Here is a 56268-nt window from a genome sequence, read left to right as displayed (position 1 = left end):
CGCGACCCAGAGCCATGGGGCAAGGATACTTGCCCGGCCGCCCGGGTGCCCGATCAGATCATCTCCGCCACCCGCAGAACGGCCCTGTGTCAATTATCGCGCAAATCAACCACCCCTCTAGATCGAAATGTCCTCTTGGACCGTTAATCTCATTACCTGACCTCCTCCCGCCGTCGAAGGCGGGGGATTCCGATTTTCATAGATTGGGTTTCCTGCCTCATCGCCAGTCGCAAGGAACCCGGAGGTGTCGTGCCTTACATCGGCTCCACAGGCGTTCCACCTCTCCACCGGACCGGCGGAGAGGATCTTGTCGATCATGCGTACGGTGATCGGTGCGTCATCACCGCTGGTCACGCTGCCGCTACGCACGGCAACGTACCGCGTTTCCCCCCCAGAGCTGAAGCCCAGGGTCTCCACACTGGAGGTATTCGATGATCACTTCTGCAGCCGCGCTGGACACGATCCGGTCCGAGGTGGACCGCTCTCTTCGGCGATTCGTCGAACGGCAGCGCCCGCAGGTCAGCGCTCCGGAGCTGGCCCCGCTCATCTCGGCGGCCGAGGACTTCCTCGCGGGCGGCAAACGGCTACGACCCGCCTTCTGCTACTGGGGCTGGCGTGGCGCGGGCGGAGGTGACGATCCCGCGCTCTTCGCCGCCGCGGCCTCGCTGGAGCTGCTCCAGGCCAGCGCCCTGGTGCACGACGACGTTATGGACGCCAGCGACCTGCGCCGGGGCATGCCCTCGGCGCACCGCAGGTTCGAGGGGCTGCACAGGGATGCGGGCTGGCACGGCTCGGCCGAGCAGTTCGGCGAGGGGGCGGCCATCCTGCTGGGCAACCTGATGCTCATCTGGTCCGGTGAGATGTGGCGGAACAGCGGCCTGCCGGCCGCCTCGCTGGCGGCGGCGCAGAAGGTCCACGACGACATGCGCACCGAGCTGATGTGCGGGCAGTACTTCGATCTGCTGGAGCAGGCGCACGGGGAGGGCACCTTCGACAGCGCGCTGCGGGTCGCCCTCTTCAAGAGCGGCAAGTACTCCGTGGAGCAGCCGCTCCGGCTCGGCCTGGTGCTGGCCGCCCGGGGCAGGGAGCCGTGGATCGACCGGCTCTGCGAGGAGTACGGGCAGTCCGTGGGCATCGCCTTCCAGTTGCGCGACGACATCCTCGGCGTGTTCGGCGACCCTGACGAGACCGGCAAACCGGCCGGCGACGATCTCCGCGAGGGCAAGCGGACCATGCTCATCGCCCGCACGCTGGCCGCGGCCTCGGAGTCGCAGGCCCAGGTGGTGCGCACCACGCTGGGCGACCCCGGCCTGGACGAGGCGGGGGTCGACCGGCTGCGCCGGATCATCGAGGAGACGGGGGCCCTCGTGGCGTGCGAGGACCTGATCAAGGGGTACCTGGAGAACGCCCTCGGCTCGCTGGAGGGCGCCCCGATCCTTCCCGAGGCCCGCGCGGCCCTGGCCGACCTCGCGGTGGCCGCCACCTCCCGGCGGACCTGACCGCGCGCCGGACGCACACCCGGCCGGCGGCGGGTTCGCCAACCGGCCGGTTGGCGAAAAAGCCCGCGGACAGGCCGGCCCGCGAAAAGGTCCGCGGACAGGCCGGTCCGCCCGGCAGGGGACGCGGTCCTCGCCGGGCGGAAGGGCCTCAGGCGGGGGCGGCCAGCCTCCGCTTGAACTCCTCGGCCGCCGCCTTGGGGTCGTCGGCCTCGGTGATCGCCCGCACGACCACGACCCGGCGCACGCCGTACGACATCACCTCTTCGAGGTTGGCGAGGTCGATGCCGCCGATGCCGAACCAGGGCCGGTCGGTCTCCAGGGCCGCGGCGTGCCTGAGCAGGCCGGGGCCCGGGGCGAACCTGCCGGGCTTGGTGGGCGTCGGCCAGATCGGGCCGCAGCAGAAGTAGTCGACACCGGGCTCGACGGCCGCGGCAGACGCCTCCTCGGGGGCGTGAGTGGAACGCCCGATGAGGATGTCGTCGCCGAGCATGTCGCGCGCGACCCGCACCGGCAGATCATCCTGGCCGAGGTGGAGCACGTCGGGACGGATCGCGTAGGCGATGTCGGCCCTGTCGTTCACGGCCAGGAGGGTGCCGTGCCGGTCGCAGGCCTCGCGGAAGACGGCGAGGAGGTCGAGCTCCTCGCGCGCCTCAAGGCCCTTCTCGCGCAGTTGCACGATGTCGACCCCGCCCGCGAGGGCGGCGTCGAGAAAGTCCGCGAGGTCCCCCCGGTCCCGGCGCCCGTCCGTACAGAGATACAGGCGGGCGTCAGAAACCGAGGGCTTGGGCACGTCTCTTCACCTCGGTGTGGCGGCCCGCCAGGATCGCGTCGACCGGCGATCCCGGAAGCGTGTCGTCGGGGGTGAAAAGCCAGCGAAGGGATTCGACGTCGTCGTATCCGGCGTCCAGGAGCACCGTGAGGGTGCCGGGGAGGCCCTTGACGACGTCTCCGTCGGCGAGGAACGCGGCGGGGACCTGTGGCTCGCCACCGCCCCTGCGCACTCCGATGAGCTTGCGGTCCTTGAGAAGTTGCTTGGCGCGACCGGCGCTCAGGTTGAGCCTTCTGGCCACCTCGGTCAGGGTGAGCCACTCGCCCACCAGCTGGTCGGTTTCCCGGTCGATCTGCGCAACAGAAAGCGTCACGAATCCACCACTACCACATCGAGCCCTTCGCCAAACACCTGGCGGCGAGGTTACGCCACCGTACAATCGCGCAACGCTATCGCAGGGTCGGTGAGGCGATCGACGTCGAGGCGCTGCCCGCCCTCGATGAGGCGGCGCCCCTGGACCAGGTCGCGGGGGCGGTTGACGGAGAGCACCGCGGTGAGCCGGTCGTCCTCGGTCACCCAGCAGATCGCCCACCTGGGTTTTCCCTCGGCCGCCGGGTCGCCGCGCAGGATCAGGCGGGCGCCGTCGTGGTGGCCCGCGTACTGGACCATGTGGCCGAACTGCTCGGACCAGAAGTAGGGGACCGGGTCGTAGACCGCGGCGTCGCCGACGAGGGTGGCCGCCGCGACGTCCGGGGCGCCCAGGGCGGTGTCCCAGTGCTCGACGCGGAGGCGGATGCCGTAGCGGCGCGACCACCAGGCCGCGCAGTCGCCCACCGCGACCACGCCGGGCAGCGAGGTGCGCAGGTGCTCGTCGGTGACCACGCCGTTGTCGAGCCTGATGCCGGACCCGGCCAGCCACTCGGTCGCGGGCCGCACGCCCACGCCGGTGACGACCACGTCGGCCTCGATCGCCGAGCCGTCGGCCAGGGTGAGCCCTCCGTGGTCGACGGAGGCGACCATCGTGCCCAGGCGCAGGTCGACGCCCGCCTCGGCGTACCAGGGGGCGGTGTACGCGCCGGCCTGGCCGAGCGCGGTGGCCAGCGGGGTGCCCGCGGCCTCGACGACCGTCACGGCGCAGCCGGCCCTGCGGGCGGCGGTGGCCACCTCGGCGCCGATCCAGCCCGCGCCGATGACGGCGACCGTGGTTCCCTCGCCGAGCAGTGAACGCAGCCGGAGCGCGTCGTCGATGGTGCGCACCACGTGCTGGGGGCCGTCCCCGCGCAGCCTGATCGGGCGGGCCCCGGTGGCGACGACCAGGCCGTCGTAGGCCAGCTCGCCCTCGGTGGTCTCGACCACGCCGGGGTGGAGCCCCTTGGCGGACACGCCCGCGCGGAAGTCGACCTCGAGCGCGTCGAGGTCGGAGTCGACGACCGTGGAGTCGGTCTCGCCGAGCAGCACCCCCTTGGACAGGGGCGGGCGGTCGTAGGGCCGGTGCCGTTCCTCTCCGATCAGGGTGATCCTGCCGCCGAACCCACGGGCCCGTAACGCCTCGACGCTGCGTACACCGGCCAGGCCGGCGCCAACCACCACGACATGATTCACACTTCCCGACCATAAGCGGGAACCCCGTACTCCTACCAACGGTCGTTGATAACGAAAACGGGATTTACCTCACATCTGGCGCGCTAAGCGTGTTGTCCGAACCCTTAGGGTGGGGGTGAAGACGCGCGGGAGCCCGGTACGCACCGGGCTGAGAGGAGGGCTGCGGGCGAAGAAGGCCCTGCGAGCCGGTGATGTGCGAGGAGACGCGCCCTGGGGCGCGGTCGGGCACGGCGCGGGCGAGCGAGGTCCGGACAGCGGCCGCGAGCGAGCCCTCGACCGCCACGAACCTGATCCGGGTCATGCCGGCGAAGGGAGCGGAGCACGTATGGCGGACCATTTCGATCTTCTCGTCGCCGGCGGGGGCGTGATCGGCCTGTCGGTGGCGTGGCGCGCCGCCCGCCGGGGCCTGAGGGTGGCGGTGGCCGACCCCGCACCGGCCTCCGGCGCCTCGCACGCGGCGGCGGGCATGCTCGCCCCGGTCAGCGAGGTCACCTATACCGAGGAGCCGCTGCTGCGGCTGGGCCTGGCCTCCCTGGAGCGCTGGCCCGCCTTCGCCGCCGAGCTGGCGGACGCGAGCGGGCACGATCTCGACTACCGCACCGACGGCACGCTCGACGTCGCCTTCGGCTCCGACGACCTGGCCGCGCTGGACGACCTCGCCGCCTTCACCGCCAGGCTGGGACTGCCCGCCGAGCGGCTCACCGGCCGCGAGTGCCGCCGCCTGGAGCCCATGCTGGCCCCCGCCGTCCGGGGCGGCCTGCTGGCCGGCGGCGACGCCTGGGTGGACCCCAGGAGGGTCACCGCGGCGCTCCTGGCGGCCCTGGAGCGTACGGGCGGCGCCCTGGTGCGCGCCCGCGTGGCCGAGCTGCTCACGTCCTCGGGAACGGTCACCGGAGTACGCCTGGCGGGTGGCGAGACCGTCGGTGCCGGCCTGGTGGTCCTCGCCACGGGAGCCTGGTCGGGCTCCCTGGAGGGGGTGCCCCCGGAGGCGCTGCCCCCGGTGCGGCCCGTCAAGGGCCAGATCATGCGGCTGCGCTCTCCCGCGCCGATCCTGCGGCGGTGCGTGCGCGGGGTCGTCCACGGCTCGCACGTCTACCTGGTGCCGCGCGGCGACGGCGAGACGGTCCTCGGCGCCACCCAGGAGGAGATGGGCTTCGACACCCGTGTCACCGCCGGGGGGCTGTGGGAGCTGCTGCGCGACGCGCGGGAGCTCGTCCCCGGGGTGACCGAGCTGGAGGTGTCCGAGGTGGCCGCGGGACTGCGCCCCGGCACCCCGGACAACCTGCCGCTGATCGGTCCCACGATCGTGCCCGGTCTCCACCTGGCCACCGGCCACCACCGGGGCGGGGTCCTGCTCGCGCCGCTCACCGCCGACCTCTGCGTGAGCGAGACGGGTGAGGGGGGCGGGACAGGTGAGCCGGACCCGGGGCTCGCCTCGGTCTGCTCCCCCCTCCGCTTCCAGGAGCCGGGTTCCCGGGAGCACACCCCCCAAAAGCACGGCTTCCAGGAGCACACCCCACAGGAGCGCGCCCTCCGGGAGCGCGGCTCCCGGGAACACCCGCCGCGGGAACACCGCCTCCGGGAGCACACACCTCAGGAGTACCGATGAACGTGACCATCAACGGCGCCGCGCACGAGTTGCCCTCGGGGGCGACCGTCGCGCAGGCCGTGCGGCGGCTGACCGACGTGCGGAGCGGGGTGGCCGTCGCGGTGAACGACGAGGTCGTCTCGCGCGGCGCCTGGGAGTCCACGGCGCTCGCGGAGGCCGACCGCGTCGAGGTGCTCACCGCGGTCCAGGGAGGGTGACGGGCGATGACGAACATGACTGACACAGCTGACATGACGGGTATGGCGGGCATGGCGGACGAGCTGATCATCGGCGGCGAGAAGTTCTCCTCCCGCCTGATCATGGGCACCGGGGGCGCCCCCTCCCTGGAGATCCTCGACCAGGCGCTCGCCGCCTCGGGGACCGAGCTGACCACGGTCGCGATGCGGCGGCTCGACCCGGCCGCGCGGGGCTCGGTGCTCGACGTGCTCCGCAGACGCGACATCAAGGTGCTGCCGAACACCGCGGGCTGCTTCACCGCCGGTGAGGCCGTGCTGACCGCCAGGCTGGCCAGGGAGGCGCTGGAGACGAACTGGGTCAAGCTGGAGGTCATCGCCGACGAGCGCACCCTGCTGCCCGACCCCATCGAGACCTTCGACGCGGCGGAGCGGCTGGTCGCCGACGGGTTCACGGTGCTGCCCTACATCGGCGACGACCCCGTGCTGGCGCGCAGGCTGGAGCAGGCGGGCTGCGCGGCGGTGATGCCGCTGGGCGCGCCGATCGGCTCGGGGCTGGGCGTCCGCAACCCGCACAACATCGAGCTGATCGTGGAGTTCGCGAGCGTGCCGGTGATCCTGGACGCCGGGATCGGCACGGCCAGCGACGCGGCGCTCGCCATGGAGCTGGGCTGCGACGCGGTCCTGCTGGCCACGGCGGTCACCCGCGCGCAGCGTCCTGACCTGATGGCCCGGGCGATGCGCTCGGCCGTCTCCGCGGGCCGGGCGGCCCGTATGGCCGGGCGGATACCCCGGCGTCGCTACGCGGAAGCCTCCTCTCCCTCGATCGACAGCACGCCGGTGGTTCATCGATAGAAAACCACCACGTCTCGGCATCGGTTTGGGATTCGGGGATCCTGTCGGCGCCAAATCGCCCGTAAACTCGGCCACGTGGACACGACGCTTACGGACCCCCTGGTCGGGAAACTCCTCGACGGGCGTTACCGCGTTGAGTCCCGGATCGCCCGGGGCGGAATGGCGACCGTCTATCTGGCCCTGGACGTCCGGCTCGACCGCACGGTCGCCGTCAAGGTGATGCACCGCTCGCTCGCCGAGGACCCCGCCTTCGTGCGGCGCTTCATCGGCGAGGCCAAGTCGGTGGCCAGCCTGTCGCACCCCAACGTGGTGCACGTGTTCGACCAGGGCACGGACGGCGACAACGTCTACCTCTCGATGGAGTACGTGCCGGGGCGGACCCTGCGCGACGTGCTCCGCGCCCGGGGCAGGCTGCCCGCCCGCGAGGCGCTGGAAGTCATGATCCCCGTCCTCGCCGCGCTGGGCGCCGCCCACCAGTCCGGCCTGATCCACCGGGACGTCAAGCCGGAGAACGTGCTGCTCGCCGACGACGGCCGGGTCAAGGTCGTCGACTTCGGCCTGGCCCGCGCGATCGAGGCGAGCAACCAGACGCGCACGGGTGTCATGATCGGCACTATCGGCTACATGTCGCCCGAGCAGGTGACCTCCGGCGGCGCCGACGCCCGCAGCGACGTCTACGCGGCCGGCATCATGCTGTTCGAGCTCCTGACCGGCCGCCAGCCGTACGAGGGCGAGACCCCGATGTCGGTGGCCTACCGGCACGTGCACGACACGGTGCCCGTGCCCTCGGCGCTGCTGCCCGGCTCCTCCCCGCTGCTCGACACGCTGGTGGCCAGGGCGACGGCCCGCGACCCCGCCCACCGTCCGGCGGACGCCACCGCGCTGCTGGTCGCCGCCGTCGAGGCGCACCGGATGCTGCCCAGGGAGAGCGGCCCGGTGCCGTCGGTCCCCGTCGGCCCGCCGCACGGCCACGAGATGGTGGCACCCGCGCCCCCCGCCCCGGCCAACCACACGCTGATCCAGCCCCGCGCCGACCTGCTCACCGGCCCGGCCGGCGACCGCCCCGAGGCCGTCCCCAGGGCGCGCGGGGGGTCGGGGGCCCGCTGGTTCCTGATCGGGCTGGCCGTGGTCATGGTGATCGCGGTGGGGGTGACCGGCTGGCTGTTCTCGCAGAACACCTCCATCGTGGTGCCCGCCACCCTGGTGGGCAAGAACGTCATGGCCGCCACCGGCGAGGCCAAGCGGAGCGGCTTCGCGGTCGAGACGGGCAAGGCCGAGCACGACGAGAAGGTTCCCAAGGGGATCGTGCTGCGCACCGAGCCCGCGGCGGGCACCGAGGCCGAGCCGAACAGCAAGCTGATCCTCATCGCCTCGGCCGGCCCCAAGCGGGTGGCGGTGCCCAACGTGGTGGGGATGACCGAACCGCAGGCCAGGAGCAAGCTGGCGGAGTCCTCCCTCCTCGTCGACGACGTCAGGAAGCAGGCCAGCGAGACCGTGCCGCGCGGCCAGGTGATGCGGACCATCCCCGCGGTGGGAAACCCGGTCAAGGAGAACAGCAAGCTCGACCTGGTCGTGAGCGCGGGCCTGGTCATGCCTGACCTCAGGGGAATGCCCCGCGACCAGGCCGACGCGGTGCTGCGCGGGGGCGGGTTCGTTCCCGAGTTCGTCGAGCAGACCGACTCCGCCCAGCCGTGCACCGTCATCGCCCAGGACCCGCTGCCCAGGGCCGAGGTCGACAGGGGTGCCGTGGTCCGGCTGACCCTGTCGCAGTGCGGCGGCGACTGGCGCTGGCCCTGGGAGCGCGAGGGCGAGCCACCGCCCGGCGACGACCAGAAGATCGTGGTGATCCCGAACATCGTGTTCAAGGACTACCGGGCGGCGAGGGACGAGCTGCGCGCCGCGGGAGTCACGGTGAAGCTGAGGCGCACCCTGGGCAAGGGCAGGGTGCTGGCCCAGGTTCCGCCGGGCGGCCAGGCGGTCCCGCCCGGCACCGAGGTCACCATCTGGTACTGACTCTCCGGCACCGGGGCGGGATCAGCCCCCGGTCTCGGCGAGGAAGCCGTGCAGGCGGATCCGGGCCAGGCCGCCGTCGGGATGGATGTCGACCCTGGCGTACGTGGCCGCGGGCGCGTCCCGGATGCGGAAGCGGTGCCGGGTGTCGGGCAGCAGGCGGGTCCTGGGCAGCAGCGGGAACCAGGTGGTGCCGTCCGCGCTGCCCGTGACGGAGACCTCGGCGGGGGCGTTGAACACCAGGTTGGTGGTGTCGATCTCGGCGAGGCTGACGACGCCGGGGCCCGCCAGGCGGATCACCAGCCAGTCGTTGCCGTCGTCGCGGCGGCGGGCGGTCTCCCAGCCCTCGGCCTGGTGGCGGGCGAGGCCGGGTGAGATGGCGTTGTTGGGCGAGGAGTAGAACTCGTCGGAGCACGCGGTGACGAGCGCGCCGTTCTCCAGGGCGGCCAGGTCCAGGCCGAGTCCCTCGTACAGGGACAGGTCGGGTCTGACCTCGCCGTGCACCCGCAGGCGGGCGATGCCCCCGTCGGGGAACATGTTCAGCCGTACGTGCGTGTGGCGGCGCTCGCCGGGCACCGCGAAGAGGTGCTCGGCGTCCCCCTTCAGCTCGCTCCTGGGAACGATCTCCGTCCAGCCGGCCGTCTCCAGCTCGGCGACCGTGGGGTAGCCCTCGACCTCGGCGGCCTCGACGGAGGCGTACGGCGGGTAGTTGCCCTTGAACCAGGCGGTGTCGATCACGACGCCCCTGATCACCCCGGGCATGCCGAGCCTGACCAGGGCCCAGTCGTGGCCGGGCTCGCGGCGCCTGCGGGTCTCCCAGCCGTCGTAGACCTGGCCCTTGGCCCCGAAGGTGTGCGGCATGAAGCCGGGGCGGCCCGGCCTGATGAGGCTCTCCTTCTCGGCGAAGGACTCGTCGTTGGCCGCGATGACCGAGCCGCCGAGGGTGCGCAGGGCGAGGTCGGGCAGCGCGGTGAATCCGGTCGTGAACTCGGTCAAGGAGAGAACCTTTCTCGCGGGGAGCCGGCCCGGCCACCGGGGTCGTTCCACGGCCCTTCAGGTCCGGCGGCCCTACAGGAGGGCGCCCCGGGGTTCCCTACCCACGGCCCGGCCGCGCAGCCACGTCGTGCGCACCTCCCCCACCAGCGTCCTGCCGTGGTAGGGCGTGACCGGGTTCCTGTGGTGCAGGGCGGAGACGTCCACGGTGTGGACGGCGTCGGGGTCGAAGGCGACGAGGTCGGCGTCCGCGCCCACCGCGATCGCGCCCTTGCCGCGCAGCCCGGCCAGCCCGGCCAGCTCGGCCGGGTTTCCCGCCATCCAGCGCACGACGTCGCCCAGGCCGTGCCCGCGCCGCGCCGCCTCGGTCCAGACGGCGGTCAGGCCGAGCTGGAGGGAGGAGATCCCGCCCCAGGCGGCGGCGAAGTCGGGCACCTTCAGGTCGGGGGTGGACGGCGAGTGGTCGGAGACGACGCAGCCGAGCACCCCGTCGGCGAGCCCGCGCCAGAGCTCGTCGCGGTTGGCCGAGGAGCGGATCGGCGGGCAGCACTTGAACTGGGTGGCGCCCTCGGGCACCTCCTCGGCCATCAGCGTGAGGTAGTGCGGGCAGGTCTCCGCGGTGAGCCGCACCCCCTCCCGCCGGGCCTTCGCCAGCGGTTCCAGGCACAATGCGGACGACACGTGCAGGATGTGCGCCCGCACCCCGGTCTCCCCCGCCAGCGCGGCGACCCGTTCGACGGCGCGGCGCTCGGCCTCTCCCGGCCGGGAGTCGAGGAACTCCGGATATCCCGGCCCCCCGGGGTCGGCGAGCAGCGCGGGGTCCTCGGCGTGGACGACCAGCAGGCCGTCGAAGGAGGCGATCTCCACCATGGCGGCCCGCAGGCCGTCCGCGTCCAGCGGCGGGAACTCGTCCACGCCCGACGGGGACAGGAAGCACTTGAACCCGCGTACGCCCGCCTCGTGCAGCGCCCGCAGGTCCCCGACGTTGCCGGGGACGGCCCCGCCCCAGAAGGCGACGTCCACCGCGCACTGCCCGTCCGCGGCCCTCCGCTTCACGGCCAGGGCGTCCGCGTTCACGGTCGGCGGCAGCGAGTTGAGCGGCATGTCCACGATCGTGGTCACCCCGCCCGCCGCGGCCGCCCGGGTGGCGGAGGCGAACCCCTCCCAGTGGGTGCGGCCGGGCTCGTTGACGTGCACGTGGGTGTCGACCAGGCCGGGCAGCAGCGCGACGTCGCCGAGGTCGACCCGCTCGACGGCGTCCGGCCCGGCGTCGTGGGCATGCACCCCGACGATCCTCCCGTCCCGTACGGCGACCGCCGCCGGTTCCTCTCCCCCGGGCAGTACGACCCTGCGGGACCGGATGACCAGATCCGGTACGTCCTCAGCCCCTGCGCTCATCCGCTCTCCGTCCTCGCCGTCTGTCAAAGGTGCCTTTCCGCGACCCTGCGGGCGAGCCGCTCCAGCAACGGGCCCGCCTGGGACATGCACACGGCCGGGTCGGGCTCGATGTCGGTGAGCGCGTAGGCGGCCGTGATGCCCGCCGCGTTCAGCTCCTCGTCGCCGAGGCTGCGGCGCCCGCAGACCGCGACGACCGGGACCCCCGCCTTGGCCGCGGCGCTCGCCACCCCGGCGGGTGCCTTGCCGCGCAGCGTCTGCTCGTCGAGCGAGCCCTCGCCGGTGACGACGAGGCGCGCGCCCTCGAGCCGGTCGCGGAAGCCGAGCAGTTCCAGGAGATAGTCGATGCCCGGGCGGAAGTCGGCGGCCAGGAAGGCCAGCGCGGCGAAGCCCACTCCTCCCGCGGCGCCCGCGCCCGGCTGCCCGGCCACGCCCATCGAGCGGACGACGCCGTCGTGCTCGATGGCCCCGACCAGGCCGTGGGTGTGCGCGGCGACGGCGGCGAGCCGGGCGAGGGCCCGGTCGAGCAGCTTCACGTCGTCGGGGCTCGCGCCCTTCTGCGGTCCGTACACGGCGGCGGCGCCGTGCGGGCCGAGCAGCGGGTTGTCCACGTCGCCCGCGACCACGAACTCGACCCCGTCAACGGCGATGAGTCCGGAGGTGTCGATTCTCGCCAGGTCGCGGAGGGCCGCTCCCCCGAAGGGGAGTTCCCGCCCCTCGGCGTCCAGGAAGCGGACGCCGAGCGCCCGCATCATGCCCGTGCCGCCGTCGGTGCAGGCACTGCCGCCGAGGCCGAGCACGACCCGCCGGGCCCCGCGCCGTACGGCGTGGGCGATCAGCTCGCCGGTGCCGTGGCTGGTCGCGGTGAGCGGGGCCAGCTCGACGCCCTCGTGCGCGGGCGATCCCGCCGGGGCGGCGGGCCCGGAGGCGACCGGCAGCCGCCGCAGGCCGGACGCCTCGGCCAGCTCGACGACCGCCGTCGGCACGTCCGTCCCCGGAGCACCGCCCTCCGGCGGGGAGGCGTCGCGCCAGGCGTAGGAGGCGAGGACCGGTACGCCGACAGGACCGGTGACCTCGGTCTCGACGCGGGTGAACCCGCAGGCCACGACGGCGTCCACGGTGCCGTCACCGCCGTCGGCCACCGGCAGCGCGACCGTGGCGACGCCGGGCCCGAGACCCGCCGCGATCCGCGCGGCGACCTCGGCACCGGTCAGCGAACCCTTGAACTTGTCCGGGGCGATCACGACGTGTCCCGACGACTCAGACAACCCTGCTCCCTGATGACGGATGGGGGGCACGCGTCCCCGGCCGGTACGAGCGGACGGGAGGCGGATGCCGGACCCCGGTGAGACGGAGCACCATCTTGACATCCGCCCCCGGACGCCCGGCCCCTCCCCCCGGACCCCCCGGACCCCCCGGACCCCCCGGACCCCCTGGACAACCAGGACGCCCCGGACGCTCCGGACGCCCGGTGCTGCCCGGCGACGCCTCCGGGCCACCGGCGGGGAAGGTCACGAGATCCCGAAGCCCTGCTCCGCCGCCAGGCGCATGAGGCGGCGGTGCGCCTCGCCTCCCGCGCGGCCGAGCTCGTCCTGGGCGACGGTACGCAGCTCGTCGTCCTCGACGACGGTCCGGCCGCCGACCAGCAGCCGGGCCAGCGGGGGCTGCCGGGTGCCGAAAACCAGGGCGCAGACCGGGTCGGCGACCGCGGAGGCGAAGGCCCCGGTGCGCCAGAGGGCGATGTCGGCGAGCTTCCCGGCCTCCAGGGAGCCGAGCTCCTCCTGCCGGCCCAGGTTCCTCGCCCCGCCGAGGGTGGCGATCTCCAGGGCCTGGCGGGCGGTGAGCGCGGTGGGCCCGTACCTGGCCCGCTGGAACAGCAGGGCCTGCCGCATCTCGCCGGACAGGGAGGTCAGCTCGGCGGAGGCACTGCCGTCCACCCCCAGGCCGACGTTCGCGCCCCGGTGGAGCATCTCGGAGACGCGGGCGATCCCGGCGCCGAGACGGCCGTTGGAGCTGGGACAGTGTGCCGAACCGGTACCGGTCTGGGCGAAGACGTCGATGTCGCCGTCACTCAGGTGGACGGCGTGGGCGAACCACACGTCCGGGCCGAGCCAGCCGAGCTTCTCCATGTAGTCGACCGGGCGCTGCCCGACCTGCCGCAGGCAGTGCTCCTCCTCGTCGAGGGTCTCGGCGAGGTGGGTGTGCAGGCGCACGCCCTTGGACCTGGCCAGCGCGGCGGCCTCGGTCATCAGGTCGGCGCTGACGGAGAACGGCGAGCAGGGGGCGACCGCGACGCGGAGCATGGAGGAGAAGGACGGGTCGTGGTAGGTGTCGACGGCCTCGGCCGTGGCGTCGAGGATCGCGTCGAGCCGCTCGACCACGACGTCCGGTGGCAGGCCGCCCTGCGACTTCCCCCGGTCCATCGAGCCCCGGGCGGGGTGGAAGCGCAGGCCGACCTCCCTCGCCGCCTCGATCTCCGCGGCGAACAGGTCCCCGCGCCCGGAGGGGAAGATGTAGTGGTGGTCGCTGGAGGTGGTGCAGCCGGACAGGGCCAGATGGCCCAGCCCCGCGCCCGCCGCGCCCCTGACGACCTCGGCGTCCATCGCGGCCCACACCTGGTAGAGCGCCGTCAGCCACTCGAACAGGGTGGCGTCCTGGGCGAGCCCCTGGGAGGCCCACTGGTAGAGGTGGTGGTGGGTGTTGACCAGGCCGGGGGTGGCCAGGCAGCCGGTGCCGTCGATCCTGGCCGCTCCCGGGACGTCCGGCGCCGGGCCGGCGCCCACGGCCGCGATCCTGTCGCCCTCGACGTGGATGTGCCCCGAGGGGATCTCCGGGCCCGCGACCGGGGCGATGTGGACGTTCTCGATCAGGATGGAGCTCACCGGGCCGCCGCCTTCCCACGGACGTTCTCGATCGGGGTCACGCTCACGAGGCCGCCGCCCTCCGCGGGGACGCTCTCGATCGGGATGGAGCTCACGAGGCCTCCGCCTTCCGCGCCGCGGCGAGGCGCACGGCGTCGAGGATCTTCTCGTAGCCGGTGCACCGGCACAGGTTGCCCGCCAGGGCCTCGCGGATCTCCGCGTCGGACGGCTGCCCGACCCGTTCGATCAGGTCGTGGGCCTGGACGAGGAGGCCGGGGGTGCAGAAGCCGCACTGGACGGCGCCGCACTCGACGAAGGCCTCCTGGATCGGGTCGAGCCGGTCGCCGTCGGCGAGCCCCTCGACGGTGCGGACCTGGCGCCCTTCGGCCTGCCCGGCCGCGACCAGGCACGCGCAGACGGGGATCCCGTCGAGGTAGACCGTGCAGGAGCCGCACTCGCCCTGCTCGCACGCGTTCTTGGAACCCGGCAGGCCGACCCGCTCGCGCAGGACGTACAGGAGGCTCTCGCCCTCCCAGACGTCGTCGGCGGTCTCCGTGCGGCCGTTGACGGTGAAGGTGACGCGCATCACCCGGCCCTCCTCTCGAAGTGTCCGGAGCGGAACTCGTTCCACGCCCAGGTGAGGGTGCGCCGCGCCATCACCGCGATGGCGTGGCGCCGGTAATCGGCGGTGCCGCGCACGTCGTCGATCGGCGAGGCGGCCTCGGCGGCCAGCTCCCCGAAACGGCCGAGCACCGCCGGGTCGAGCCGCGCCTCCCAGTCGAGTTCCGCGGCGAGGAACTCCTCGGCGGCGACGGCGCGGCGGGGGGTCGGGGCGGCCGAGCCGATGCCGGTGCCGACCCGGCGCTCGCCGGGGCGCAGCGCGATCGCGAACGAGCAGACCGCGATCACCATGGCGTTGCGGGTGCCGACCTTGGAGAAGTACTGGGGGCCGCTCGCGGGGCTCATCCAGAACGCCCGGATCAGCTCGTCGGCCTCCAGCGCGCTGCGCTTGACCCCGAGGTAGAAGCCGTCGGCCGGGATCATCCGCACGCCCCTGGCCGCGGACTCGACCTCGACGACCGCGTCCCCGGCCAGCAGCGGCGGGTGGCCGTCCCCGGCGGGCGAGGCCGCGCCGAGGTTGCCTCCCACGGTGCCCCGGTTGCGGATCTGCGGCGAGCCGACCGTGCGGGAGGCCTGGGCCAGGCCGGGCAGCCGGTCTCCCAGCTCGGCGATCAGCCGGGCGTACGTCACGCCCGCGCCGACCCTGAGCCTGCCGTCCGGCTCCTCGCTCCACTCCGCGAGCTCGGCGACCCGGTTCAGGTCGAGCAGCGCGCCGGGCCGCCGCACGTCGAAGTTGAGCTCGACCATCATGTCGGTGCCGCCCTGGATGGGCACCGCGTCCGGCCGGTCGGCCCTGGCGGCGAGTGCCTCCGCCCACGTGGCGGGTCGCAGGAAGTCCATGTTCGTCACTCCCAGTCATTCCCAGGCGAAGCGGGCGTCGGGGGCGTCGTCGCGGAGCACGCTGCCCTCGATCAGCCCGTAGGGACGGTCGGCCGCGTGGAACACCTCGTTGGGGTTGTCCAGCCCGAACGGGGTGAGGTCGACCAGGAAGTGGTGCTTGTTCGGCATCGCCAGGCGCACCTCGCAGACCTCCTCGCGGGCGTTCAGGACCCGCTCGCCCATCGCGTAGAGCGTCTGCTGCAGCGACAGGCTGTAGGTCTCGGCGAACGCCCCGAGCAGGTGGCGGCGCACCTCGTCGTACGACTCCCCGTACGCCGTCCCCGGCGGTTCCGCGCCGGGCAGGTGCCGCCAGCGGGCCGAGACCGCGGTGGCCAGGACGCGGTCCTTGGTGGGCGGGAGGGTGGTGTACTCGTCCTCGACGAAGCCGGAGAACTCCGAGTCGGTCGAGTTGAGCACCACCAGGTCCCTCAGCCCGGAGACCACGGTGGTGGTGCCGTCCCGGTCGTGATGGACGGCGCAGGTACGCGTCTCCCGGCCCGAGCGGACGAAGGAGTGCCGCCCGCGCTCCCCTGCGACGTCGTCGGACACCGGGATGCGGTCCCAGAAGTGTTCCTCGATCTCCACGCGGGCGTGGTGGACGGTGGGCTGCGACTCCACGTAGTGGCGGGCCAGCAGGACCGCGAAGTCCTCGATCTCCGCCACGCCGTACTTCCTGGCGAAGGCGTACACGGTGTTCTTCTGCGTGTCGGTCGGCAGGACCGCGGCGTTGTCGCCGGTGAGGTGGACCGCCTCCATGTCCCCGGACAGCGCCGAGCCGACGGTGACGTCCTTGACGTGGTGGACGCCGCCGTCCCTGACGACGCGGACCAGGCGGGTCTCCGCCTTGCCGTAGCGGTTGGGACCGAGAACGACGGGCATGCTAGCTCCCTCGATACGTCGAGTAGGCGAACGGGCTGAGCAGCAGGGGCACGTGGTGGTGCTCCCGCGGGTCCGCCACCGTGAAGTCGATCGAGACCCGGGGGTAGAAGGCCTTCACCGCGCGGGCGGCGAAGTAGCCGCCGGTGTCGAAGACCAGGCGGTGGTCGCCTTCCCCGCAGGTCCATCCCGTGATCCGCCCGTCGGTGTCGGTGACGCCCTCGGCGAGCACCTCGCCGTCCCTTTCCAGGCGTACGGCGACCCCCGCCGCGGGCCTGCCCAGGGCGGCGTCCAGCACGTGGGTGGACAGGCTCATGTGTGACCCTTCCCCGGCGCGCGGTCTTCGAGGGGTACGGAGGCCGTGACGGCTCCCGGGTTCGTGACGGCTCCCGGTGGCACGAAACTCGTGACGGCTCCCGGAGGCGCGGGGCTCATGTGGCGGCCCCCAGAAGTTTCGCCAGCCGCAGCCGGGTGATCTTCGCGAGTTCGGCCCTGACGACCTCCCGCTCGGTGTCCTCGTCGTTGCCGAGCCGCTCCGTGAGACGGGCCAGCATCTCCCCCGCCGACAGGCCGGTGGCGCAGATCAGGTAGACGTGGCCGAACCGCCGCTCGTAGGCGCGGTTTCCCTCCGCCAGCCGGTCGAGGACCTCCCGCCCGGCCGTGTCGACCCCCGCCTGCTCCCCCCGCGACCAGGCCGCTTCGGTTTCCGAGCGCCTTTCCACGCGTTCTCCCGATTGGCCGGGCGGCTCGGAACCGGCCGCCGGACCACCCTCCCGGGGCGGCTCGCCGATCCGGGGGTGGGCGGCCAGCGCCTCGCGGACGCCGGACCAGTCCAGCCCCCGCACGGCGGCCTCCGCCGCCTCGGCCAGCCGGTCGAGGTCGCGGTAGGGGCGCAGCGCGGCCACCTCCCGGGCGAAGGCCCGGCAGGCGCAGCAGGCCAGCAGCCCTGCCTCGGCCTCCTCGGCGCCCAGCGCGTTGAACGCGGCCAGCCCCGGGACCGGCGGCGCGGAGTTCGGCGCGGAGTCCACGTTACGCATGTGAGCAGTACACACACCGCCGGTGTGCGCGGTCCAGCGCCAAGAACCGCAAAGTGAGCCATGATTTGCCCCAGATTTTCGTAACATGCTCCAAACTCGCTGAACGACGGGTGCCGGCGGGTGACGCCGGGCGATAAGGAACACCGATCGCCGGGGACAGGCCGGCCGCCCGGGTGGCGCCTAAAATGGGTTCACTATGACTTCACTCTCCCTCATCGGCGGGCACGTCTCCGTCACCGGTGGTCTCGCCAAGGGCGGGCTGCGGTACGCCGCGGACATCGGCGCCGAGATGATCCAGGTGTTCGTCAGCAACCCCCGCGGCTGGGCGCTCGCCGCGGGCGACCCCGCCCAGGACGCCAAGCTGCGCGAGTCGGGCGTGCTGTCCTTCGTGCACGCCTCCTACCTCGTCAACGTGGGGTCTCCCAGCCCCGAGACGCTGGAGAAGTCGGTGGCCACCGTGCGGCACAACCTGCTGCGCGGCCACGCGATCGGCGCGAAGGGAGTGGTCATCCACACGGGGTCGGCGGTGAGCCAGTCCCGTGACGCCGCCCTGCGCCAGCTGCACGAGCACCTCCTGCCGCTCCTGGAGGAGATCCCCGACGACGGTCCCGACCTGCTGCTGGAGTCGATGGCGGGGCAGGGCGGGGTGCTCTGCGCGACCGTCCAGGACCTGGAGCCCTACTTGGAGGCCCTCGACTGGCACCCGAAGGCGGGCATCTGCTTCGACACCTGCCACGTCTTCTCCGCCGGGCACGACCTGTCGACCTCCGAGGGCGTCAAGGAGACCCTGGACGCCCTGCACGCGATCGCCCCGGGGCGGCTCAAGCTGGTCCACGCCAACGACTCCAAGGACCCGTGCGCCTCCAGGAGGGACCGGCACGAGAACATCGGCGCCGGCCACATCGGCGCCGCCCCCTTCGCCGAGATGATGCGCCACCCCGCGGTGGCGGGGGTGCCGTTCTGCATCGAGACGCCGGGCGGTGCCGAGAAGCACCGCGAGGACATCGACGTGCTCAAGAAGCTGCGCGACTCCTGATCCGGCGACCGGCCGCCTGCCGGTGATCGCCGGCCGGGAGGGCACGTGCCCCCGGGGGTCCGCGAGGTCAGACGGGACGCCCGTCCTCGTGATCCGGCCGCCCCCGTGTGGCCGGATCACGGTCCGGCCCGCTGGCTGGCGCGGGCGTCCCGTCATATCGGAGATCGGCGGCCCCTCCCCTTCCGGCCAAGGACCCGGCGGCCGAGTGACCGGATGTCGCCGGCTCTCGACGGTCACCCGATGTCCGCACGTCAGGTCTTGTGCGAGCCTTCCGGCTCTGTCCCCCCCTGACGCGGCGGGTCTCGCTCTCCGATGAGGGAACACTAGAGGCGCGTCCAGACGAGTGAGCGGCGCTTTCCCCCCAGCGCGATTAACGGTTCGTAGTTGTCGATGTACGGAGAGTGCCGGTACGACGAGCGGCCGCCGGCGGACGACGAACGGTCGATCGGGGGTTTCTGGGGCCCGTGGGACCACCGGTACGGGGGAACGCGGGCAGGGCGCGCGAAACGCGTGCCGGCGAGCGGGGCCGGGGACCGGGAGCCCGGCGACGGCAGGCAGGCGTCCCGGGCGAGGATGGCCGCGGCGAGCGCGGGGCGCCGTCCGGGCCACGGCCGGGGTGGCGATCGGAGACACGGCCGGCGGCCCGGGTGTGGGCGTGCCGGGGTCCACCCGGGCGTGAATCGCCACACGGGGGCGTGGGAGCGCAAGGCAGGGCCCCGGTAGGCGTTGGTCGTACAGGGCCCCGGGACACGGGGGCGTGGGAGCGCGAGGCAGGGCCCCGGGTAGGCGTTGGTCGTACGGGGGCCCGGGAAGGGCGAAAGGCCCTCTCAGATCAGTACGGGGCTAGCGCAGGGCGGCGGAGGGCAGGGACCTGCCCCGGGCCACCCCGGGGACGGCCGGGCGGTCGCGGAACTGGCGGATGAGCCGCTCGCGGACCTGGCGGGTGTGGCGGCGGCTGACCGGGAGCGTCTCGGTGCCCACCCTGAGCATCACCCGGCCGCCGTCGAAGCGCAGCTCGCTCACGTGCCGCACCGAGACGAGCGTGCTGCGGTGCACCCTGATGAACCCCGACCCGGCCCAGCGCCGCTCCAGGGCGGCCAGCGGCATGCGGACCAGATAGCTGCCCTCGTCGGTGTGCAGCCGGACGTAGTCGCCCTGCGCCTCGGCGAACCAGACGGCCTGCTGCGGCACGAACCTCGTCCGCCCGGCGAGCTCGACCGGGATGACGTCCTCGGCCACGGGGTCGGCCGCCGCGGGGGTCGCGGGGATCAGCGCTTCCAGGCGCCGCACCGCCTCGGCCAGCCGGTCGGCCCTGATCGGCTTGAGCAGGTAGTCGACCGCCTCCAGCTCGAAGGCCTGCACCGCGCACTCCTCGTGGGCGGTGACGAAGACCAGCCGGGGCGGGTTGGGGAAGCCCGCGATGAGCCTGGCCAGGTCGAGGCCGTCGAGGCCGGGCATCCGGATGTCGAGGAAGACCCCGTCCAGCCGCTCGCCCGTACCGATCATCTGGACCATGTCCTGGAGCGCGGTGACGCCGCCCACGGCGGTGGAGACGTGCTCGATCCGGGGGTCCTGGCGGAGGAGATAGGCGATCTCCTCAAGAGCGGGGACCTCGTCGTCAACGGCCAGGACTCGCAACATGACCCTACGCTGCCCCCTGAACCACATCCGCCGCAAGCCGCATGGCGACTTCAGGTAATAGTTTGACTACATGTAGCTATTGGCGGGGGAGCTTGGGAACGCGGAGCCTCACCGTGGTACCCGCGTTCGGGGCACTCTCCACGACCAGGCCGTAGTCCTCGCCGTAGATCTGGCGGAACCGCACGTCCACGCCGGCCAGCCCGATCCCGCCCTCCTCCTCCTCGTGCGGGCCCTCGTGCGGGGGGCCGCCGCCGAGGAGCGGCCGGGTCCGCTCGGAAGGCGTGCCCGGGCCGTCGTCCTCCACGCTGATGTGCGCCTCGGGGCCGGCGTCGCTGACCACCACCCGGACCTCGCCCCGACGTCCCGCCGCGGCCACCCCGCGCTTGACGGCGTTCTCCACCAGGGGTTGCAGGCAGAGGAACGGGACGGGGAGCGACAGCACCTCCGGCGCGACCCGGAGGGTGACGCGGAGCCGGTCGCCGAATCTGGCACGTTCCAGAAGCAGGTAGCGGTCCACGCAGTGCACCTCCTCGGCGAGGGTGGCGAAGTCGCGGGCCCGGCGCAGTGCGTACCGGTTGAAGTCGGCGAACTCCACCAGCAGCTCCCGCGCCCGGTCGGGGTCGGTACGGACGAAGGAGGCGATGGTGGTCAGCGCGTTGTAGACGAAGTGCGGGGACATCTGGGCGCGCAGCACCCGCATCTCGGCCGCCATCGTCCGCCGCCGCGAGGAGGCGGCCTCGGCCAGCTCCAGCTGTCCCGAGACCCACCTGCCGACCTCGGTGACGGTCCGTACCAGCGCCGCGCTCACCACGGTGTCGTACGCGGCGAGCGCCCCGACCACCCGCCCGTCGACGGTGAGCGGCACGACGACCCCGCCCCCGATGGCGCAGCCCGGCGTGTCGCAGGCCAGCTCGTCTCCGGCCACCGTACGCGGGCGGGCGGAGGCGAGGACCGTACGGGCGTGCTCGGGCGCGTGGTCGCGGTGGCAGCCCGCCGCGCCGTCCCAGGCGAGCAGGCCACCGGAGTCGGTGACCGCGATGGCGCTGGTGCCCAGCAGGGCACGCAGGTGGCGGACCGCCTTGCGGGCGGAGTCGCGGGTGAGCCCGGCCCGCAAAGAGGGCGCCGCCATCGCCGCGATGTGCAGGGTGAGGAAGGTGGCCTCGTCCGTCGGGCCGCCCGGACGGTCCGGGTGCCGCCGGCGCGGGCGGGGAAGGAGGAATCCGAGGAGGGTGCTGAAGGCGCACAGCAGCACCCAGCCGGTGGTCGACATGCGGAAAACCGTAGTCAACCCGCCCCTCTGATCAGGGGCGAACGCGGATCACGGCGGACCTTCGCCCGCTTCCTCCTGATAGGAGTAGCGCTGCTCGCGCCAGGGGTCGGCGATGTTGTGGTAACCGCGTTCCTCCCAGAAACCGCGCTTGTCCTCCACCAGGTACTCCACGGCGCGAACCCACTTGACGCTCTTCCACGCGTACAGGTGCGGGACGACCATCCGCACCGGAAACCCGCGTTCCGGGGAGATGGGCTTCTCGTCGAGCTCCAGCGCGAACATCGTCTGGGAGCGGGTGAAGTCGCCGATCCGGACGTTGGCGCTGTAGCCGTACTCGCCCCAGATCATCACGTGCTTCACGTCGGGCGCGGGCGGGGCGATCTTCATCAGCGTCTCCGTGGACACCCCGCTCCACTCGTTGCCCATGATCGAGAACTTGGTGACGCAGTGGAAGTCGGCCACGATCGTGGTGCGCGGCAGCTCGGAGAACTGGGGCCAGGTGAAGCGGTGCTGCTCGCCCGAGGCGGTCGCCCCCATGACGTGCAACTGCCAGGTCGCCGGGCGGAAGGTGGGCACCCGGCCGTAGTGGATCACCGGCCTGCCCCGGGGGACGTACTGGCCGGGGGGCAGGCGAGGCTCCTCCGGTGATTCGGGCTGCTCCACCGTCACTCCCCTCGCCGTTTCCCCGCTGGCACGGGGCAATCCTGCCATCGTCGGTTTCCCGCCTCCTCGGTGGCCACCGCATTGCACCCTTCCCCCTCCGGACCCCGGGTCACGGGAGAGCGTGTTCTCGTCGTGCGCTATCATTTGCGGCTATGCGCACCGCGTTCTGGTTTTGGTATGGCGACGGACCCTCAGGTCGGACCGTTCGCCTCCAGATGCTGCGCTGACAGCCTGGCGAACAGAAGGCCCCGGGTCCGGTTTTCGGACTCGGGGCCTTCTGCTTTTCCCGGCCTTCGCCGAGAACGTCACAACCACGAGAACCATCGGGGCCCGCCGGGATCGGCCGGCACCGGCGGAGCGATCGAGAGGGAGAGAAATGGTCATCGTCATGGGCCCGGACGCCACGCGAGAGGACGTCGAGGCGATCGTGAAGATCATCAGCGCGGCGGGCGGCGAGGCGTTCGTCAGCCGGGGCGTGAGCCGCACGATCATCGGCCTGGTCGGCGACATCGCCCAGTTCGCCACCCTGGACCTGCGCGGGATGCCGGGGGTGGCCGACGTGATGCGGGTGAGCGCGCCGTACAAGCTGGTGAGCCGCGACAACCACCCCGAGCGGTCCACCGTGCGCGTCGGCGGCGTGCCGATCGGCCCGGACACGGTCACCCTGATCGCCGGGCCGTGCGCGGTGGAGACCCCTCAGCAGACCCTGGAGGCCGCCCTGATGGCGAAGGCGGCCGGGGCCTCCCTGCTGCGCGGCGGCGCCTACAAGCCCCGCACCTCCCCGTACGCCTTCCAGGGGCTCGGCGAGGCGGGCTTGCGCATCCTCGCCGACGTGCGCGAGCAGACCGGGCTTCCCGTCGTCACCGAGGTCGTCGACGCCGACGACGTGGAGCTGGTGGCCTCCTACGCCGACATGCTCCAGGTCGGCACCCGCAACGCGCAGAACTTCGCGCTGCTGCAGGCCGTCGGCGCCGCCGGCAAGCCGGTGATGCTCAAGCGCGGGATGAGCGCCACCATCGAGGAGTGGCTGATGGCCGCCGAGTACGTCGCCCAGCGCGGCAACCTCGACATCGTGCTGTGCGAGCGCGGCATCCGCACCTTCGAGACCGCCACCCGCAACACCCTGGACGTCTCGGCGGTGCCGCTCGCCCAGCGGCTGTCGCACCTGCCGGTGATCGTCGACCCGTCCCACTCCGGCGGCCACCGCGACCTGGTCCTGCCGCTCACCCGCGCGGCCATCGCGGCCGGCGCCGACGGCGTGATCATCGATGTCCACCCGCACCCCGAGCAGGCCCTCTGCGACGGCCCGCAGGCACTGGTCGACGGCGACCTGGACGAGCTCGCCCGGGTGATGGAGCACTTCCCGCCGCTGCTGGGCAAGGTCGCCGCCGGTGACCTCCTGGCCCCCGCCTGACGCCTCTCGGCCCCCTCGGCCCGTGACGTCCTCGGGAGCCTGCCCGGCGGGTGACCTCCCGGCCCCGGCCTGACGCCTCTCGCCCCTCCCCCCGGGCGTGCCCGGGGGGTTCAGGCGTCGAGCCTGTACTCCTGCAGGGACCCGGCCAGCTGGACGGCGAGCTCCTCGGCGTCGAGGCGGCGCTCGATCTTCTTCAGGTCGACGAGCTTCGCGGCGGTCTCGGCCCTGCGGGGGGCCAGGAGCGTGCAGCAGTCCTCGTCCGGCAGCTCGGAGATCGCCAGGGTGCCGATGCGGCGGGCCTCGGCCATGATCTCGGTCTTGTCGAGGCCGATGAGGGGACGCAGGATCGGCATGTCGACGGCGTCGTCCTGGGCGGTGATGTTCTGCAGGGTCTGCGAGGAGACCTGCCCCAGGGAGTCGCCGGTGACCAGGGCCCCGGCGCGCAGGCGGCGGGCGACCTCCTCGCCGGTCTTCAGCATCAGGCGCCGCTGGGTGATGATCGCCAGACGGTCCTGCCCGGAGGCCTTGATCGACTGCTGGGCCTTGCCGAAGGGGACGACCCACAGCCGGGACCCGCCCTGGAACTTGTCGAGCGCCCTGACCAGCGCGTACGCCTTGTAGATGGACTCCGAGGTGGTGAAGGGGATGCCGGAGAAGTGCAGGAAGTCGACCCGCAGGCCGCGGCGCATCATCCGGTAGGCGGCCACCGGGGAGTCGATGCCGCCGGACATCAGCACCAGGCCCCTGCCGCTGGTGCCGACCGGCAGCCCGCCCTGGCCCGGCTGCCCGCCGGTGAAGACGAACGCCTCGTCGCGGTCGACCTCGATGGAGACCACCAGCTCGGGGCGCTTCAGGTCGACCGGCAGGCCGTAGATGTCGTTGAGCTCGCCGCCGACCGAGCGGTCCAGCTGCATCGAGGTGAGCGGGAAGCGCTTGTCGCGGCGGCGGGAGCGGACCGCGAAGGAGACGCCGCGCCTGACGTCGTCGCGGTCGGCCAGCAACTCGATGGCGGCCTTGGTGATCGCCGAGGGGTCCTTCTCCACCCGCCAGGCGCGGTGCACCCAGACCAGGCCGGGGACGTACGAGACACGCTCGGCGACCGCGTCGGCGATCTCCGCGTCGCTGCCGTCCGGCAGGAAGAGCGCGATGACACCGTGGCGCTGCCGTACGTCGACCTTGACGCCGACGTCCTTCAGGGCGGCCTTGATGTTGGCCTGCAACCTGCGCTCGAAGAGCTCGCGGTTGTTGCCCTTGAGGACGACCTCGCCCAGTTTGAGCAGAACGCAGGGCTCGCCCAAGGCGGACATGGTCATGGTGCGACCTCCGGTGGAACGTCGAGGGGAACGGGGAGTCGGGGGACGTCAGGGAGACCCGGAGAACCCGGGGGTCCGGGTACCACGGTCAAGTCTCTCGCGTACTCACGCAAAGACAACGTCTCGACCTTGTCACTTTAGTCGCGCTTACGACTCGTCGAGGCCCTGCTCGATCGCGTAGCGGACCAGCTCCACCCGATTGTGGAGCTGGAGCTTGTTCAACGTGTTCTGGACGTGGTTCTGCACCGTCCGGTGGGAGAGCACGAGACGCTCAGCGATCTGCTTGTACGACAGGCCCTTGGCGACCAGGCGGAGCACCTCGGTCTCCCGCTCGGTCAGGCGCGGGGTCGTCTCGGGCGCGGGCCTGGCGGCCAGCCTGCGGTACTCCCCCAGGACGAGTCCCGCCAGGCCGGGGGTGAACACCGCGTCGCCCTCGGCGGTGCGCCTGACCGCGTCGAGGAACTCCTCCTTGCTCGCTGATTTCAGGAGATATCCGGACGCGCCTGCCTTGACGGCCTCCAGCACGTCCTCCTGCTCGCCGCTGGCCGACAGCATCAGCACCCGGGGCGGCGGCTCCGACGCGGCCAGCCTCCTGGCCACCTCGACCCCCGGCAGGTCGGGCAGCTGCAGGTCGAGCACGACCAGCTCGGGCCGGACCGCCGCGGCCACCCGGACCGCCTGCCGCCCCTCCCCGACCGTCGCCACGACCTCGTACCCGGCCTCGGCCAGATCCCTGGCCACCCCGTCCCTCCACATCGGGTGGTCGTCCACCACCATCACGCGCATTGGCCCACCTTAGGGCTGTTATGTCCCGCCCGGCCGGTCTTCCTCACCCTGCCGGTCTTTCTCACCCGGCCGGCACCGACATCTCGATCTCGGTGCCCCGGCCCGGGTCCGAGATCACGGTGACCGTGCCGCCGAGGTCGGCGATGCGGCCCCGGATGGACTGCGCGACACCCAGCCGCCCGTCGGCGGCGGCCTCCTCCAGGCGTCCGGGCGCGATGCCCGGCCCCTCGTCCCTGACGGTCACGGTGACCAGCCCGCCGTCGCCCTCGGCGAAGACCCAGGCGGGCGCCCGCGCCCCGCAGTGGCGAGCGACGTTGTCCAGGGCGGCCCCGACCGCGGCGGCCATCTCGGCCGCGGTGGCCGCGGGCAGGGTCAGCGGGGTCGCCGGGGCCGAGACGATCACCGTGGCCGAGCCGTACCTGTGCAGCAGGGCGCACAGGTCGGCGGTGCCGAGGGCGGACGTCTCGGGCCTGAGCCTGACCAGCTCGCGCAGCGCGGCCTCCTGCTCGCCCGCGAGCCTGCCCAGCTCGGCCGCCTCGCCGCCGATCTCCTGCCCGCGCCGCTGGACCAGCGCCAGCACCTGGAGCACCGAGTCGTGGATTCCCCTGGCGAGCCGCTCCCGCTCCCGCCCGGCCGCCTCCAGCTCGATCGCCTGCTGCATGCGCTCCTCGGCCTTCTTGGCCAGCCGGGCCACGTGCCCGACGACCACCCCGGCGAGGAAGAGCAGGACGGTTCCGTTGATCGGCAGCATCTCGAAGCCGCCCCCGGGGACGCCGTGCAGCCACAGATCGGCCAGCGAGACGATCAGCGCGGCCACCGCCCCCAGCCGCCGCCCACCGTACACTCCCCAGGCGAGCACCGCCCCGCCCATCCAGGTGCCGGTGATCGGCAGGCTACCCTGCTGGTAGGGGCCCTGCACGGCCGGAGTGGCGAGCAGGCAGCCCACCGTCACGAGCATGTCGGCGGCGAGCAGGGGCCGGCCGCGCAGCTCCCTGACGGAGTAGGCGAAGATCGTCGCCACGGTCCACAGTGCCATGACGCCGATCACCAGCCAGCCGGTCACCGGGTGGGCGTACCCTCCGGCGCGGACGAGCAGGACCGCCGCGTACCCGAGGGATGCGACGCGGAAAACCGCGACCGCTCGCCAGAACGGGTCCTCGATTCCCGTCATCGACCGCCCGCCCCTTTCTCCGGAAAGGCCGCGAGCTGCAATAATCCCCTGGTTTCCCTCTCACCAGAAACTGGAACATGTCCCACGTAGATCACTTCTCCTATGGCCTGCTCACCCCCGCGCTGGCCTACGTCATGTCGAGTGTCGGATGCATGCTCGGCCTCCTGCTCACCGCCAGGGCCCGCGCGGCGACGGGCGCGGCCCGCGTCCGCTGGCTGGCGGGCGGGGCGCTGTCCATCGGCGGCACCGGCATCTGGGTCATGCACTTCGTCGCCATGATGGGCTTCGCCGTCGGCGGTGGCCAGATCCGTTACGACGTGCCGTTGACGATCGGCTCGGCGGCCCTGGCGGTCGTCATCGTGGGCGCGGGCCTGTTCCTGGTCTCCTACCAGGGCGAGAGGCCGCTCTCCCTGCTGTCCGGCGGCGTGCTCACAGGCCTCGGCGTGGCGGGCATGCACTACATCGGGATGTTCGCGATGAACATGTCGGCGCAGGTCTCCTACGACCCGCCGCTGGTCGGGCTCTCGGTACTGATCGCGATCGCCGCGTCCACGGTGGCACTCTGGTTCACCCTGCGGGTCAGCGGCGCGCTCGCCACCGGCGGCGCCGCGCTGATCATGGCTCTGGCCGTCTGCGGCATGCACTACACCGGCATGTTCGCGCTCGAGGTGCGGCCCCTGATCTCGCTGACGCCGGTCGAGGGGGCCAGGGGCGTCGACTTCATGCTGCCCACGCTGGCCCTGGTGAGCCTGCTCACCCTCGGCCTGCTGCTGGCCGTCATCCTGGCGCCGTCGCAGCGGGAGATGGAGAGCGACGCCGCCCTGCTGGTCAGACTGGAGAGCCTCCGCGACGAGGACCACCTCCGGGAGCCGGTCGCCCCGCCGCCGGCTCCCGCGCGGAAGGGCCCGTCGCTGTTCGACTCGCAAGGGCGATGATGTACGGCTTGCGCCCCCGCTGGTGCCTGGTCAAGGCGCAAGCCGTACATGGAGGGGAATCGCGGGCGGCCGCCCTGTCGGGAGGCTAGGGGAGGCCGCTTGCAGAACACTTACCGGCGCACCCGGAGAGACGCCTCGGGGGCGGGCTCCGGGGGCGATCCGGCTCAGCCGAAGAAGACCTCGGCCTCCTCGTAGCGGCCGGCCGGCACGGTCTTCAGCTCCTTGGTGGCCTCGTCGAGGCCGACCCTGACGATGTCGGTGCCCTGCAGGGCGACCATCTTGCCGAAGTCACCCTCCTGCACCGCGTCGATGGCCTGCAGGCCGAACCGGGTGGCCAGCACCCGGTCGAAGGCCGTGGGGGTGCCGCCGCGCTGGATGTGGCCGAGCACGGTGGTGCGGGCCTCCTTGCCGGTGCGCTTCTCGATCTCCTTGGCGAGGTTCTCGCCGATGCCGCCGAGCCGCACGTGGCCGAAGGCGTCGAGCTCGCCCGCCTGCAGCGCCATCTGGCCCTCGACCGGGTGCGCCCCCTCGGCCACGACGATGATCGGCGCGTACCGCGTCTCGAAGCGGGACTCGACGTAGGCGCAGACCTTGTCGATGTCGAAGGGCTTCTCCGGGATGAGGATGACGTTGGCGCCACCCGCCATTCCGGCGTGCAGGGCGATCCAGCCCGCGTGACGGCCCATGACCTCGCAGATCAGCGCGCGGTGGTGGGACTCGGCGGTGGTGTGCAGGCGGTCGATCGCCTCGACGGCGATGTTGACGGCCGTGTCGAAGCCGAAGGTGTAGTCGGTCGCGTTGAGGTCGTTGTCGATCGTCTTGGGCACGCCGACGACCTTCACGCCCTTGTCGAAGAGCTGCTTGGCCACACCGAGGGTGTCCTCGCCGCCGATCGCGATCAGCGCGTCGACCCCGCCCTTCGCGAGGTTTTCCTTGATCTTCTCAACGCCGCCCTCGATCTTGATCGGGTTGGTCCTGGAAGAGCCAAGGATCGTTCCGCCACGCGGCAGGATTCCGCGTACGGCCTCGATGTCAAGCGGCATGGTGTCGCCCTCGAGGGGGCCGCGCCAGCCGTCGCGGAACCCGACGAACTCATGCCCGTGAACGCCCACTCCCTTGCGCACGACGGCGCGGATAACGGCGTTCAGGCCAGGGCAGTCGCCGCCCCCGGTGAGCACTCCGATACGCATGGCATCCTCCGGTAGTGAGTTCGATACAAGATGGCCAGACTAAGTGGCACGGTCGGACCGGCGACGGGTTTTCGCCACCGACGCAACGCATTCTGCCCGCAGATGCGCCCAGTGGTCTAGACCAAGGCGGGTAGTCCTCACATGTCCTTTCCCATGATCGACAGGTGAGCCGCCCGGCGGACCCGGCTCCCCGCGTCCGGCCGGGCGCGCGCGTCGAAGGCCCGGCACGGGCCCGGTGGAGGCATGCCGGAAGCGGGCCGGAGGCCCCGGGAGGCCCCCAGGGAAATGCTAGGGCAGGGGCAGCACGCAGGAGGGGGTGCCGACGGCGAAGACCTCCTCCACGGGCTGCGGCACGCCCCCCTTGAGCGGGAGCACGGCGACGCCGTCCGAGCGCCGGTTGGCCACGTACACGCGGTCGTCGGCGATGGCGAAATGCCGCGGCCAGACGCCGCCGCAGGGGACCTCCGCCACCGGCTCCAGCCCGGGACCCGCGAAGACCGAGATCGTGTCGGGTCCCCGGTTGGCGACGTAGACGAGGCCGCCGGAGACCTCCAGGTGCGAGGGCTGGTTGTGCCCGTCGATCCCGCTGGCCGGGACGGCGGCGACCTCGCGCCACTCCCCGCCGGAGACACCCGAGACGCCGGAGGCCTCGGAGCCGTCGAGGCCGTCGAGAGCATCGAGGCCGTCGGAGACCTCGTAGACGCGCACGGTGCCGTCCAGCTCCCCCGCCACGTACCAGTGGCCGTCCGACCAGGCCATGTGCCGGGGACCCATGCCGGACGCGAGCCGCACCGGACCCGCGGGGTGCGGGACCACCTCGTCCCCGACCAGGTAGCGGCGGACCTCGTCGGAGCCCAGGTCGCTCACGTACAGCACCCCGTCGGGGCCGAAGACCGCCTGGTGGGCGTGGGCGCCCTCGCGGTAGGGGAAGATCCACACGTCGGTCAGGAGGCCGGAGCCGTCGATGCCGTGCACGCTGACCGTGCCGTCGCCGTAGTTGGCCACCGCGAGGCGCGTGCCGGTGGGGTCCACCGCCAGGTGGCAGGGGGCCGATCCCTCACTGGGCCGCTGCGCGAGCGGGCTCAGCGTGCCGTCCCCGGCTCGGGCGAAGACGCAGACCGTGCCGCGCTCGCTCTCCCCCACCGCGTAGAGGACCGGGAGGGTGGGGTGGACGGCGAGGAAGGAGGGGCCGGAGGCCGCCGTCTCCCCGAGCCGCGCGAGGCTCCCCAGCTCGACCAGGGTGATCCCCGGCCCGGACCCGTTGGTGTCCGGGGTGTATCCGCCGATGTACGCGACCTCAGCCATCATGCTCCCGCCGTGGGCGCGGCACGCGCCGCCCCCGCTCATCATCCGTTCTCAGCCAAAGTGCGAAGTTAGCGCAGCGGGCCGCCGATCTCACAGGAGGTCACGTCGACAATTTCTTTGACTGCGTCAATGAATTGGTTGATGCTGTCAAGCATGGAGAGACACGTGGCGGACGTACGCGCCTTCAACCGCTTCTACACGAGGCTGATCGGCCTGCTCCATCAGGGCCTCCTGGACAGCCCCTACTCGCTGACCGAGATGAGGGTGCTGTTCGAGCTGGACCGGGCGGGCCGGATGGAGGTGAGCGACCTGCGGCGGCTGCTCGGGCTCGACGCCGGATACCTGAGCCGGATGCTCGGCAGGTTCGAAGGCGACGGCCTGGTGGTGCGCGAGCGGTCCGCCGCCGACGCGCGGCGGCAGGTGGTCGAGCTGACCGCCGAGGGCCGGACCAGGTTCGCGGCCTTCGACGAGCGCGCGGCGCAGGAGGTACGCGACCTGATGGCCGGGGTGACCGACGAGGACGGCGACCGGCTGGTCGCGAGCATGGCGACGATCAAAGAGATCTTCGGCCGGACGCCGAAGGCTGACCTGCCGTACGTCATCCGCCCGCCGCGTTCCGGCGACCTCGGCTGGGTGGTCTACCGGCACGGCACGCTCTACAGCCAGGAGCGGGGCTGGGGGATGGACTTCGAGGCGTTGGTGGCCAGGGTCGTGGCCGACTACGTGGACGGCCACGACCCCCGGCGCGAGGCGGCCTGGATCGCCGAGGTGGACGGCGAGCGCGCCGGATGCGTCTTCTGCGTGCGCAAGGACGACGAGACCGCGCAGCTGCGGATGCTGCTGGTCGAGCCGTCCGCGCGCGGCATGGGGATCGGCACCCGGCTCGTGGACGAGTGCGTGCGCTTCGCCAGGGCCGCCGGCTACCGGCGGATGGTGCTGTGGACCAGGGACGTCCTGCTGGACGCCAGGCGCATCTACAAAGCGGCGGGCTTCGAGCTGGTCGAGAAGGAGCGAGGCGGGGGCGGCCCGGGCGGCGGAGACTTCGTCGAGGAGATCTGGGCCCGCGACCTCTGAGACCGCCTCCTCCCCGACCCCTGTCGGAGCGGGCTGCCCCGATTCGCTCTTCGCCGGGCTGTGCGAGGAACTGACGGAGGTCGTCGGGGAGGCCGCGTCGCCCGGCAGACGAAGGGGCCGGTGATCTCGCGGGCGCCGCCGTGAGTGACGCGGCCATGAGTGACACCGCAGGTGATGCCGCGGGTGACACCGCCGTGAGTGACACCGCAGGTGGCGCCACCCCGGCTCCCCGCCGCAAACTTTACGGAAACCGGCGAGCAAACATCCGTCAAAACAGGTCGACCTATCGCCAAGATCGCCATCTGTCCCGTCCGACGCGTCCACAGTGGGATGACCGCCGTCAGATCGGGAGGACCGTTGAGCGAGGGACTCGCGTTCGCGAATCCAGTTTTCGAGACCACGCCCCACGTGGGCACCCGCCGAGCCCTCGTCTTCCTCGACTCCCCCGCGTCCGCGATCTCGCCACCGTCACCTGTCCCTTCCTCTCCCTCGCTCCCGCCCTCACCGGACGCGGGCACCTCCGCCACCGGGCCGTACGCCGCCCCGCCGGACGCGCGGCTGGCGAGCGCGCTGCGCGCCGAGGGGTTCACCGTCGAGGCCGAGACCAGCGAGGGGGCCGGCGCGGACGGCGAGCGCGTGTGGAACCTGCTGCGCTCGGCGCGGGAGGGCGACCTGCTGGTGATCCGGCTGCCCGCCGACGGCGGCTGGACCTCGGGACAGCTGGGATCGATGATCGGCGCGTTCGGGCGGCAGGTCGGCGAGTCGCTGGCGGCCGCCGTACTGATGATCGTCGACTTCGGCTGGAGCGCCCTGGACGGCTCCGCCGAACCGGTCAGGCAGCTCGCCGTGGCCGGGGAGCCGAGGGTGGCCGCGGCGGCCCTCACCCTCACGCTGAGGCTCGACGAGACGGTACCCGGCCCGGTGCGCACGCTGACCGACGTCATCGCGGAAGGCCTCACGACGCGGGCGGCCGACCTCGACGGGGACGGGACGATCAGCGTCGGGGACCTGCACGCCTACGCGCTCGCCCGCTATACGGCGGCCTCGGCCGCCCGCACGCCCATCCTGATCTCGTACGGGGCCGTCGCGGGGGTCGCCCTCACCCCGGCGAGGGACACCGCCGCCGTGCCGCACGCCGCCTTCGCCCGCGTCCTGGCACGGCTCGGCGACCACGCCCCGCCCGCCTGCGGGATCGAGATCGTCCGGCGGGTCTACGAGCTCCACCTGAGCGAGCCCGCCAGGGAGATCCTGCGCAGGGCGGCCCTCCTCGACGAGGACGAGCCGATCGACGAGATCCTCGGCGACGCCGCCGAGCTGAGGCACTGGGGTCTGCTGGGCGAGACGACCACGTTCGTCCACCCGGACGTGCGGACCTTCGGCCACTCGCGGCTGTCGGCGGCCGAGCGGGCGCAGACCTCGGCGCTGCTGCGCCGCCGCCGGGCCGGGCTGCGGACGGTACGGCCCAGGGCCAGGCTCACCGCCGACCGGTGGACCACCGAGGACCAGCTCGGGCACCGGGTCTACGCCGAGGCCATCGCCGCGTTCGTCCGCCACCCCGAGACCCGGCCCCCGCTCACGATCGGCGTCAAGGGCCCCTGGGGCGCGGGCAAGACCTCGCTGATGCGGATGATCCAGGACCTGCTGGACCCCGGGGCCGCCGGGGACGACCCCGCCCCGATCCACCTGCCCGGCTCCCGCGCGGAGAGGACGCTGACCAACGCCGAGGTGCTCGCCAGGACGGGACGGCGCCCCCGGGAGAGCTCCGGGCAGGCCGAGCCGGGCCCGCTCCCGCTGCGGCGGGCGGACTGGCGGCCCACGGTCTGGTTCAACCCGTGGATGTACCAGAGCGGCGAGCAGGTCTGGGCCGGGCTGGCCCACGAGATCATCACCCAGGTCACCCGGCGGCTGCCCCGCGCCGAGCGGGAACGGTTCTGGCTGGAGCTGAACCTGTCCAGGATCGACCGGGAGGCGGTCCGCAGGCGCGCCTACCACCTGGCGATGACCCGCCTGGCGCCGGTGGCCCTCGGCCTGGTCGCCACCGTCGTCCTCACCGGGGCGCTCCTGGCCGCCGCCGCGCTGCTGCCCGCGCTCGGCGCCTTCCTGGGGAACGCCGCCGCGGCCGTCGGCTCCGCCGGATCGGCGCTGGTGGTGGGGGCGGGCGCCGTACGGCTGGCGCGGTTCTTCGGTGAGTCGGCGGACAACGCGTTCCGCGGCCTGGTCACCCAACCCGACCTGCTCGGCCCCGGCGCGGCCGACGGGTTCGTCAACGAGGTCGCGACCGCCCCCGGGTACCGGTCCAGGACCGGCTTCCTGCACCTGGTGCAGACCGACATGCGGCAGGTCCTCGACCTCGTCGCCACCGGGGAGCGCCCGCTGGTGGTGTTCGTGGACGACCTGGACCGCTGCTCGCCGGGAACGGTGGCGCAGGTCATCGAGGCGATCAACCTCTTCCTCGCCGGGGAGTTCCCCAACTGCGTGTTCGTGCTGGCCATGGAACCGGAGGTGGTCGTGGCGCACGTCGAGGCGGCCTACCCGGAGCTGGCCGGGACGCTGCCGGGCGGCGGGCGGTCCGGCCTGGGCTGGCGGTTCCTGGAGAAGATCGTGCAGCTCCCGCTGAGCGTGCCGCTGCTGGACGACGCCGACCGGCTGCCCGCCTTCGTACGGGCCCTGCTGGGCGTGTCCGACCTGGCGCGGCCCGCGACCGTCCCCCCGGACGATCCCGGCGCGCACGCCGGTCCTGCCACCGCTCCCGCCGCTCCCGCGGGCACGGGTACCGCGTGGCCGCGGGACCCGGACACCACACGGACACCGAATCCGGCCGGACCGCGTCCGGCGGGTCCCCCAGCCGCCCTGGAACGGCTCGACCCGCCACCGGATCCGGCCGGGCCGCGTTCGCGCGGTCCCCTGCCTCCCGCACGGCCCTCCCCCCTCGGCGCGGTCACACCGGGCTCGCCCGGCACCGCCACGCCACCGGGAGCGGCCGTGCCGGGACTGCGGGCATCGGTGCCCAGGTTGCGAACCCCGCTGGAAATACCGGGGCTCGGGCTGCGGGCGACGATGGAACTGCAGGGATTCGGGCCGCGAACGCCGGCGGAGACCCCCGACCTCGGATCGCGGGCGGCGGAACCGCCGGACCCGGTCCAGGTGAGCCGGTTGCAGGACGCCATCTGGGCGCTGTGCCCGACCACGACGACCCTCGACGAGGCGGCGCGGCTGGCGCAGGACGCCCTGGGCATCGAGTGCTCCGACGCCGTCGGCGGGCTCTGCGCGGCGACCAGGGAGGCCGCCGACCGGGTCTTCGACGACCTCTACAGCGACGAGAACGCCTACCGGGCGATCGAGTTCGTGCTCCCGGCCCTGACGTTCTTCAACCCGCGCGAGATCAAGCGGTACGTGAACGTGTTCCGCTTCTACTCGTTCCTGACCTACCGCCGCGCCCTCGCCGGTGCGGCCCCCGCCTCGGACGGCGAGGTCGCCAAGCTCGCGGCTCTCGCCGTCCAGTGGCCGCACCTGCTGACGCTGCTGGCCGGGGAGACGGACGGGGCGAGCGTGCTGCGGCGGCTGGAGGAGGCCGCGAACGACGACGGGAGCTGGGAGCGGGCCGTCCACGACACCGGCCTCGTCGCCCACCACACCTCGGGCGGCACCCACCTGGACACCCTGCGCGACCTGCTCTCCGGACCGCACCCCATCGCCGGCCTGGCCCGCTATCTCCTCTGAGCTCAGGAGGACAGGGAGTCGCGGTAGATCCTGGGCTCCCGCGCCTTCCCCGGAAACACCATGATCAGGAGCTGGACGGTGCCGTCGGGGGCGTCGTGGTCCTCCTGCACGGCCCTACGCCCCCGGACATGGACCCGGACCCGGTAATCTCCCGGGCCACCGGCCGTGAGATCGGGGAGCCGGCTGCCCTCCCCGTCCACGATGGACAGGACCCCCGTCCTCGTCTCGTAACCGACCTCGACGACCTGTTCCCACCCCCTGGTCTCCACCGGCGGGCGGCGCCGGTACGCCTCGCCCGTCACGCAGGCGTGCCCGATCTCGTCCGCCGCCCAGATGTCCAGCGCGCCCGGCCCGCTTCCGACCAGGCCGGCGACCATGTCACCGGCCGGTCCGCCCTCGTTCCCCTCGTCCCAGGCGTTGATGTTCCAGAAGTCCGCCCACATGGTCGCGCGGGCCTGCCGCACCGGCCTGATCCTCGGCCGGTGGCGGGGATGGGCGGCGCAGCTCCTCTCCGCCGCCGCGACGAAGGCGTCGTTCTCCTCCTTCGCCCGCCGTTCCCTCTCCCGCTCCACCTCGGCTACCTGGGGACACAGCCTTCCCAGTGCCGTCACCAACGAGCCGCCACCCACTCCACCGATCGCCTCGGACACGGCGGGCGCGCGAACGTCCCCTCCGTTCCGTACGGCCAGGTCGCACAGGTGATCACCGTAGGCGAGAAGCTCACGGTCCGGCATGTCCGCCAGCTGGGGCACGCCCACCCCGAACGAGCCCTCCCGGATCTCACACAGGAACCCCTTCCTTCGTTCGTCCTCTGGTTCGCCGGGTCCCGAGGCGGTGCCGTCCCCGGATCCGGAGCAGTCGAGCGCTCGCGTGTCGCTCGCCCTCCCGGTGAAGGTGTCGGCCGCCGCGCCGAGGAGCATCACGACCACCAGCAGCCCAGCGATCACCGTATGGGCGAGAGGGCCTCTCGGGGGAAGCCCGTGGGCCCGAGCCGCGAGGAACACGAGAGCCACGGGAACCAGGTGGTAAAGGTTCGTGGTGACGTACCAGTCCATCGTTCCCGGCGGTCCCCACTGGCCCGCGCACCGGGAATCGCCGGCCACGTCGAACATGAACAGCAACGGGGACGGAAGATGGCGGACGATCACCACCACGGCGGCGGAGCGCGCCAGAATCCGGCCGAACCGGGGACACCCGGCCCGTTCGCTCAGAAACGCCGCTCCCCAGGCGAGAGCGATCAACGGCGTGGCCCCGAACCAGAGGAGAGGAAGATCCCAGACCGGCGCGAGCAGCCGGTTCACCTCGAAATCGAGCACCTGTCCCGCACAGACGTTGAACGCCTCCCGGACGACCACACCGCGGATCTCCGCGCCGGACAGCATCACCGTCGTCCCGGAATGGACCTCGGGAACCATCGCGGCCAGAATCGCCGTTCCCCAGAGAATGGATGATCGTTTCGGCACGAGATAGAACCCTATAGGCGAAATGCCGGGCAAATTTTGAAATGAGAGTCCCCGCCGGAACAGCGTGCGGTGCGATATCGACGCCCTCGGTCGGATCCACACACGGCCGTCGGAATCCGCGCCCCGGCCGGGCGCAAATCCGGGCGTCACCCGAATGGCGCATCTCCGGAGAACCACGGATTTCGGGAAAGATTGGTGTCCGACGGTCAGCGTGAGCCCGTTTCTCGAAACCGCGACGGAACGGGCTCCTTCGCCATCACATTCAGGCGCTAAGGGCCCGCGCGACCGTGAGGCTGTCCTCGTAGATGTGGAAGCGGGTGACGAGCCCGTCCTCGACGGTGAGGTGCAGCGCGAACGGTGAGGTGTACGCGGCCCCGCCGTCCCGCACCGTCTGCGCGATCTCCCCGAGCACGACGGCGTCCGCCCCGTCGACCAGGATCCGCGTCACCGACGTGCCGTTCAGTTCGGGCACGTGATGGGCCTCCAGCGACCGGAAGTGGTCCGCCACCTCGGCCCTGCCGGACCGGGGGCGAATCCACGGCACCGCCGGATGCCCCTCGGCGGGCCAGGCGAGCCGCCAGTCGACCGGCTCGGCGAACAACTCCGCCGTACGGTCGTGATCGCCCTCGGCCATCCGACGCAGCAGTTCTTCCACGATGTCACGGGTTTCATTACTCATGCCGCAAGCCTCCCAACTCCGGGCGCAGCCCGTCGATTACCACCGAGGTATGACGGGCCCGGAGAGACCGGGACAAGGCGGATCGCCTCGTTGTGAGCCGGTACGGTCAGCGGGCGGAAAAGTCGAATTCGCCGTCCTTGACGCCGCCGACGAACGCCTCCCACTCGGCCCGGGTGTAGACGATCACCTCGGCCTCGGGACGACGGCTGTGCCGCACGGCGACGCGCCCACTGCCATCAGCCAGCGGACCGGCCTCGACACACTGTCCGCCGCCGTCGGGGCTCCTGGTGCTGATGTGCCAGGCCACGCCCGCCAGTTCCTCAGGGTTGATCATCACGTACTCCTCCCTCTCGCTCGCTTGACACGGCCGACCGCTTTTTGAATGACGGTCGCGGACTCATCCGGTGTGCGAGCGGCGCTTCGCGGGGGATCGTACGCTCGCGCGAAGCTCGCGACACCGACCCCTCGGATCACACTTTTGTGAGCATCGGCGTCAGTGATGGAGGCCGAAAGACTATTCCAGGGCGTAGTCGGCCGAGAGCTCGCGACCGGGGCCGAGAAAGTCCACGGCGTACTCGGTCACCTCGTCGTGCTGATCCCAGTAGAGGTTCGTCATGGTGAGTGCCGGCAGACCGCTTTCCATGCCGAGCACCGAGGCGATGTCCTCGGGAACCGGCCTGATGGCGACGATGTCGCGCCGCCGGACGGCCCGTCGGCCCGCCCTGTCCTCGACCAGCCCGAACGTCATTCGCGGGAGCGGTTCCGCGATCAGCAGCTCGGGTATCACCTGGCCCAGCTCACCCGGAAGCCACGATGTGGACAGCGCCACGAGCCCTCTGTCGTCATAGTAGGCGCGACGGCGCTGGACAACGGCGATTCCCTCTTCGATCTCCAGCGCGTCCGCGACCACCTCGGGTGCCGGGACGAGACCGGCGCTCAAGATCTCGGCTCGTTCCCCCCGGCGGTAGCCGCTCCCGCTCGCCCGCAGCATTTGAAGACGATCGGAACCTGCTGTGATCTTCTTCGGCAGGTTGGCCAGGGTTCCGATCCCCGGAACCGACTCCGCGTAGCCTTCCGCCCGCAGCACGGCCGCGACCCGGGTGGCGGTCGCGGTGGACACCCCTTCGTCCCGCATTATCTCCCGCACCGACGGAATGCGGTCACCCGGCCGGATCTCCCCGCTGTCGATCCTGGCCTTGATCTGCGTGGCGATCCGCCGGTACGGAGCCATCGCCTGCGGGCTGTCAGCCATCATGGGACCCCTGTTCTAGTGCACTCTGAATCAGTCATTGACTTCACTGGTGCTCTAGAACACTATAGAGCTGCCGTGGACCAAAGAACAGACAGGCTGATTCGTGCTTGCACGAAGAGGTCCTGCGTGGCCTCCCCTCAAGGCCGAAGGATTGAGAACTCAACCGATGATGCGCCATACGCAGGACTGTCTCTCCGGGTAGTCCGCCGAAACGAATGCAAATCGAGCAGCCTTCACAGGCGCCAGGCAGGAAGAGAGCACTCGCCGTGGGACATTCCCTTGAGTTCGGCCAACCATCCGCCTGCCATGATTCGGGCGTCGGCGGACACCTCGCACGCGACACGGAGCCCGAACACGCCCGTGAAGAGACACGCATCCTGACGGATGAGCCACCACGCCTGTTCGCCCTGATCCAGAAGTACGGAGGGAACGACGAAGGAGTCATCACGGAGGTGGTGGCCTACGGGCTGACGTTGCCGGGCGGGACGGCGGCGACGTTCGGGGCGAACGGCCACGGATTCGGCCGGTGGACGAGCGCGCACAGCGCCGCGCGGCGGCTTCACTCCGACCTTGTCTGGCTCGGGGACGGCAACACGCGGAATCCCCCGCCGTAGCGCCCATGCGGCGCGATCACCATCTCCCCGCGTCCGGACCCCGGGAGGCCCTGAAAGCCGGGAACGTGTCGGGTTCCGGACGACGGCCGCGCGACGCAGACGCGACACGGACCCGTCCTCGCAGAGCGCCGGGGGTGCCCACCGTGATGATGAGCACATGGACGTCAACGAGGTGCTCCTGCCCGGTGTCGGGCTGCGGTACGAGTTCACCAACCACGAAGGGGACCTGATCGGCGTCGTCGCACGCCGTACGGGTGACTTCGAGGTGGTCGTCTACGGTGACGACGACCAGGACGAGGCCAGGCCGGTATTCCGGCTGAACGAGGAGGAGGCCGAGACCCTGGCCCAGATCCTGGGAGCGCCGCGCATCGCCGAGCGGTTCGCCGACCTGAGCAGGGAGGTGCCCGGGTTGAACTCGAGCAGGGTCGAGCTCCCGGCCTGTTCCGCCTACGCCGACCGGCCGCTGGGGCACACCAGGGCTCGAACCCGCACCGGCGTGTCGGTGGTGGCGATCGTCCGCGGGGAGGAGGTGATCGCCTCGCCGAGCCCGCAGGAGGTGCTGCGGGCCGGTGACGTCCTGGTGGTGATCGGGACCGACAGGGGTATCGCCGACGTGACCCGCATCCTGCGGGCCTGAGCGGGTGCACGTCTCCGTCGTCCTGCTGCTGGAGCTGGGCCTCATCCTGGTCGCGCTCAGTGTCCTCGGCGCGATGGCGCGCCGCCTGACCCTGTCACCGGTCCCGCTCTACCTGCTGACGGGGCTGGCGCTGGGCGAGGGAAGCATCCTGCCCGTACCCGCGGCGGGAGGGTTCCTGCGAGCGGGGGCGTCCATCGGGATCGTGCTGCTGCTCCTGGTGCTCGGCCTGGAGTTCTCCATCGGAGAGTTCACCGTCAGCCTGCGCCGCCACGTGCCCTCCGCCGCGGTCGACCTGGTGCTGAACGCCGCACCCGGCGCGGTGGCCGGCTGGCTGCTCGGCCTGGACGGCGTGAGCATCCTGGCGCTGGCCGGTGCGACGTACATCTCCTCTTCGGGGATCATCGCCCGGCTCCTGGGCGACCTGCGCCGGCTGGGCAACCGGGAGACCCCGGCCGTGCTGTCGGTGCTGGTCCTGGAGGACTTCGCGATGGCCGCCTACCTGCCGGTGCTGGCGGTGCTGGTCTCCGGCGGCACCTGGTGGCAGGCCGTACTCGGCGTGCTGGTCGCACTCGGCGCGGTGCTGGCCGCCTTCGCCACCTCCTACCGGTGGGGCCACCACGTCAGCCGGCTGGTGACGCATCCGGACGCCGAGCAGCTCATGCTCAGGCTGCTCGGCATCACCCTGGTGGTGGCGGCGCTGGCGGAGTACATCCACGCCTCCGCCGCGGTGGGCGCCTTCCTGGTCGGGCTCACCGTCACCGGTGAGACGGCCGAACGCGCCGGTGCCGTCCTCGCCCCGCTGCGCGACCTGTTCGCCGCGGTGTTCTTCGTGGCCATCGGCCTGTCCGTGGACATCGGCGAGCTGCCGCCGGTGCTGCCCGCCGCCCTGGCGCTGGCCGTGGTCACCGGCATGACCAAAGTCGTCACCGGCCGCTACGCCGCCTCCCGGGACGAGGTCGGAAGGCGCGGCCGGGCCCGCGCGGGGGCCGCGCTGATCGCCCGGGGCGAGTTCTCCATCGTCATCATCGGCCTGGCCGCGACCCAGCACCCCGTCCTGGCACCCCTGGTGACGGCCTACGTCTTCATCCTGGCGGTCGCGGGACCTCTCATCACCCGCTTCACCGGTACCCGCCCCGCGCGGGTGCGGTGACACGGCGGCCGGTGTCGATCGCACCGGCCCCATGGGCGGGGACGTGACTCGTGGGAAGGGCGGTGGACGTGGTGCGTGGCGGCGGTTGCCGCATCCGGAGCGCGGTACCGGGTAGGGGATGGAGCGGCGACGAGAGGGGGGCCGATGAAGGCGACGGTCGCGGCCGTACTGATGATCGGTGTGCTCTCCGGTTGCGTGGTCACCACCCAGGTGCCCGGCACGCCCCCGTCCGCGGAGGAATCCGGTGGGGGCCACGACCGGAAGGAGGGCGCGAAGGACGGCTACAGCTTCCTGCACATGCGGGACGACGGCGAGCCCGTGCGGTGGAGCACCTGCGAGCCCATCAGCTACGTCGTGCGGACGAAAGGGCGGCCGGAAGGGGGCGACCGGTTGCTGCGGGAGAGCCTCGGGCGCATCTCCGAAGCGACAGGACTCAAGTTCTCCTACCGGGGGAGCACCGACGAGGCGCCCGGTGACGGCAGGAAGGCCTACCAGCCGGACCGGTACGGCGACCGGTGGGCACCGGTGCTGATCGCTTACTCCGGCCCGGAGGAGTCCGCGCGCCTGCGCGGGCAGGCGGTCGGGTACGGCGGTCCCGTCTACGTCCGCGCTGGGAGAGGCGTCCCCCGGTATGTAAGCGGGACGGTGGTCTTCGACGCCGGCCAGATGACGTCAATGGGCGGGGACGACGCCATACGGGCCGTGATGCTGCACGAGCTGGCGCATCTGGTCGGTCTGGGGCATGTGGACGACCCCCGTCAGCTGATGAATCCGGTCCAGTACGGCCGGCGGGTGACTACGCTTCAGGAAGGAGACCTCGCCGGGCTCAAGGCCGTCGGAGACGGGCAGTGCTACAAGCGGGTAAAACCACGCGATATCGGGCGTTAAGCTGCCGGGCGGAAACCGCGCCCGTCGCCGAAGCTCCCGGTATCGAGGCCGGCGTCCTCCATCACGAGCCGGGTGACGGCCAGGGCGAGTACGTGGCCCGCCACTGTGAGGGCGGCAGGACGGGCACCTGCACCCGTACGGTCCCGGCGTCCTGGAACCGGAACGACACCGGAAGGTAGGTGCCGCTACGCAGGTCCCCGGTCGACCCGGTCAGTAACGCCTGCGGGTTCACGTCCCCGCCGACCGGCTGACGCACCGGAAGGTCCAGGCCGCCTCCGCGGACGCGAAAACCTTCGAATGTGGGCGACGCGCTGACGGAGACGAGCCGGTCCGGCTCGGTTCGCTGGTTCACCAGCGTCACGTAGAGGGGGACACCCGACCCGGGTGGCAGCGGCTCGCCCGCGGGACCACCGATGACGAAGGCGTTCCTCACGTACACGTCGTTGACGATCTCGTTGGCCCCCGTGTTCGGCGCGAACTCCTCCGTGGAGAATCCGGCGTCGCCCTCCTTGCCACAGGCGCATGCGGCCAGCAGCAGTACGGCCGCGCACAATGTACTGGTCGTGCTCCGCATGTTCTTCACCAACGATCTTCTACTCACGCCGCGTGCGGGCGAACAGCCGTGCCCGGAAGGTGCTGAGGGGCTTTCGCGTCCTCCGGAGGGGTGCCGGGCCGTCCCCTCGGCCGGATCGGCAGATCGCGATCCCCCGCCCGCGCGGGCCCGGACGCGGTCGATCGGCGCCTGGACGGCCTCGGCGGTCAGGTCGATGTCGGCGGGGCCGGGTGTCGATCGTTTCGCGCACCGGCATGGCGCGCTCCTTCCGGTGGCGGACGTCGTGTGAAGGGCCGGTACCCGTCGTCCGGTCGGATCACCGCATGCGAAGCGGATCGGTTTCGTCAAGCGGGGACATACCGGCACGTCATGGACGGGTGGTCTGGTCGGCCGGAGGCTCGTCGCCCGGACGTTCGCCGTCCTGCGGACCGGAGGGGTGGCGGCTGAGGAAGTAGGCGCCCATCGCGGCGGCGACGGAGGCGAAGACGACCACGGAGTAGACGGCCAGGAACACCTCGACGACGGCGGCCAGGGCCGTGGTCCTGACGGTGAGCGGTTCACCGGTGACGGTGCCCATGACGGCGTCGTGCAGCGCCAGGGCGTAGTCGTCGTATTCGGCGAACTCGTGCAGCACCTGGCTGGAGGCCAGTGCCACGATGGCGCTGAGCGCGGCCAGCCAGGTCATTCGGCCCGACAGCAGGCGCCCGGCCGAATGGCCGCCGCGCACGGCCGAGCCGAGCACGCCGCCGGCCCGGGCGAGCCGGAACAACCGCAGCAGCCGCAGGAACCGCAGGAACGGCACGAGCAGGAAGATCAACTGCCACCAGGTGCGGCGCAGGAACCGCAGCCGCGCCGGGGCCACGTACAATCTCAGCGCGTATTCGGCGGCGAACGTGGCCCACAGCAGCCAGCCCGCCGCGAAGAGGACATCGGCCAGCACGGGGTGGCGGGCGAGATTCTGCCCGAGCACGACCAGCAGGAACAGCAGGCCCAGGACGCTCATGAGACCGTCGAGGCGGTCGATCAGCCGCTCGGCCCAGGTCTGGCGGTCGTCGGCCGTTTCCTCGTCGCGGAGGTTCATACCGGCGCCGGGCCCGCTCCGGCGTGAAGTGGTGGCGCGGCCGGGGCAGAGGTCATCGGGACGGCCGGTGCCCGGAACCGGCGGAATCCCCCGGGCCGGCGAATCCGGTCAGACCGGCCAGGGCACTGCCCGCGCCGAGCTTCTGGCGGGAAATGACGCTGAAGCTGCCGTCGGTCTCCAGGACGACGGCGGCGACGTCCTCCAGCGCGCCGGAGCCGCCGGCACGGACCGCCTGGCGCACCTCGGAGGCGGTGACGCGCTGGCGGCGCATCGGTTGCTCCAGCAGCCGCCCGTCGCGCAGCACCACGGTCGGCTCGGACTTGATCAGCCGCCGCACCCGGGCCGAGCGGATCGCCAGCCAGGCGACGGCGAACTGCAGTGCCACCAGCAGGGCCAGTGCGAGCCCGCCCTCGGCGAGCGCGACATCGGACGAGAGCACCACGGTGGCCAGCGTGGAACCCAGCGCGACGGTGACCACCAGGTCGAAGGCGTTCATCTTCGCCAGGGTGCGCTTGCCCGACAGCCGCAGCACCGTCACCAGCACGGCGTACGCCACCACGGCGGCGACGACGGTCCGGATGATCCCGCTCCAGGAGTCGAATACCACGCCCGCCTCCTCCCCCGCCGGCCGTGTGGTCCTCCCCGGATTTACCCAGCGCGGACGGCTTCTACCTCGGTGACGGCCCGGCCCGTGCCCCTCCTGTTCGACCTCGGCGGCGCGGCTCGGTCACGGGGCGGGGACGCCGGTGCGTGTCCGATGGTCGTCCGAGGCCTGACGGCCCGAACGGCCGGGCCCTCAGCCGTCCTCCTCCACCCGAACCGTGCCCGCGGCCCCGTCGATCGTGATGAGCTGCCCTGTCCTGATCTCGTGCGTGGCGTTGCGGACGCAGATGACGGCCGGGATGCCGTACTCTCTGGCGACGGTGGGGCCGTGCGCCATCGGCGATCCGGTCTCGGTCACCAGCCCCGCCGTCGTCAGGAACAACGGGGTCCAGCCGGGATCCGTCGTGGGGGCCACGAGGATCTCGCCCGGCTCGATGTGCGCGCCGGCCGGATCGCGGATCACCCGCGCCCTGCCGGTCGCCCGGCCCGCGGCCCCCGCCATCCCGACCAGCACTCCGGCTTCCGCGGGCCCGGGCGGGACGAGTGTCTCCACGTCGGTCCCGTCGGACAGCAGGGCTCCCGGGACGGTGTGCCGCCGCAGTTCCCGCTCGTACTCGGCGCGGCGTGCCGCGACCAGGTCCCGGTGGTCGGCCCGGTCGTGTACGGCGGAGCGGGCCTCGGACAGATCGAGGAACATGATGTCGTCGGCGCGCTCCAGCAGGCCGCGACAGGCCAGGTCGCCTCCGATCAGCAGGAGCTGACGGCGGGCCGTCTGGATCACCGGCAGCCAGGCGAATTTCGCGATCTCCCGGAGCCCGGTGAGCTTGCGCGACCGGCGCATGAGGAAGATCGCGGGCCGGCCGCGTACCGATCTGCTGTGCCGCGCCCGCCGCGACAGTGTCTCGATCATCTTTTCCGCCCGCCGCGCGGCCTGTGCGAACCGCCGGTCGGGCGCCTGCTCGGGGTCGCCCACCCGGAGGTAGTTGGCGATCGTGGCGAACAGGGGGGCCGGGTCCTCCTCCCAACGGGGCATGCCGACGTCGATCTCGGCGGCGGCGCGCATGCCGTACCTGCCGAGGAAACCGGCCATCCCAATGTCGGGGAGTTCCCCCGCGCGGTACCTCGCGGCGAGTTCCTCCGGCGGGGTGGCGAGGAACAGGTCGCGGTGTCCGCGCGCGTTCACCGCGACCTGCCAGAGCGCGAGGTCCATCTCCGTGGTCACGTTGTGCGGCATCCCGCCCAGGACGATGTCCAGCTCGTCGGCGGTGGCGACACCTTCGAGCAGCGCGGACGGCGCGACACCGGCGATGATCCCGGCCGTCATCGGCCACACGAGCCCCATCATGTCGGGGCTCATGACCGCCCGGTGGGAGTCCTCGACCACCCAGCGGAGCCGCTCGGCCGACGTGGCCGGTTCGCTCGGCGGCACGGTCAGGCGCTTGATCTCCTCCACGGCGCGGTAGGCCCTGACCCGGGCGGCGTCCGGCCTGGCCAGGCTACGGGCGAGGCCGAAGACCGCACCGGGTGCCAGCCGCAGCGTGATCTTCACGGCGCTGCCGAGACGGAACGGCAGGCCGCCGCGCGGGGCGAACCGCGGATCGTCCAGCATGCGCTCGACGGCACCCTGCACCCGCGGCCCGTACACCTGCAGAGACGTCCCCAGCTGCTTCCGCATGGACCTGTTGCGGATGAAATCGGTCAGGTCGAAGTAGAGCCGCCCGCCGATGGGGACCAGCCGGGGCAGCGGATCACGCGGATCGACCGTGGCGCCCACGGCCTTGAACCACATGGCCGAGCCCGTCTTGAGCAGCGACACCCCCATCGGGGTGGTCGGCCGGAGCATTCCCTGGATGTGGCCGAACTCGAGGTAGAGCCGCATGTCGCCAGTGTCCGGCGGGGCGGGGAACAGGGTGGTGATCGGCCGGGACTGCAGCAGCCACAGCGTGCCGCCGGAATCGATCGCCCACTCGATGTCCTGCGGCGAGCCGAAGAGCTCCCGCAGCCGCCGCCCGGCCTCCCGCAGTTCTTCGAGCTGCCGCCCGCCGAGGCACCCGCCGCTGTCAGGTACGGCCGGCGGCGGGTGGCCGAGGACGTAGTGGTCGGGGACGACAGTGCCGTCGACGATGGCGGTCCCCAGCCCGGGGGCGGCGTCGACGACCGTCTCGGTGCGGCAGCCGGTGATCGGGTTGGCGGTGAACAGGACACCGGCGACCACTGGATCGATCATGCGCTGGACCACCACGGCCATGGCGGCGTCGTCGATGCCCGCCGCGGCGCGGTAGGCCACGGCACGTTCGGTGTACAGGGAGGCCCAGCACCTGCGGACCGCGTCGATGAGCGGGCCGGCGCCCTCGACGTTGAGGTAGGTGTCCTGCTGACCGGCGAAGCTGGCGTACGGCAGGTCCTCGGCGGTGGCGCTGGAGCGGACGGCCACGCGCCCGCCGCCGAGCCGTTCGTAGGCGTCGATCAGCTCGTCCTCCGGGAGATCACGGGACGTGTAGGCCTCGGTGGTCAGGCAGAAACCGTCCGGAACGCGCTCACCCGCCTTGATCATCCCACCTAGCCCGGCGGCCTTTCCGCCCACCAGGCCGGTCATGGAGGGATCGATCTCAGATAGGTGGATCAGTCTCATCCCGTATCCCCCTCGCGATCCCCCTCGCGGCCTTCGCGTAGGTCTCCATGGAATGGAGTATGAGCGCCCACCCTTCCTCTGTGAACCGGTTCCAGAGCGCCATCCGCGCGCCGACGCGGACATTGCGGACCCTCCGCAGGACCGCGGCGCCACCTTCGCCGACGCGGATCCCGCGGACGCGGCGGCCGGTCGTCCATCCCCTTCTCGGCCGGTGCGGCGATGCCGGTCGGCGGCATGACCGGACCCGGACCAGGCCGGGTTTCTCCTTCCCCGCGCCGACACACCCCCGCAGGCGCGGAGAAGCCGCCGGGAACGCGAAAGGCGCCCCGGCCCTCACGGGCCGGGGCGCCTCGGAAGACGATCTAGCGCTGGGCCTCGATCATCCAGTGGTGCTTCTCGAGGTCCTGCGTGATCTCGATGAGGAGGTCCTGGGTGACCAGGTCGGGCTGCTCGGCGGCCTCGATGCGCTCACGCATCCGGCGGATGATGGAGCCGAGGATGTCCGTCATGGCGGCCACGACCTTGCCGTCGTTGATGTAGCCCGACTCCAGCTGCGGCACCTCGCTGGTGTTCGCGAGCGTGGAGGCCCGGCCGTCGGGGTTGCACCCGAGGGCCACCGCGCGCTCGGCGACGGTGTCCGCGTGCTTCCTGGCCGACGAGACGATCTTGTCGAGCTGCAGGTGCAGCGACCGGAAGTTGTGGCCGATCACGTTCCAGTGGGCCTGCTTGGTCAAGAGCGAAAGGTCGAGCAGGTCGACGAGAGCCCCCTGGAGCACGACGGCAATGGTCTTCTTGTCTTCTGGCTTGAGTGGGCTGGTGATCGCGGACATGAAGTGTCCTCCCCCTGTTTCGAGCTTAGTTTCCCCTTTGCTACGAAATGTCCGTACCCATCTATCCACCTCCCTATTCCGGCCATCATGTTGACACTGTCATGATTACAGTGTCACTATCGAGGTATGGAATGGACCATCGGTGAACTGGCCGAGCGGGCGTCCGCGGCGCTGGCCCCCACCGCCCAGCTCAACGGGCGGGTCAGGGACATGCCCAACGAGCGCCTCATCCGCTGGTATTCGACGATCGGCCTCCTCGACCCCCCGCTGGCCCGCCGGGGCCGCGTGGCCATGTACGGCAGGCGCCACCTGCTCCAGATCGTCGCCGTCAAGCGGCGCCAGTCCGACGGCCGGACCATCGCCGAGATCCAGGCCGAGCTGGCCGGGGCCACCGACCAGACCCTGGAGTCGATCGCCCGACTCCCCGGGCCCGCATCGGAAAACGCACCGGAGCACCGGCCGGAGCACGCAGCCGGGCACCCGCCCGCGCCTCCGGCAGGGACCGGTTCTCCCCGGGCGGCACGCCCGCGTTTCTGGGCCGGGCAGTCCGCCGCCCCGGCAGCCGCCGCCTCGGCGGTCACCGGCCCCGCTCCGCCGAAGCCGCCTCCGGCCCCGGCACCGTCCGCCCCGGAAGCCGTGATCGTCCACGGCGTACGGCTCGCGAACGGCGTGACGCTGCTGCTCGACACGGGCGGGCACGCCCCCTCACCCGATGACCTCGCCGAGATCGCCGTCGCCTCGGAGGGGCTCCTGTCGCTCCTCCGCGAACGCGGCCTCACACCTCCGGAAGGAATTCACACATGATTACCTCGATCACCACACTGCTGCCGGAGGAGTGCCTGCCCGTCCCCGACGCCGGGATGGGGGCGCTCGCCACCGAACGAGGCAACCTGCCGCTGGAGAGCGTGGACGTGACCGCCGCCGTGTCCGGCCTGAGCGCCGGGGTCGAGGTGGTCCAGGGCTTCCGCAACCCGCACGACGTGGCACTCGAGGCGACGTACGTCTTCCCGCTGCCCGACCGTGCCGCCGTGACCGCCTTCAGGATGGAGGCCGACGGCCGGGTCATCGAGGGCGTGCTCAAGGAGCGCGGCCAGGCGAGGGCCGACTACGACCAGGCGATCTCCCAGGGGAAGCGTGCCGCGATCGCCGAGGAGGACCGGCCGGACGTCTTCACCATGAGGGTCGGCAACATCGTGCCGGGCGAGCGGGTCACCGTGCGCCTCACGCTGAACCAGCCGCTCCCGTACGAGGACGGCGCGGCCACCTTCCGCTTCCCGCTGGTCGTCGCCCCCCGCTACGTCCCGGGCACCCCGCTGGACGGCGAGCGCGCGGGCGACGGCTGGGCCCCGGACACCGACGCGGTCCCCGACGCCTCCCGGATCACCCCGCCGGTGCTGCTGCCCGGCTTCCCCAACCCGGTCCGGCTGTCGCTGGCCGTCTCCGTCGACCCCGCCGGTCTGGAGCTGCGCGAGGTCCGTTCCAGCCTGCACGTGGTCCAGGAAGAGGGCACCGTGATCCGCCTCCAGCCGGGTGAGCGGCTGGACCGCGACTTCATCCTGCGCCTGGCCTTCGACGCCTCCACCTCCCTCGCGCTGGCCCCCGACAGGGACGGCGAGAACGACGAGGGCACGTTCACGCTGACCGTCGTCCCCGAACCGGCGCCCGCCGGGACCGGGGCCAAGGACGTGGTGCTGGTGCTCGACCGCTCGGGCAGCATGACCGGCTGGAAGATGGTGGCCGCCCGCCGCGCCGCCGCGCGCATCGTCGACACGCTCACCTCGGGCGACCGGTTCGCGGTGCTCTCCTTCGACACCGTCGTGGAGTACCCGGACGGGCTCGGCGAGGGACTGTCCGAGGCGTCCGACCGCAACCGCTACCGGGCCGTGGAGCACCTGGCCAGGCTGGAGGCGCGCGGCGGCACCGAGATGCTGTCACCGCTGGAGCGGGCCGCCGCGCTGCTCGCCGACTCCGCCGGGGACCGGGTGCTGGTGCTCGTCACCGACGGGCAGGTCGGCAACGAGGACCAGATCCTGGAGCGGCTCGGCGCCGGGCTCGCCGGGGTGCGGGTGCACACGGTCGGCATCGACAGGGCGGTCAACGCCGGTTTCCTGGGCAGGCTGGCCGGGCTGGGCGGCGGCAGGTGCGAGCTGGTCGAGTCCGAGGACCGGCTGGACGAGGCGATGGAGCACATCCACCGCCGGATCGGCGCCCCCCTGGTCACCGACCTGTCCCTCAAGGCCGACGGGCTCGACCTGGTCACCGAGACGGTCAGCCACGTCGGCTCGATCTACTCGGGCGTCCCGCTCACCGTGCTCGGCCGCTACCGCGGCACGGCCGCCGGAGCGCTGACCGTACGGGGCCTGGGCCCCGACGGCTCGCCGTGGGAGCGGAGGGTCACCGCGTCGACGGTGGACAATCCGGCCGTACGGGCGATCTGGGCGCGGGCGCGGCTGCGGGCCCTGGAGGACCGCTACGCGGCCGGTGACCGGTCGCTGGAGGCCGAGATCGTCGAGACCTCGCTCAAATACGGGGTGCTCTGCCGGTTCACCGCCTTCGTCGCGGTCGACACGCGGGTGGTCGCCGAGGGCGGCCCTGCGCATCGGGTGATCCAGCCGGTGGAGCCGCCCAGCGGCTGGGAGAGCCCGGTCGCCGCCGCGCCGATGATGATGACCTCGATGGCCTTCGAGAGCGCGGCCCCGAGCCCGCCGCCGTCCCCCGGGGCGCCTCCGGGGATGGCCCGTCCCGGCTCCATGCCGAGGTTCGCGGCGAGCCCGGCCGTCGGCGGCCTGCCGCAGGACGCGGCGGCCGGAGGCTTCGACGACCGCGCCCGGATGCTGCGTCCCGCGCCGGCCGGGGCTCCCCCGAAGCAGGGCACGTCGCAGGAGCCGCCGAGGGAGCAGCTCGCCGAGGAGCTGAGGCGGCTGCGCGCCGCGGCGTCCCTGCCCGCCGCCGAGCGGCTGCGCCTGCTGGAGGACCTGGGCAGCCGCCTCGCGGCCCTGGCCGTCTACCTCGGCGGCCACGCGGAGCTGGCGGCCCTGGCCGAGGAGCTGCGGGCCGGTGGGGACGTGGACACCCTGTGGCGGCGGGCCGAGGAGGTCCTGGAGTCCCTGGCGGGCCCCGCCAAACGGCGCCCGTTCTGGAAGCGGTGACCTCCTCGCCACCACCCCGGGAAGCCTTGGCGGCCCGAGGACCGGGGGTGGTCTCGTGACCGTTCGAACGGTCACGAGACCACCCCTGAGCCGAACCCCCGCGATGCCCCCAGGACCCGCCGACGAACGGGCTCAACCTCTTCACGGACCGACGGTGACGGTCCTCGTCGCAGTCGGCCGCGGCGGTGCCGTCGTGACCGCTCGATCGTAGATCCCGATCTCCCAGCGCCCCGGCCGCCGTTCGAGTTCGGCGGTCACCCGTTCGGCGACCCCGGGCCAGAGCAACTCCGACATCCTGTACTTGCCGTCACACAGGCCCAGCTCCTTCCTGACCACCTTGCAGTCGTCGTACGACTTCGGGCCGGCACCGAGAGAATGGATCGGCATGTCACCGGGCAGCACCCAGATCTTGAGAGGCTGGGGCCGCTCCAACCAGTCGGAGGCCACCGACCTCTCGTCGTAGAAGTTGTCCGCACCCCTCCCTCCGCATCTGCCGACCGAACCGCCCCCACCGGCCTCCCGGATCACCACTACCGCCTTCGGATCGGCGCATACGACCCTGTACGAGGTGTAGAAGCTCAACGGCTGGAACGTGACCGTCGCGTCGGCGGGCACGGTCGTGGAACCGTACGACTTGATCAGCGGGGCGTCCAGAGCGTTCTTGGAGGGCAGAGCGGGCAGCGGTGAGATCCTCGCCGCCGTCGACGACTCCTTCTCCACCGGTTCCGCATCCCTCCAGAGCCCCTGGACCGGAAAGGCCACGGCGGCCACGGCGGCCACCGCCAGCGCCCCGCCCGCCACGGCCCTGCGCCGCCTGATGCGACGGCCACGCCGTACGATCTCCCGCACGTCGGGGAGACCCTCGGAGACGTCCTCGGCCAGCACCGCGCGCAGCTCGTCCTCGGTGTGGATCATCGCTTCGCTCCCGTCATCTCGATCTCCGAATGGACGCGAAGGCGTTTCAGCGCCCGGCCGAGCTGGGTCTTCACCGTGCTGAGGGAGCAGCCGAGCACGTCGGCGCACTGCACGAGGGTGAGCTCCTCGAAGTAGTGCAGGACGATGACCGCGCGCTGCCGCCCCGACAGGCCGCCGATCGCCTCCCGGAGCATCTGGCGGCTGCCGACCTCGGCGGTGAAGTCCCGCGGGTCGGCGCGCTCGGGAAGGTGCTCGGCGGGCACCTCGTCGCGCCACTTCCTGCGCCACCAGGAGGCGTGGGTGTTGACGATGATCCGGTGCACGTACGGGTCGGGGTCGCCCTCGATCCGCCGCCACGCCACCCAGGCCTTGGCCAGCGCCGTCTGCACGAGATCCTCGGCGGTCGCCCTGTTGCCCGTCAGCAGGTACGCCGTATGTCGGAGCCGCTCGTAACGCGTCGCCACGTAAGCGTCGAACCCGTCGTCCATTCACGATCTCCGTCCTGAAGCCTCACAGACATCTACTCGGCGGCGAGCCGGTTCGGACGACAGCGGGAGATGACGCGTAGCCGTTTCCCCGTTTCACGGAAACGAGGCGCGGTCATCGGCACGGCGGCCTCCCTGGATCCGGCCCTCGCGCGGGCGTGGATCACCGGCGGATCACCGTACGCGACGAAAATGCCGCGAGACCGATATGGGACAGAACGGGACCAAGGGCGGGAAGAGCGGGGTTCCAACTCGGGCCGCGCCACATAAAGTAGCGGGATGGTGATTCTGGACGGCGGCCTGGCCACCCATTTGGAGGAGCTGGGCGCGGACCTGCGAGACGATCTCTGGTCGGCGAAACTCCTGTTGGAGAACCCCTCCGTGATCCGGCAGGCGCATCTCGACTACTTCGCCGCGGGCGCCGAGGTGGCGATAACGGCGAGTTACCAGGCGAGCATCCCCGCGTTCGTACGGCGCGGCCTGAGCGCCGCCGAGGCCGAGGACCTCATCCTGCTCTCCGTGCACCTGGCCGCCCAGGCCAGGGACACCCACGGCTCGGGCACCGTGGCCGCCAGCGTCGGCCCGTACGGCGCCTACCTGTCCAACGGCGCCGAGTACACCGGCGACTACGACCTCGACGAGGACGGCCTGACCGACTGGCACCGCGACCGCTGGCACATCCTGGCCGACAGCGAGGCCGACCTGATGGCCTGCGAGACCATCCCGTCCTACACCGAGGCCAGGGCGCTGAGGCGGCTGCTCGCCGAGACGCCGGGGATGCGGGCGTGGGTGAGTTTCTCCTGCCGCGACGGCGAGCACATCAACGACGGCACCCCGCTCAAGATGGCCGCCGGGTTGTTCACCGGGAACCCCCAGGTGATCGCGATCGGCGTCAACTGCACGGCACCGCGCCACGTGCTCAGCCTGATCTCGCAGATCAAGGGCAAGCCCACCATGGTCTACCCCAACTCCGGCGAGGTCTGGGACTCCGCGAACCGGCGCTGGCTCGGGCTGGCCGACCCGGTGGAGTTCGGAGAGGCCGCGGCCGGGTGGACCGCCGCGGGCTCCGCCTTCGTCGGCGGCTGCTGCCGTACCACTCCGGAGCACATCCGCCAGATCCGCACCCACCTCATGGGGTCGGACACCCCGTGAGGCCCTGAACGGCCGCCGCGCCTTCCGAGCGTCCCGAACGTCCCGCATCCGCATCCGCATCCACGCCCACGCCCACGCCCAGGATCCCCGGTCGCACGCCTCCAGGGATCCGGCGCGCCCTCCGCTCACCCTTCGGCGGGAACAGGCCGGCCGAGCGTCTCCGCCGGCGGGATCCCGGCATCGGGGCGCGGCTCGTAGCGCTCCAGGTGCTGGGTGCGCCGGACCAGGGCGCGCAGGTCGGCGAGGGTGCCGGAGACGACCCCGTCGGCTCTGGCCTGGACCAGGACGTTGCCGATCGAGGTGGCCTCGACGGGTCCCGCGACCACGGGGAGGCCGCAGGCGTCGGCGGTGAGCCGGCACAGCAGCGCGTTGCGCGAGCCTCCCCCGACGATGTGGATCGTGTCCACCGCCTGCCCGGTGAGCCGCCGGGCGTCCTCGATCGCCGCCCGGTGGGCCAGCGCCAGGGAGTCGATCACGCAGCGGACGGTCTGGGCGCGGGTCTCCGGCACGGGCCGGCCGGTACGGCGGCAGAAGTCGGCGATGCGTCCGGGCATGTCGCCGGGCGCGTGGAAGATCGGGTCGTCGGCGTCCACGACCGACCGGAACGGCACCTCCCCTGCGGCCTGCCTGAGCAGTTCCTCCAGGTCGACCCGCCCTCCCGGCGCCCCGGCGGGCCGCTCTTCGAGCGACCCGGTGAACGACCCGGTGGACGGTCTGGCGGACGACTCCGTGGACGACCCGGTGAACGACTCCGTGGACGGTCTGGCGGACGAACCGGTGGACGGCGCCGCGCCTGGCGGGGTCTCCGCCGGGGCGGCCTCCGCCTCCCAGGTGCGGATGCACTCCTGCAGCAGCCACAACCCGGTGACGTTACGGAGGTAGCGCACGGTGTCGTCGATGCCCGCCTCGTTGGTGAAGTTGGCCCGCCGCCCCTCCTCACTGATCATGGGCTGGTCCAGCTCGACGCCGACCAGCGACCACGTTCCGCAGGAGATGTAGGCGAACCGCTCGCTCTCCGCGGGGACCGCCGCCACCGCGGAGGCGGTGTCGTGGGAACCGACCGCGATGACCCGGGTGTCCGGGGAGAGCCCGAGCTCGCCCGCGACCTCCGGCGCCAGCGGGCCGATCACCTCGCCGGGACGCCGGATCGGCGGCAGGACCCTGGCCGCGGGACCGAGGCCGCCCGTCAGCACGGTGTCCCACCGGCGGGTCCTGGCGTCGAGCAGCTGGGTGGTGGAGGCGTTGGTCAGCTCCGCGCCGACCTGCCCGGTCAGCCAGTACGCGATCAGGTCGGGAATGAGCAGCAACGTCGAGGCCGAGGCCAGCCGGGTCTCGGCGGCGAGCTGGTGGATGGTGTTGAACGGCTGGCGGGCGACGCCGGTGCGGGCGTAGAGCTCCTCGAAGGGGACCCGGCTGGCCGTCTTCTCGGTACGGGCGTCACGGTAGTGGACGGGGTTGCCGAGCAGCGCGCCGTCCTGGTCCAGGAGCCCGTAGTCGACGGCCCAGGAGTCGATCCCGATGCCGTCGACGGGGCCCGCCGCACGCAGGCCGTCCAGCACCCCCCGGTGGATCCGCAGGATGTCCCAGTAGAGCGTGCCGCCGGCCCGGACGGGCACGTTCGCGAAACGGTGCACCTCGCGCAGTTCCAGGGTGTCCGGCCCGATCTCGGCGACGACCACCCGGCCGCTCGACGCGCCGAGGTCGACCGCGGCGTACCGCCCGGTCCGCCGGGCCGGCACGGCCCGCCCGGACTGCGCGGGCCGCCCGGACGGCGCCGACTGTTCGGATAGCGCGAGATGTCCGGCCTGCGCGAACCCTCCGGTCCCCGGTGCCGACTGCATGCGAGCCCCTCTCAGAAAGCGGGAAACAGGGATGAGAAATCAGGAGGCGGGAAGCGGGAACGTCCCCGGCCCCCGCCTCGCGGGGCGGGAGCCGGGCGAGGAGAACCGAGGACCGGTGACCGGCGGTCAGCGCAGGAAGGCCGCCGCGACGCCCGCGTCGACCGGGATGTGCAGCCCGGTGGTCTGCGTGAGCTGGGTCAGCTGGAAGACCGCCCCCGCGACGTGCTCGGGCAGCACCTCGCGCTTGAGCAGGGTGCGCTGCGCGTAGTACTCGCCCAGCTTCTCCTCCTCCACCCCGTACACCGCGGCCCGGTTGGCCCCCCACCCCGAGGCGAAGATGCCAGACCCGCGTACCACCCCATCGGGGTTGACCCCGTTGACCCGGATCCCGTGCCCGCCGAGCTCGGCCGCCAGCAGCCGCACCTGGTGCGCCTGGTCCGCCTTGGCCGCCCCGTAGGCCACGTTGTTCGGTCCGGCGAACACCGCGTTCTTGGAGGAGATGTACACGATCTCCCCGCCCATCCCCTGGGCGATCATCACCCGGGCGCTCTCCCGCGAGACCAGGAACGACCCGCGGGCCATCACGCCGTGCTGCAGGTCCCAGTCGGCCGTCGTGGTCTCCAGCAGCGAGCGCGACAGCGACAGGCCCGCGTTGTTGACGATCAGGTCCACCCCGCCGAACGCCAGCACCGCCGCCCGAAGCGCGGCGACTACCTGTGCCTCGTCGGTGACGTCCACCTCCACCGTGACCGCGACGTCCTCGGGCCGGTACGCCTTCGCGCCCAGCTCGGCGGCCACCTTCCGCGCGGCGCCGAGGTCGCGGTCGGCCACCACCACGCACGCCCCCTCGGCGGCGAGCCGGCGCGCTGTCGCCGCCCCGATGCCCGAGCCGCCGCCGGTCACCACGGCCACCCGCGTCGCCAGCGGGCGGGCGGGCGGCATCCGGCGCAGCTTGGCCTCCTCCAGCTCCCAGTACTCGATCCGGAACTTCTCGCTCTCCTCGATCGGCGCGTACGAGGAGAGCGCCTCGGCGCCGCGCATCACGTTGACGGCGTTGACGTAGAACTCCCCGGCCACCCGCGCGGTCTGCTTGTCCTTGCCGAAGGAGAACATGCCCACCCCCGGCACCAGCACGATCGCCGGGTCGGCACCGCGCATCGCGGGCGAGCCCTCCACGGCGTGCCGCCGGTAGTAGGCCGCGTACTCCTCGCGGTAGCCGGCGTGCAGCTCCCGCAGCCGGGCGATCACGTCCTCGATCGGCGCGCCGGCGGGCAGGTCCACCACCAGCGGGGCCACCTTGGTCCGCAGGAAGTGGTCGGGGCACGAGGTGCCCAGCGCGGCCAGCTCGGGGTGGCGCTCGCGCGACAGGAAGTCCAGCACCTCGCCGGTGGCGGTGTAGTGGCCGACCTGCGGGGCGTCGGTGGAGGCCAGCCCGCGCACCACGGGGAACAGCGCCGCCGCCCGCGCCGCCCGCGCCTCCTCGTCCAGCGGCTCGTACCCGGCGAGCACCGGCCCGAACGGCTCCGCCCTGCCGTGCTCGGCGATGTACGCCTCCGCGGTATGGATGATCTCCAGCGAGTTGGCCTCGCAGGCGGCCGAGGTGTCGCCCCAGGCGGTGATGCCGTGCCCGCCCAGGACGCACCCGAT

At 72.3% G+C, this 56268-nt stretch carries 51 protein-coding genes (2 of these 51 running past the window's edge); 17 read left to right on the top strand and 34 right to left on the bottom strand.

Annotation, left to right across the window (positions count from 1 at the left end; all coding sequences use genetic code 11):
* Window positions 1–16: the beginning of a methylenetetrahydrofolate reductase [NAD(P)H] gene (gene metF / locus ACTOQ2_RS01275; RefSeq protein ID WP_440065165.1), read on the bottom strand. Its footprint begins 917 nt before the window's first position; only the first 16 of its 933 coding nucleotides appear in the window; the start codon lies at window positions 14–16; the stop codon falls past the left edge of the window.
* 415 nt (window positions 17–431) lie between these two features.
* Between metF and ACTOQ2_RS01270 the strand changes: the two genes are divergently transcribed.
* Window positions 432–1499, top strand: coding sequence for a polyprenyl synthetase family protein (locus ACTOQ2_RS01270; RefSeq protein WP_440065167.1), 1068 nt, complete (start codon window positions 432–434; stop codon window positions 1497–1499).
* 148 nt (window positions 1500–1647) lie between these two features.
* On the opposite strand, the gene thiE is transcribed toward ACTOQ2_RS01270, so the two are convergent.
* From thiE to ACTOQ2_RS01255, 3 genes are read right to left on the bottom strand one after another with little or no spacing between them, the layout of a single operon-like run.
* Complete coding sequence (thiE, locus tag ACTOQ2_RS01265) at window positions 1648–2289, bottom strand: thiamine phosphate synthase (RefSeq protein WP_440097781.1); 642 nt, start codon at window positions 2287–2289, stop codon at window positions 1648–1650.
* Window positions 2267–2641: an Rv2175c family DNA-binding protein gene (locus ACTOQ2_RS01260; RefSeq protein ID WP_362676524.1), complete on the bottom strand. Its 375-nt coding sequence runs from the start codon at window positions 2639–2641 to the stop codon at window positions 2267–2269. The genes thiE and ACTOQ2_RS01260 overlap by 23 nt, the downstream gene beginning before the upstream one ends.
* A gap of 50 nt (window positions 2642–2691) precedes the next feature.
* Complete coding sequence (locus ACTOQ2_RS01255) at window positions 2692–3870, bottom strand: NAD(P)/FAD-dependent oxidoreductase (protein WP_440097780.1); 1179 nt, start codon at window positions 3868–3870, stop codon at window positions 2692–2694.
* A 325-nt stretch (window positions 3871–4195) separates the two neighbouring features.
* On the opposite strand from ACTOQ2_RS01255, the gene thiO reads away from it, so the two are divergent.
* The 4 genes from thiO (at window position 4196) to pknB (ending at window position 8520) form a co-directional block, all read left to right on the top strand.
* Entirely contained in the window at window positions 4196–5479 is a 1284-nt protein-coding gene (thiO, locus tag ACTOQ2_RS01250; RefSeq protein ID WP_440097779.1) for a glycine oxidase ThiO, read from the top strand.
* Complete coding sequence (gene thiS, locus ACTOQ2_RS01245) at window positions 5476–5676, top strand: sulfur carrier protein ThiS (protein ID WP_440065172.1); 201 nt, start codon at window positions 5476–5478, stop codon at window positions 5674–5676. The genes thiO and thiS overlap by 4 nt, the downstream gene beginning before the upstream one ends.
* A 15-nt stretch (window positions 5677–5691) precedes the next feature.
* The gene (locus ACTOQ2_RS01240) at window positions 5692–6507 is read left to right on the top strand and encodes a thiazole synthase (protein WP_440097778.1); all 816 of its coding nucleotides are present in this window, start codon (window positions 5692–5694) and stop codon (window positions 6505–6507) included.
* A 75-nt stretch (window positions 6508–6582) separates the two neighbouring features.
* Window positions 6583–8520 carry a Stk1 family PASTA domain-containing Ser/Thr kinase gene (gene pknB, locus ACTOQ2_RS01235; protein WP_440097777.1) on the top strand — a complete coding sequence of 646 codons (1938 nt, stop codon included), beginning with the start codon at window positions 6583–6585 and terminating at the stop codon, window positions 8518–8520.
* A 21-nt stretch (window positions 8521–8541) separates the two neighbouring features.
* Here pknB and alc read toward each other — a convergent pair whose 3' ends face one another.
* The 9 genes from alc to uraD form a co-directional block, all read right to left on the bottom strand.
* Entirely contained in the window at window positions 8542–9513 is a 972-nt protein-coding gene (gene alc, locus ACTOQ2_RS01230) for an allantoicase (RefSeq protein WP_440097776.1), read from the bottom strand.
* 72 nt (window positions 9514–9585) lie between these two features.
* Window positions 9586–10908 (bottom strand): allantoinase AllB, encoded by a 1323-nt coding sequence (gene allB / locus ACTOQ2_RS01225; protein ID WP_440097775.1) that lies wholly within the window; start codon window positions 10906–10908, stop codon window positions 9586–9588.
* Window positions 10909–10931: 23 nt separating this feature from the next.
* Window positions 10932–12173 carry a glycerate kinase gene (locus tag ACTOQ2_RS01220; protein WP_440097773.1) on the bottom strand — a complete coding sequence of 414 codons (1242 nt, stop codon included), beginning with the start codon at window positions 12171–12173 and terminating at the stop codon, window positions 10932–10934.
* Window positions 12174–12416: 243 nt separating this feature from the next.
* Complete coding sequence (locus ACTOQ2_RS01215; RefSeq protein ID WP_440097772.1) at window positions 12417–13787, bottom strand: 8-oxoguanine deaminase; 1371 nt, start codon at window positions 13785–13787, stop codon at window positions 12417–12419.
* Window positions 13788–13878: 91 nt separating this feature from the next.
* Complete coding sequence (locus tag ACTOQ2_RS01210; protein WP_440065180.1) at window positions 13879–14352, bottom strand: (2Fe-2S)-binding protein; 474 nt, start codon at window positions 14350–14352, stop codon at window positions 13879–13881.
* The gene (locus ACTOQ2_RS01205) at window positions 14352–15227 is read right to left on the bottom strand and encodes an FAD binding domain-containing protein (RefSeq protein ID WP_440065181.1); all 876 of its coding nucleotides are present in this window, start codon (window positions 15225–15227) and stop codon (window positions 14352–14354) included. The genes ACTOQ2_RS01210 and ACTOQ2_RS01205 overlap by 1 nt, the downstream gene beginning before the upstream one ends.
* 15 nt (window positions 15228–15242) lie before the next feature.
* Complete coding sequence (gene pucL, locus ACTOQ2_RS01200) at window positions 15243–16145, bottom strand: factor-independent urate hydroxylase (protein ID WP_440097771.1); 903 nt, start codon at window positions 16143–16145, stop codon at window positions 15243–15245.
* A 1-nt stretch (window position 16146) separates the two neighbouring features.
* On the bottom strand, window positions 16147–16458 hold the full coding sequence (uraH, locus tag ACTOQ2_RS01195; RefSeq protein WP_440097770.1) for a hydroxyisourate hydrolase: 312 nt from the start codon (window positions 16456–16458) through the stop codon (window positions 16147–16149).
* A gap of 115 nt (window positions 16459–16573) precedes the next feature.
* Window positions 16574–17179, bottom strand: a complete 606-nt coding sequence (uraD, locus tag ACTOQ2_RS01190) for a 2-oxo-4-hydroxy-4-carboxy-5-ureidoimidazoline decarboxylase (RefSeq protein ID WP_440097769.1) — start codon at window positions 17177–17179, stop codon at window positions 16574–16576.
* A gap of 196 nt (window positions 17180–17375) precedes the next feature.
* On the opposite strand from uraD, the gene ACTOQ2_RS01185 reads away from it, so the two are divergent.
* On the top strand, window positions 17376–18215 hold the full coding sequence (locus ACTOQ2_RS01185; RefSeq protein ID WP_440065186.1) for a deoxyribonuclease IV: 840 nt from the start codon (window positions 17376–17378) through the stop codon (window positions 18213–18215).
* Window positions 18216–19058: 843 nt separating this feature from the next.
* Here the strand turns inward: ACTOQ2_RS01185 and ACTOQ2_RS01180 are convergent.
* The 3 genes from ACTOQ2_RS01180 to ACTOQ2_RS01170 all read right to left on the bottom strand — a co-directional run bounded on the left by ACTOQ2_RS01180 (window position 19059) and on the right by ACTOQ2_RS01170 (window position 21837).
* Window positions 19059–19856 carry a LytR/AlgR family response regulator transcription factor gene (locus ACTOQ2_RS01180; protein ID WP_362676553.1) on the bottom strand — a complete coding sequence of 266 codons (798 nt, stop codon included), beginning with the start codon at window positions 19854–19856 and terminating at the stop codon, window positions 19059–19061.
* Between the two features lie 76 nt (window positions 19857–19932).
* The gene (locus ACTOQ2_RS01175) at window positions 19933–21126 is read right to left on the bottom strand and encodes a histidine kinase (RefSeq protein ID WP_440097767.1); all 1194 of its coding nucleotides are present in this window, start codon (window positions 21124–21126) and stop codon (window positions 19933–19935) included.
* Between the two features lie 48 nt (window positions 21127–21174).
* Complete coding sequence (locus ACTOQ2_RS01170; protein ID WP_440097766.1) at window positions 21175–21837, bottom strand: molybdopterin-dependent oxidoreductase; 663 nt, start codon at window positions 21835–21837, stop codon at window positions 21175–21177.
* 328 nt (window positions 21838–22165) lie between these two features.
* Here ACTOQ2_RS01170 and aroF point away from each other — a divergent pair, with 328 nt between their 5' ends.
* Window positions 22166–23203 (top strand): 3-deoxy-7-phosphoheptulonate synthase, encoded by a 1038-nt coding sequence (aroF, locus tag ACTOQ2_RS01165; RefSeq protein ID WP_440097765.1) that lies wholly within the window; start codon window positions 22166–22168, stop codon window positions 23201–23203.
* Between the two features lie 110 nt (window positions 23204–23313).
* Here aroF and thiI read toward each other — a convergent pair whose 3' ends face one another.
* From thiI to macS, 3 genes are all read right to left on the bottom strand, one after another.
* Window positions 23314–24516, bottom strand: coding sequence for a tRNA uracil 4-sulfurtransferase ThiI (gene thiI, locus ACTOQ2_RS01160; RefSeq protein ID WP_440097764.1), 1203 nt, complete (start codon window positions 24514–24516; stop codon window positions 23314–23316).
* 147 nt (window positions 24517–24663) lie between these two features.
* Window positions 24664–25293 (bottom strand): response regulator, encoded by a 630-nt coding sequence (locus ACTOQ2_RS01155; RefSeq protein ID WP_440065467.1) that lies wholly within the window; start codon window positions 25291–25293, stop codon window positions 24664–24666.
* A gap of 70 nt (window positions 25294–25363) precedes the next feature.
* Window positions 25364–26473, bottom strand: coding sequence for a MacS family sensor histidine kinase (gene macS / locus ACTOQ2_RS01150; protein ID WP_440097763.1), 1110 nt, complete (start codon window positions 26471–26473; stop codon window positions 25364–25366).
* Between the two features lie 77 nt (window positions 26474–26550).
* On the opposite strand from macS, the gene ACTOQ2_RS01145 reads away from it, so the two are divergent.
* Window positions 26551–27408 (top strand): MHYT domain-containing protein, encoded by an 858-nt coding sequence (locus ACTOQ2_RS01145; RefSeq protein ID WP_440097762.1) that lies wholly within the window; start codon window positions 26551–26553, stop codon window positions 27406–27408.
* Window positions 27409–27572: 164 nt separating this feature from the next.
* On the opposite strand, the gene ACTOQ2_RS01140 is transcribed toward ACTOQ2_RS01145, so the two are convergent.
* Both ACTOQ2_RS01140 and ACTOQ2_RS01135 read right to left on the bottom strand, forming a co-directional pair.
* On the bottom strand, window positions 27573–28598 hold the full coding sequence (locus tag ACTOQ2_RS01140; protein ID WP_362676568.1) for a 6-phosphofructokinase: 1026 nt from the start codon (window positions 28596–28598) through the stop codon (window positions 27573–27575).
* A 288-nt stretch (window positions 28599–28886) separates the two neighbouring features.
* Entirely contained in the window at window positions 28887–29903 is a 1017-nt protein-coding gene (locus ACTOQ2_RS01135) for a lactonase family protein (RefSeq protein WP_440097761.1), read from the bottom strand.
* A 153-nt stretch (window positions 29904–30056) separates the two neighbouring features.
* Between ACTOQ2_RS01135 and ACTOQ2_RS01130 the strand changes: the two genes are divergently transcribed.
* On the top strand, window positions 30057–30977 hold the full coding sequence (locus ACTOQ2_RS01130; RefSeq protein WP_440097760.1) for a bifunctional helix-turn-helix transcriptional regulator/GNAT family N-acetyltransferase: 921 nt from the start codon (window positions 30057–30059) through the stop codon (window positions 30975–30977).
* A gap of 357 nt (window positions 30978–31334) precedes the next feature.
* Window positions 31335–34697, top strand: coding sequence for a P-loop NTPase fold protein (locus tag ACTOQ2_RS01125; RefSeq protein WP_440097759.1), 3363 nt, complete (start codon window positions 31335–31337; stop codon window positions 34695–34697).
* A gap of 2 nt (window positions 34698–34699) precedes the next feature.
* Here ACTOQ2_RS01125 and ACTOQ2_RS01120 read toward each other — a convergent pair whose 3' ends face one another.
* The 4 genes from ACTOQ2_RS01120 to ACTOQ2_RS01105 form a co-directional block, all read right to left on the bottom strand.
* Window positions 34700–36160 (bottom strand): hypothetical protein, encoded by a 1461-nt coding sequence (locus ACTOQ2_RS01120; protein WP_440097758.1) that lies wholly within the window; start codon window positions 36158–36160, stop codon window positions 34700–34702.
* A 262-nt stretch (window positions 36161–36422) separates the two neighbouring features.
* The gene (locus ACTOQ2_RS01115) at window positions 36423–36839 is read right to left on the bottom strand and encodes a nuclear transport factor 2 family protein (protein ID WP_440097757.1); all 417 of its coding nucleotides are present in this window, start codon (window positions 36837–36839) and stop codon (window positions 36423–36425) included.
* Between the two features lie 106 nt (window positions 36840–36945).
* Entirely contained in the window at window positions 36946–37173 is a 228-nt protein-coding gene (locus ACTOQ2_RS01110; RefSeq protein ID WP_440097756.1) for a DUF397 domain-containing protein, read from the bottom strand.
* Between the two features lie 180 nt (window positions 37174–37353).
* The gene (locus tag ACTOQ2_RS01105; protein ID WP_440097754.1) at window positions 37354–38091 is read right to left on the bottom strand and encodes a GntR family transcriptional regulator; all 738 of its coding nucleotides are present in this window, start codon (window positions 38089–38091) and stop codon (window positions 37354–37356) included.
* A gap of 215 nt (window positions 38092–38306) precedes the next feature.
* Here ACTOQ2_RS01105 and ACTOQ2_RS01100 point away from each other — a divergent pair, with 215 nt between their 5' ends.
* The 4 genes from ACTOQ2_RS01100 (at window position 38307) to ACTOQ2_RS01085 (ending at window position 41380) form a co-directional block, all read left to right on the top strand.
* Window positions 38307–38705 carry a hypothetical protein gene (locus tag ACTOQ2_RS01100; protein ID WP_440097753.1) on the top strand — a complete coding sequence of 133 codons (399 nt, stop codon included), beginning with the start codon at window positions 38307–38309 and terminating at the stop codon, window positions 38703–38705.
* A 157-nt stretch (window positions 38706–38862) separates the two neighbouring features.
* Window positions 38863–39342 carry a cation:proton antiporter regulatory subunit gene (locus tag ACTOQ2_RS01095; RefSeq protein WP_440065208.1) on the top strand — a complete coding sequence of 160 codons (480 nt, stop codon included), beginning with the start codon at window positions 38863–38865 and terminating at the stop codon, window positions 39340–39342.
* Between the two features lie 4 nt (window positions 39343–39346).
* Entirely contained in the window at window positions 39347–40492 is a 1146-nt protein-coding gene (locus tag ACTOQ2_RS01090; protein ID WP_440097752.1) for a cation:proton antiporter, read from the top strand.
* 144 nt (window positions 40493–40636) lie between these two features.
* Window positions 40637–41380, top strand: a complete 744-nt coding sequence (locus ACTOQ2_RS01085) for a matrixin family metalloprotease (RefSeq protein WP_440097751.1) — start codon at window positions 40637–40639, stop codon at window positions 41378–41380.
* Window positions 41381–41441: 61 nt separating this feature from the next.
* On the opposite strand, the gene ACTOQ2_RS01080 is transcribed toward ACTOQ2_RS01085, so the two are convergent.
* The 5 genes from ACTOQ2_RS01080 to ACTOQ2_RS01060 form a co-directional block, all read right to left on the bottom strand.
* Window positions 41442–41963: a hypothetical protein gene (locus tag ACTOQ2_RS01080; protein WP_440097750.1), complete on the bottom strand. Its 522-nt coding sequence runs from the start codon at window positions 41961–41963 to the stop codon at window positions 41442–41444.
* Window positions 41964–42300: 337 nt separating this feature from the next.
* Window positions 42301–43014, bottom strand: a complete 714-nt coding sequence (locus tag ACTOQ2_RS01075; RefSeq protein WP_440097749.1) for a hypothetical protein — start codon at window positions 43012–43014, stop codon at window positions 42301–42303.
* A gap of 52 nt (window positions 43015–43066) precedes the next feature.
* A complete protein-coding gene (locus tag ACTOQ2_RS01070; RefSeq protein ID WP_440097748.1) occupies window positions 43067–43621 on the bottom strand; it encodes a DUF421 domain-containing protein in 555 nt (184 codons plus the stop codon).
* Between the two features lie 189 nt (window positions 43622–43810).
* Window positions 43811–46249 (bottom strand): PEP/pyruvate-binding domain-containing protein, encoded by a 2439-nt coding sequence (locus ACTOQ2_RS01065; RefSeq protein WP_440097747.1) that lies wholly within the window; start codon window positions 46247–46249, stop codon window positions 43811–43813.
* Between the two features lie 362 nt (window positions 46250–46611).
* Entirely contained in the window at window positions 46612–47079 is a 468-nt protein-coding gene (locus ACTOQ2_RS01060; RefSeq protein WP_440097746.1) for a Dps family protein, read from the bottom strand.
* Window positions 47080–47205: 126 nt separating this feature from the next.
* Here ACTOQ2_RS01060 and ACTOQ2_RS01055 point away from each other — a divergent pair, with 126 nt between their 5' ends.
* On the top strand, window positions 47206–47883 hold the full coding sequence (locus tag ACTOQ2_RS01055; RefSeq protein ID WP_440097745.1) for a MerR family transcriptional regulator: 678 nt from the start codon (window positions 47206–47208) through the stop codon (window positions 47881–47883).
* Window positions 47880–50228, top strand: a complete 2349-nt coding sequence (locus ACTOQ2_RS01050; RefSeq protein WP_440097744.1) for a VIT domain-containing protein — start codon at window positions 47880–47882, stop codon at window positions 50226–50228. The genes ACTOQ2_RS01055 and ACTOQ2_RS01050 overlap by 4 nt, the downstream gene beginning before the upstream one ends.
* A 141-nt stretch (window positions 50229–50369) precedes the next feature.
* On the opposite strand, the gene ACTOQ2_RS01045 is transcribed toward ACTOQ2_RS01050, so the two are convergent.
* Both ACTOQ2_RS01045 and ACTOQ2_RS01040 read right to left on the bottom strand, forming a co-directional pair.
* Window positions 50370–51143 (bottom strand): hypothetical protein, encoded by a 774-nt coding sequence (locus ACTOQ2_RS01045; protein ID WP_440097743.1) that lies wholly within the window; start codon window positions 51141–51143, stop codon window positions 50370–50372.
* Window positions 51140–51631, bottom strand: a complete 492-nt coding sequence (locus ACTOQ2_RS01040) for a SigE family RNA polymerase sigma factor (RefSeq protein ID WP_440097742.1) — start codon at window positions 51629–51631, stop codon at window positions 51140–51142. The genes ACTOQ2_RS01045 and ACTOQ2_RS01040 overlap by 4 nt, the downstream gene beginning before the upstream one ends.
* Before the next feature lie 276 nt (window positions 51632–51907).
* On the opposite strand from ACTOQ2_RS01040, the gene mmuM reads away from it, so the two are divergent.
* Complete coding sequence (gene mmuM, locus ACTOQ2_RS01035) at window positions 51908–52780, top strand: homocysteine S-methyltransferase (protein WP_440097741.1); 873 nt, start codon at window positions 51908–51910, stop codon at window positions 52778–52780.
* A 125-nt stretch (window positions 52781–52905) separates the two neighbouring features.
* Here the strand turns inward: mmuM and ACTOQ2_RS01030 are convergent, their stop codons facing one another.
* Window positions 52906–54621 (bottom strand): rhamnulokinase, encoded by a 1716-nt coding sequence (locus ACTOQ2_RS01030; protein WP_440097740.1) that lies wholly within the window; start codon window positions 54619–54621, stop codon window positions 52906–52908.
* A gap of 126 nt (window positions 54622–54747) precedes the next feature.
* Window positions 54748–56268 carry the 3' portion of a bifunctional aldolase/short-chain dehydrogenase gene (locus ACTOQ2_RS01025; RefSeq protein ID WP_440097739.1) on the bottom strand. Its footprint extends 522 nt past the window's final position, so only the last 1521 of its 2043 coding nucleotides appear in the window; its start codon lies off the right edge, out of view — the gene reads right to left on this strand; its stop codon occupies window positions 54748–54750.

It is taken from the genome of Streptosporangium sp. H16 (genome assembly GCF_051918855.1).
In the GTDB taxonomy this organism is placed as follows: Bacteria; Actinomycetota; Actinomycetes; order Streptosporangiales; family Streptosporangiaceae; genus Streptosporangium.
The sequence above is the reverse complement of the archived record's forward strand: the minus strand, read 5'-3'. Positions and strand labels throughout refer to the sequence as shown.

Excerpts from the sequence above, each read along its gene's own strand:
- ACTOQ2_RS01270 (WP_440065167.1), top strand. The coding sequence starts at position 432 with ATGATCACTTCTGCAGCCGCGCTGGACACGATCCGGTCCGAGGTGGAC.
- thiO (WP_440097779.1), top strand. The coding sequence starts at position 4,196 with ATGGCGGACCATTTCGATCTTCTCGTCGCCGGCGGGGGCGTGATCGGC.
- thiS (WP_440065172.1), top strand. The coding sequence starts at position 5,476 with ATGAACGTGACCATCAACGGCGCCGCGCACGAGTTGCCCTCGGGGGCG.
- ACTOQ2_RS01240 (WP_440097778.1), top strand. The coding sequence starts at position 5,692 with ATGACTGACACAGCTGACATGACGGGTATGGCGGGCATGGCGGACGAG.
- allB (WP_440097775.1), bottom strand. The coding sequence starts at position 10,908 with ATGAGCGCAGGGGCTGAGGACGTACCGGATCTGGTCATCCGGTCCCGC.
- ACTOQ2_RS01210 (WP_440065180.1), bottom strand. The coding sequence starts at position 14,352 with ATGCGCGTCACCTTCACCGTCAACGGCCGCACGGAGACCGCCGACGAC.
- ACTOQ2_RS01205 (WP_440065181.1), bottom strand. The coding sequence starts at position 15,227 with ATGGACTTCCTGCGACCCGCCACGTGGGCGGAGGCACTCGCCGCCAGG.
- pucL (WP_440097771.1), bottom strand. The coding sequence starts at position 16,145 with ATGCCCGTCGTTCTCGGTCCCAACCGCTACGGCAAGGCGGAGACCCGC.
- uraH (WP_440097770.1), bottom strand. The coding sequence starts at position 16,458 with ATGAGCCTGTCCACCCACGTGCTGGACGCCGCCCTGGGCAGGCCCGCG.
- uraD (WP_440097769.1), bottom strand. The coding sequence starts at position 17,179 with ATGCGTAACGTGGACTCCGCGCCGAACTCCGCGCCGCCGGTCCCGGGG.
- ACTOQ2_RS01185 (WP_440065186.1), top strand. The coding sequence starts at position 17,376 with ATGACTTCACTCTCCCTCATCGGCGGGCACGTCTCCGTCACCGGTGGT.
- ACTOQ2_RS01180 (WP_362676553.1), bottom strand. The coding sequence starts at position 19,856 with ATGTTGCGAGTCCTGGCCGTTGACGACGAGGTCCCCGCTCTTGAGGAG.
- ACTOQ2_RS01175 (WP_440097767.1), bottom strand. The coding sequence starts at position 21,126 with ATGTCGACCACCGGCTGGGTGCTGCTGTGCGCCTTCAGCACCCTCCTC.
- ACTOQ2_RS01170 (WP_440097766.1), bottom strand. The coding sequence starts at position 21,837 with ATGGCAGGATTGCCCCGTGCCAGCGGGGAAACGGCGAGGGGAGTGACG.
- aroF (WP_440097765.1), top strand. The coding sequence starts at position 22,166 with ATGGTCATCGTCATGGGCCCGGACGCCACGCGAGAGGACGTCGAGGCG.
- thiI (WP_440097764.1), bottom strand. The coding sequence starts at position 24,516 with ATGACCATGTCCGCCTTGGGCGAGCCCTGCGTTCTGCTCAAACTGGGC.
- ACTOQ2_RS01155 (WP_440065467.1), bottom strand. The coding sequence starts at position 25,293 with ATGGTGGTGGACGACCACCCGATGTGGAGGGACGGGGTGGCCAGGGAT.
- macS (WP_440097763.1), bottom strand. The coding sequence starts at position 26,473 with ATGACGGGAATCGAGGACCCGTTCTGGCGAGCGGTCGCGGTTTTCCGC.
- ACTOQ2_RS01145 (WP_440097762.1), top strand. The coding sequence starts at position 26,551 with ATGTCCCACGTAGATCACTTCTCCTATGGCCTGCTCACCCCCGCGCTG.
- ACTOQ2_RS01140 (WP_362676568.1), bottom strand. The coding sequence starts at position 28,598 with ATGCGTATCGGAGTGCTCACCGGGGGCGGCGACTGCCCTGGCCTGAAC.
- ACTOQ2_RS01135 (WP_440097761.1), bottom strand. The coding sequence starts at position 29,903 with ATGGCTGAGGTCGCGTACATCGGCGGATACACCCCGGACACCAACGGG.
- ACTOQ2_RS01130 (WP_440097760.1), top strand. The coding sequence starts at position 30,057 with ATGGAGAGACACGTGGCGGACGTACGCGCCTTCAACCGCTTCTACACG.
- ACTOQ2_RS01115 (WP_440097757.1), bottom strand. The coding sequence starts at position 36,839 with ATGAGTAATGAAACCCGTGACATCGTGGAAGAACTGCTGCGTCGGATG.
- ACTOQ2_RS01110 (WP_440097756.1), bottom strand. The coding sequence starts at position 37,173 with ATGATCAACCCTGAGGAACTGGCGGGCGTGGCCTGGCACATCAGCACC.
- ACTOQ2_RS01105 (WP_440097754.1), bottom strand. The coding sequence starts at position 38,091 with ATGGCTGACAGCCCGCAGGCGATGGCTCCGTACCGGCGGATCGCCACG.
- ACTOQ2_RS01100 (WP_440097753.1), top strand. The coding sequence starts at position 38,307 with ATGCAAATCGAGCAGCCTTCACAGGCGCCAGGCAGGAAGAGAGCACTC.
- ACTOQ2_RS01095 (WP_440065208.1), top strand. The coding sequence starts at position 38,863 with ATGGACGTCAACGAGGTGCTCCTGCCCGGTGTCGGGCTGCGGTACGAG.
- ACTOQ2_RS01085 (WP_440097751.1), top strand. The coding sequence starts at position 40,637 with ATGAAGGCGACGGTCGCGGCCGTACTGATGATCGGTGTGCTCTCCGGT.
- ACTOQ2_RS01075 (WP_440097749.1), bottom strand. The coding sequence starts at position 43,014 with ATGAACCTCCGCGACGAGGAAACGGCCGACGACCGCCAGACCTGGGCC.
- ACTOQ2_RS01065 (WP_440097747.1), bottom strand. The coding sequence starts at position 46,249 with ATGAGACTGATCCACCTATCTGAGATCGATCCCTCCATGACCGGCCTG.
- ACTOQ2_RS01060 (WP_440097746.1), bottom strand. The coding sequence starts at position 47,079 with ATGTCCGCGATCACCAGCCCACTCAAGCCAGAAGACAAGAAGACCATT.
- ACTOQ2_RS01055 (WP_440097745.1), top strand. The coding sequence starts at position 47,206 with ATGGAATGGACCATCGGTGAACTGGCCGAGCGGGCGTCCGCGGCGCTG.
- ACTOQ2_RS01050 (WP_440097744.1), top strand. The coding sequence starts at position 47,880 with ATGATTACCTCGATCACCACACTGCTGCCGGAGGAGTGCCTGCCCGTC.
- ACTOQ2_RS01045 (WP_440097743.1), bottom strand. The coding sequence starts at position 51,143 with ATGATCCACACCGAGGACGAGCTGCGCGCGGTGCTGGCCGAGGACGTC.
- ACTOQ2_RS01040 (WP_440097742.1), bottom strand. The coding sequence starts at position 51,631 with ATGGACGACGGGTTCGACGCTTACGTGGCGACGCGTTACGAGCGGCTC.
- mmuM (WP_440097741.1), top strand. The coding sequence starts at position 51,908 with ATGGTGATTCTGGACGGCGGCCTGGCCACCCATTTGGAGGAGCTGGGC.
- ACTOQ2_RS01030 (WP_440097740.1), bottom strand. The coding sequence starts at position 54,621 with ATGCAGTCGGCACCGGGGACCGGAGGGTTCGCGCAGGCCGGACATCTC.